The sequence below is a fragment of the Marinobacter sp. EVN1 genome (genome assembly GCF_000475375.1).
Taxonomy (GTDB): Bacteria; Pseudomonadota; Gammaproteobacteria; order Pseudomonadales; family Oleiphilaceae; genus Marinobacter; species Marinobacter nauticus.
Map to the genome: position 1 here is coordinate 57,672 of NZ_AXCB01000023.1, position 57,671 is coordinate 115,342.

Annotated in this window: 55 protein-coding genes (2 of these 55 cut by a window edge); 26 read left to right on the top strand and 29 right to left on the bottom strand. The window is 56.6% G+C overall.

Features of this window, described 5'->3' with window-relative positions:
* The 5 genes from Q674_RS31885 to Q674_RS31905 form a co-directional block, all read right to left on the bottom strand.
* Nucleotides 1–775: the beginning of an SLBB domain-containing protein gene (locus Q674_RS31885; RefSeq protein WP_023009039.1), read on the bottom strand. Its footprint begins 1,775 nt before the window's first position; the window shows 775 of its 2,550 coding nt (coding positions 1–775); it begins with the start codon at nt 773–775; its stop codon lies off the left edge, out of view.
* A gap of 20 nt (nt 776–795) precedes the next feature.
* A complete protein-coding gene (locus tag Q674_RS31890; RefSeq protein ID WP_227501220.1) occupies nt 796–2,016 on the bottom strand; it encodes a capsule assembly Wzi family protein in 1,221 nt (406 codons plus the stop codon).
* 505 nt (nt 2,017–2,521) lie between these two features.
* On the bottom strand, nt 2,522–3,001 hold the full coding sequence (gene rfaH, locus Q674_RS31895) for a transcription/translation regulatory transformer protein RfaH (protein ID WP_023009041.1): 480 nt from the start codon (nt 2,999–3,001) through the stop codon (nt 2,522–2,524).
* Nucleotides 3,002–3,004: 3 nt separating this feature from the next.
* Nucleotides 3,005–3,772, bottom strand: coding sequence for a 3'(2'),5'-bisphosphate nucleotidase CysQ (cysQ, locus tag Q674_RS31900; RefSeq protein WP_023009042.1), 768 nt, complete (start codon nt 3,770–3,772; stop codon nt 3,005–3,007).
* Nucleotides 3,772–5,133 (bottom strand): MBL fold metallo-hydrolase, encoded by a 1,362-nt coding sequence (locus Q674_RS31905; RefSeq protein WP_023009043.1) that lies wholly within the window; start codon nt 5,131–5,133, stop codon nt 3,772–3,774. The genes cysQ and Q674_RS31905 overlap by 1 nt, the downstream gene beginning before the upstream one ends.
* A gap of 225 nt (nt 5,134–5,358) precedes the next feature.
* Here Q674_RS31905 and Q674_RS31910 point away from each other — a divergent pair, with 225 nt between their 5' ends.
* Entirely contained in the window at nt 5,359–5,970 is a 612-nt protein-coding gene (locus tag Q674_RS31910; RefSeq protein ID WP_023009044.1) for a c-type cytochrome, read from the top strand.
* Between the two features lie 9 nt (nt 5,971–5,979).
* On the opposite strand, the gene Q674_RS31915 is transcribed toward Q674_RS31910, so the two are convergent.
* The 3 genes from Q674_RS31915 to Q674_RS31925 all read right to left on the bottom strand — a co-directional run bounded on the left by Q674_RS31915 (nt 5,980) and on the right by Q674_RS31925 (nt 8,599).
* Complete coding sequence (locus tag Q674_RS31915; RefSeq protein WP_023009045.1) at nt 5,980–6,429, bottom strand: pilin; 450 nt, start codon at nt 6,427–6,429, stop codon at nt 5,980–5,982.
* Between the two features lie 75 nt (nt 6,430–6,504).
* Nucleotides 6,505–8,007, bottom strand: coding sequence for an O-antigen ligase family protein (locus Q674_RS31920; RefSeq protein WP_161629369.1), 1,503 nt, complete (start codon nt 8,005–8,007; stop codon nt 6,505–6,507).
* A 103-nt stretch (nt 8,008–8,110) separates the two neighbouring features.
* Nucleotides 8,111–8,599, bottom strand: coding sequence for a pilin (locus tag Q674_RS31925; RefSeq protein ID WP_031210182.1), 489 nt, complete (start codon nt 8,597–8,599; stop codon nt 8,111–8,113).
* 395 nt (nt 8,600–8,994) lie between these two features.
* Between Q674_RS31925 and pilB the strand changes: the two genes are divergently transcribed.
* From pilB to Q674_RS31985, 12 genes are all read left to right on the top strand, one after another.
* A complete protein-coding gene (gene pilB, locus Q674_RS31930; protein ID WP_023009048.1) occupies nt 8,995–10,713 on the top strand; it encodes a type IV-A pilus assembly ATPase PilB in 1,719 nt (572 codons plus the stop codon).
* A gap of 2 nt (nt 10,714–10,715) precedes the next feature.
* Complete coding sequence (locus Q674_RS31935; protein WP_014422082.1) at nt 10,716–11,936, top strand: type II secretion system F family protein; 1,221 nt, start codon at nt 10,716–10,718, stop codon at nt 11,934–11,936.
* Nucleotides 11,937–12,003: 67 nt separating this feature from the next.
* On the top strand, nt 12,004–12,879 hold the full coding sequence (locus tag Q674_RS31940) for a prepilin peptidase (RefSeq protein WP_023009049.1): 876 nt from the start codon (nt 12,004–12,006) through the stop codon (nt 12,877–12,879).
* Nucleotides 12,880–13,497, top strand: a complete 618-nt coding sequence (gene coaE / locus Q674_RS31945) for a dephospho-CoA kinase (RefSeq protein WP_023009050.1) — start codon at nt 12,880–12,882, stop codon at nt 13,495–13,497.
* 88 nt (nt 13,498–13,585) lie between these two features.
* Nucleotides 13,586–14,575 (top strand): hypothetical protein, encoded by a 990-nt coding sequence (locus tag Q674_RS31950; RefSeq protein ID WP_023009051.1) that lies wholly within the window; start codon nt 13,586–13,588, stop codon nt 14,573–14,575.
* Between the two features lie 8 nt (nt 14,576–14,583).
* On the top strand, nt 14,584–15,333 hold the full coding sequence (tsaA, locus tag Q674_RS31955) for a tRNA (N6-threonylcarbamoyladenosine(37)-N6)-methyltransferase TrmO (RefSeq protein ID WP_011786131.1): 750 nt from the start codon (nt 14,584–14,586) through the stop codon (nt 15,331–15,333).
* A gap of 44 nt (nt 15,334–15,377) precedes the next feature.
* Nucleotides 15,378–17,732 carry a response regulator gene (locus Q674_RS31960; RefSeq protein ID WP_023009052.1) on the top strand — a complete coding sequence of 785 codons (2,355 nt, stop codon included), beginning with the start codon at nt 15,378–15,380 and terminating at the stop codon, nt 17,730–17,732.
* Between the two features lie 33 nt (nt 17,733–17,765).
* Nucleotides 17,766–17,954, top strand: a complete 189-nt coding sequence (gene yacG / locus Q674_RS31965) for a DNA gyrase inhibitor YacG (RefSeq protein WP_014422088.1) — start codon at nt 17,766–17,768, stop codon at nt 17,952–17,954.
* 142 nt (nt 17,955–18,096) lie between these two features.
* Entirely contained in the window at nt 18,097–18,657 is a 561-nt protein-coding gene (locus tag Q674_RS31970; RefSeq protein ID WP_023009053.1) for a YfaZ family outer membrane protein, read from the top strand.
* A 118-nt stretch (nt 18,658–18,775) separates the two neighbouring features.
* Nucleotides 18,776–21,007 carry a hypothetical protein gene (locus tag Q674_RS31975; RefSeq protein ID WP_023009054.1) on the top strand — a complete coding sequence of 744 codons (2,232 nt, stop codon included), beginning with the start codon at nt 18,776–18,778 and terminating at the stop codon, nt 21,005–21,007.
* Nucleotides 21,008–21,076: 69 nt separating this feature from the next.
* Nucleotides 21,077–22,009: a glucosaminidase domain-containing protein gene (locus tag Q674_RS31980; protein WP_023009055.1), complete on the top strand. Its 933-nt coding sequence runs from the start codon at nt 21,077–21,079 to the stop codon at nt 22,007–22,009.
* Nucleotides 22,010–22,040: 31 nt separating this feature from the next.
* A complete protein-coding gene (locus Q674_RS31985; RefSeq protein WP_023009056.1) occupies nt 22,041–22,940 on the top strand; it encodes an acyltransferase in 900 nt (299 codons plus the stop codon).
* A 26-nt stretch (nt 22,941–22,966) separates the two neighbouring features.
* Here the strand turns inward: Q674_RS31985 and Q674_RS31990 are convergent, their stop codons facing one another.
* The 5 genes from Q674_RS31990 to zapE form a co-directional block, all read right to left on the bottom strand.
* Nucleotides 22,967–25,642 carry a LuxR C-terminal-related transcriptional regulator gene (locus Q674_RS31990; RefSeq protein ID WP_023009057.1) on the bottom strand — a complete coding sequence of 892 codons (2,676 nt, stop codon included), beginning with the start codon at nt 25,640–25,642 and terminating at the stop codon, nt 22,967–22,969.
* Nucleotides 25,643–25,913: 271 nt separating this feature from the next.
* On the bottom strand, nt 25,914–27,275 hold the full coding sequence (locus Q674_RS31995) for a DUF1329 domain-containing protein (protein ID WP_023009058.1): 1,362 nt from the start codon (nt 27,273–27,275) through the stop codon (nt 25,914–25,916).
* A 33-nt stretch (nt 27,276–27,308) separates the two neighbouring features.
* A complete protein-coding gene (locus tag Q674_RS32000; RefSeq protein ID WP_023009059.1) occupies nt 27,309–29,156 on the bottom strand; it encodes a DUF1302 domain-containing protein in 1,848 nt (615 codons plus the stop codon).
* A 218-nt stretch (nt 29,157–29,374) separates the two neighbouring features.
* Entirely contained in the window at nt 29,375–30,559 is a 1,185-nt protein-coding gene (locus Q674_RS32005) for a thiolase family protein (protein ID WP_023009060.1), read from the bottom strand.
* Between the two features lie 35 nt (nt 30,560–30,594).
* A complete protein-coding gene (zapE, locus tag Q674_RS32010) occupies nt 30,595–31,692 on the bottom strand; it encodes a cell division protein ZapE (protein ID WP_031210185.1) in 1,098 nt (365 codons plus the stop codon).
* A 236-nt stretch (nt 31,693–31,928) separates the two neighbouring features.
* Between zapE and Q674_RS32015 the strand changes: the two genes are divergently transcribed.
* Nucleotides 31,929–32,366: a YhcB family protein gene (locus Q674_RS32015; protein ID WP_011786143.1), complete on the top strand. Its 438-nt coding sequence runs from the start codon at nt 31,929–31,931 to the stop codon at nt 32,364–32,366.
* A 43-nt stretch (nt 32,367–32,409) separates the two neighbouring features.
* Here Q674_RS32015 and Q674_RS32020 read toward each other — a convergent pair whose 3' ends face one another.
* The 11 genes from Q674_RS32020 to Q674_RS32070 all read right to left on the bottom strand — a co-directional run bounded on the left by Q674_RS32020 (nt 32,410) and on the right by Q674_RS32070 (nt 41,097).
* Nucleotides 32,410–33,153 (bottom strand): Nif3-like dinuclear metal center hexameric protein, encoded by a 744-nt coding sequence (locus Q674_RS32020; protein ID WP_023009061.1) that lies wholly within the window; start codon nt 33,151–33,153, stop codon nt 32,410–32,412.
* Nucleotides 33,154–33,391: 238 nt separating this feature from the next.
* A complete protein-coding gene (gene hisC, locus Q674_RS32025) occupies nt 33,392–34,453 on the bottom strand; it encodes a histidinol-phosphate transaminase (RefSeq protein ID WP_023009062.1) in 1,062 nt (353 codons plus the stop codon).
* Nucleotides 34,446–35,750, bottom strand: a complete 1,305-nt coding sequence (gene hisD, locus Q674_RS32030; RefSeq protein WP_023009063.1) for a histidinol dehydrogenase — start codon at nt 35,748–35,750, stop codon at nt 34,446–34,448. Before hisD ends, hisC begins: the two co-directional genes overlap by 8 nt.
* A 26-nt stretch (nt 35,751–35,776) precedes the next feature.
* Nucleotides 35,777–36,421 carry an ATP phosphoribosyltransferase gene (hisG, locus tag Q674_RS32035; RefSeq protein WP_011786147.1) on the bottom strand — a complete coding sequence of 215 codons (645 nt, stop codon included), beginning with the start codon at nt 36,419–36,421 and terminating at the stop codon, nt 35,777–35,779.
* Between the two features lie 29 nt (nt 36,422–36,450).
* Nucleotides 36,451–37,713 carry a UDP-N-acetylglucosamine 1-carboxyvinyltransferase gene (gene murA, locus Q674_RS32040; protein ID WP_022992001.1) on the bottom strand — a complete coding sequence of 421 codons (1,263 nt, stop codon included), beginning with the start codon at nt 37,711–37,713 and terminating at the stop codon, nt 36,451–36,453.
* Between the two features lie 19 nt (nt 37,714–37,732).
* Nucleotides 37,733–37,981 carry a BolA family protein gene (locus tag Q674_RS32045; protein WP_014422100.1) on the bottom strand — a complete coding sequence of 83 codons (249 nt, stop codon included), beginning with the start codon at nt 37,979–37,981 and terminating at the stop codon, nt 37,733–37,735.
* Nucleotides 37,982–38,041: 60 nt separating this feature from the next.
* Nucleotides 38,042–38,359, bottom strand: coding sequence for a lipid asymmetry maintenance protein MlaB (locus tag Q674_RS32050; protein WP_023009064.1), 318 nt, complete (start codon nt 38,357–38,359; stop codon nt 38,042–38,044).
* On the bottom strand, nt 38,356–39,009 hold the full coding sequence (locus Q674_RS32055; protein WP_022992003.1) for a phospholipid-binding protein MlaC: 654 nt from the start codon (nt 39,007–39,009) through the stop codon (nt 38,356–38,358). The genes Q674_RS32050 and Q674_RS32055 overlap by 4 nt, the downstream gene beginning before the upstream one ends.
* Before the next feature lie 26 nt (nt 39,010–39,035).
* Nucleotides 39,036–39,485: an outer membrane lipid asymmetry maintenance protein MlaD gene (gene mlaD / locus Q674_RS32060; RefSeq protein ID WP_022992004.1), complete on the bottom strand. Its 450-nt coding sequence runs from the start codon at nt 39,483–39,485 to the stop codon at nt 39,036–39,038.
* 20 nt (nt 39,486–39,505) lie between these two features.
* A complete protein-coding gene (gene mlaE / locus Q674_RS32065; protein ID WP_023009065.1) occupies nt 39,506–40,288 on the bottom strand; it encodes a lipid asymmetry maintenance ABC transporter permease subunit MlaE in 783 nt (260 codons plus the stop codon).
* The gene (locus Q674_RS32070; RefSeq protein ID WP_031210187.1) at nt 40,285–41,097 is read right to left on the bottom strand and encodes an ATP-binding cassette domain-containing protein; all 813 of its coding nucleotides are present in this window, start codon (nt 41,095–41,097) and stop codon (nt 40,285–40,287) included. Before Q674_RS32070 ends, mlaE begins: the two co-directional genes overlap by 4 nt.
* Before the next feature lie 174 nt (nt 41,098–41,271).
* Between Q674_RS32070 and Q674_RS32075 the strand changes: the two genes are divergently transcribed.
* The 12 genes from Q674_RS32075 (at nt 41,272) to yjgA (ending at nt 50,548) form a co-directional block, all read left to right on the top strand.
* On the top strand, nt 41,272–42,261 hold the full coding sequence (locus Q674_RS32075) for a KpsF/GutQ family sugar-phosphate isomerase (RefSeq protein ID WP_011786155.1): 990 nt from the start codon (nt 41,272–41,274) through the stop codon (nt 42,259–42,261).
* Nucleotides 42,261–42,830 (top strand): KdsC family phosphatase, encoded by a 570-nt coding sequence (locus tag Q674_RS32080; RefSeq protein ID WP_014422104.1) that lies wholly within the window; start codon nt 42,261–42,263, stop codon nt 42,828–42,830. Before Q674_RS32075 ends, Q674_RS32080 begins: the two co-directional genes overlap by 1 nt.
* Nucleotides 42,827–43,426, top strand: coding sequence for an LPS export ABC transporter periplasmic protein LptC (gene lptC / locus Q674_RS32085; protein WP_023009067.1), 600 nt, complete (start codon nt 42,827–42,829; stop codon nt 43,424–43,426). The genes Q674_RS32080 and lptC overlap by 4 nt, the downstream gene beginning before the upstream one ends.
* Nucleotides 43,410–43,976, top strand: a complete 567-nt coding sequence (gene lptA, locus Q674_RS32090) for a lipopolysaccharide transport periplasmic protein LptA (protein ID WP_031210188.1) — start codon at nt 43,410–43,412, stop codon at nt 43,974–43,976. Before lptC ends, lptA begins: the two co-directional genes overlap by 17 nt.
* Nucleotides 43,954–44,679 (top strand): LPS export ABC transporter ATP-binding protein, encoded by a 726-nt coding sequence (gene lptB / locus Q674_RS32095; protein ID WP_014422107.1) that lies wholly within the window; start codon nt 43,954–43,956, stop codon nt 44,677–44,679. The genes lptA and lptB overlap by 23 nt, the downstream gene beginning before the upstream one ends.
* A 188-nt stretch (nt 44,680–44,867) precedes the next feature.
* A complete protein-coding gene (locus Q674_RS32100; protein WP_036149291.1) occupies nt 44,868–46,397 on the top strand; it encodes an RNA polymerase factor sigma-54 in 1,530 nt (509 codons plus the stop codon).
* 73 nt (nt 46,398–46,470) lie between these two features.
* Nucleotides 46,471–46,779 carry a ribosome hibernation promoting factor gene (gene hpf / locus Q674_RS32105; protein ID WP_023009069.1) on the top strand — a complete coding sequence of 103 codons (309 nt, stop codon included), beginning with the start codon at nt 46,471–46,473 and terminating at the stop codon, nt 46,777–46,779.
* A gap of 88 nt (nt 46,780–46,867) precedes the next feature.
* The gene (ptsN, locus tag Q674_RS32110; RefSeq protein ID WP_022992011.1) at nt 46,868–47,338 is read left to right on the top strand and encodes a PTS IIA-like nitrogen regulatory protein PtsN; all 471 of its coding nucleotides are present in this window, start codon (nt 46,868–46,870) and stop codon (nt 47,336–47,338) included.
* 54 nt (nt 47,339–47,392) lie between these two features.
* Complete coding sequence (rapZ, locus tag Q674_RS32115; RefSeq protein WP_023009070.1) at nt 47,393–48,277, top strand: RNase adapter RapZ; 885 nt, start codon at nt 47,393–47,395, stop codon at nt 48,275–48,277.
* A 6-nt stretch (nt 48,278–48,283) separates the two neighbouring features.
* Complete coding sequence (locus tag Q674_RS32120) at nt 48,284–48,553, top strand: HPr family phosphocarrier protein (RefSeq protein ID WP_011786164.1); 270 nt, start codon at nt 48,284–48,286, stop codon at nt 48,551–48,553.
* Nucleotides 48,554–48,644: 91 nt separating this feature from the next.
* Nucleotides 48,645–50,006, top strand: coding sequence for a magnesium transporter (gene mgtE / locus Q674_RS32125; protein WP_011786165.1), 1,362 nt, complete (start codon nt 48,645–48,647; stop codon nt 50,004–50,006).
* 17 nt (nt 50,007–50,023) lie between these two features.
* On the top strand, nt 50,024–50,548 hold the full coding sequence (gene yjgA, locus Q674_RS32130; RefSeq protein ID WP_011786166.1) for a ribosome biogenesis factor YjgA: 525 nt from the start codon (nt 50,024–50,026) through the stop codon (nt 50,546–50,548).
* On the opposite strand, the gene Q674_RS32135 is transcribed toward yjgA, so the two are convergent.
* The 5 genes in view from Q674_RS32135 to mreD are tightly spaced (at most 37 nt apart) and all read right to left on the bottom strand, a layout consistent with a single transcriptional unit that may run on beyond the window.
* Nucleotides 50,549–51,373: a carbon-nitrogen hydrolase family protein gene (locus Q674_RS32135; protein WP_023009071.1), complete on the bottom strand. Its 825-nt coding sequence runs from the start codon at nt 51,371–51,373 to the stop codon at nt 50,549–50,551.
* Nucleotides 51,374–51,383: 10 nt separating this feature from the next.
* Entirely contained in the window at nt 51,384–55,094 is a 3,711-nt protein-coding gene (locus Q674_RS32140) for a YhdP family protein (RefSeq protein ID WP_023009072.1), read from the bottom strand.
* A gap of 37 nt (nt 55,095–55,131) precedes the next feature.
* Complete coding sequence (rng, locus tag Q674_RS32145) at nt 55,132–56,613, bottom strand: ribonuclease G (RefSeq protein ID WP_023009073.1); 1,482 nt, start codon at nt 56,611–56,613, stop codon at nt 55,132–55,134.
* Entirely contained in the window at nt 56,610–57,212 is a 603-nt protein-coding gene (locus Q674_RS32150) for a Maf family protein (RefSeq protein ID WP_023009074.1), read from the bottom strand. The genes rng and Q674_RS32150 overlap by 4 nt, the downstream gene beginning before the upstream one ends.
* A 4-nt stretch (nt 57,213–57,216) precedes the next feature.
* Nucleotides 57,217–57,671, bottom strand: the 3' portion of a protein-coding gene (gene mreD / locus Q674_RS32155; RefSeq protein ID WP_011786171.1) for a rod shape-determining protein MreD. The gene runs 22 nt beyond the window's last position; the window shows 455 of its 477 coding nt (coding positions 23–477); its start codon lies beyond the right edge, outside the window — the gene reads right to left on this strand; its stop codon occupies nt 57,217–57,219.

Below are 57,671 nucleotides of genomic sequence, written 5' to 3' on the forward strand. Positions count from 1 at the left end.
CCAGAACGCCTACGAGGCTGCCATTACGTTTGTGTTGTACCTTACGCAGGGAGCCGTTCTGTTTCACGCCACCAGAAACGTACAAAGCGTTCGTAATGGTCGACAGGGAGCTCACGGTATAGGACCCCGGATTGCGAGATTCACCCAAAACAAATACACGCATACTACGGAGTTCGCCCAGGGTGACGGCCACCTCGACACCGATGTATTGCTCTGAAATGCGCTTTCGAATTTGCTGCCGCGCATCATCGAAACTCAAACCCGCCAGGTTCATCGGGCCAGAATCCGGGAAGCTGATACTGCCATCCCGGCTGATGGGAAGGTCCAGGTTCTGGTTTACCTTGCCCCACAGCTGAACGCGCAATACATCCCCGGGCCCCAAGGTATAGTCTGTCGGGACTGGGATCTCGGTAACCGGCGCGAAGGTGGTGGGGCTTCCGGCGAACAGGTCATAACCATAGGGCTTTAATCCGCCATTTTTCCGGGCAAGAACCTGTTCTTCATCATCTCGCTGTTTTGCCCGCGCCTGTTCTCGCTCCTGGTTTGTAATGCTGCTGATTGGTTCAACCACGTTCACCTGCTGAGGCCTTTGATTGGCGCCTTGACTGGTTGAGCCGAGGTTGTCGAGATCAACCCCATAGCGCTCCGCCAAGGCCTCCTGCTGGGCTCTGGGCAACTGCTTGAACTGTTCGATCTGTGCCGGGGAAATAGACTGGGCCGTAGTCGTTAGAGGGAGTAACAAGGCCAGGGGCAGTAGAAGCTTTTTCAAATTCACGGGTAGCATATTCCGTTATCTTAGAAACGATAGGTCCAGCTGGCGCCAACTGACCACTGGTCTTTTTGGCCGCTTATGTATTCGATTTTTTTGTCCGTTGCCTGGAGACTTAAATCCAGCCAACCATCAAACAGAGGGGTACCATAACCAAAGTCCATTATGGCGACCTTTTGGGCGTCTTCAGGTACGGTATAGAACACTTTGGTGTTTGGCATGACCACGCGGCTCGCTCCGTCTATATTAAGCTCCACGTAACTCACCTTGGCGCTGAGATGGTTACCATTGTCCATAAAATGGTAACCGCCCAGGGTGATCGCTTCGGCATCACCGTCGAAACTGCTCGCCATGTTTCGGCCAAAGTGCCGGTATCCTGTCCTGTATCGGCTGTGATCGTAGGTAATGTTTGGCCTGGCATCGCCCAGAAAATCATCTGCCAGTGTATTGGCGTATTCTATAAACCATTGCTGATCACCATTGAGGAGACTGGTTGTCCAATCGGAGCCAAGCAGCCAGGATTTTCGCGCCGGGAAGGCGCCAGCTTCATCCTCCCCCATCATTTGGGCATAGAGGCCCATGGTTTGCTCTCCAACAGCAAACCCGTATCGCGCATCAATGCTGGCAATCTGGTTGCCTGGGTCGTTTTCTTCCAGTTGGCCGTTGTCTTTACCGATTAGAGCATTCCAGATGGTGGAGGCACCCTCCGGCCGACCTTCCCCGCCAAACATGATTGCTCGCGAAAGCCCAATATCCAGACCATCCATCGGGCGGAAGGTAAAACGCATGCCGATGAGTTTGGCATCAGGCACCGCACGGTCGCTCTCGTATTGGCCCGCCAATACCGTAAAGTCCCAAGGGCCAATCCAGCCCAACCAGGAACTCTCCGGAGCATGAGTATCTTTTCGGTTAATCCATACTGAGGGAATTGGACGGGCGTTGTTGGAGAGAATCAGGCTGGATTGCCACCCAGGCCCCCACCAACGGTCTATGGCGCCAGCGCCGAACACCCAGTTGCCAAGCGTACCCGCCAAATAGGAACCGTCTAGCCGGATTTCTTCATCATCCGGGTCGTGCGCGTAGGCTGGTTTGAGGCCCAAAGCCCAGGCTTCACCCTGCCACTGGAGGTTTACGCTGGCGCCTGCTTTTGCCAGAGAATTCGAGCCGAAACCAGTAATGCCGGGTATTTCGGTCTGGGCGTTCAGGTTGAATTCACCGCGAAAACCGGAACGGGCCTGCTCTTCCATCTCAAATCGGAGATAGGCAGAGGCCAAGGCACTGGAGGGTCCATTCGCAGTTGATGCAAAGCCGCTTGAGCTCTGTACGGCACTCCACATAAGTGGCCAGGTGGTAACACCGCGGTTCATTTCGCCACGATCTGCCAACTTTTGCACAGCAAACCTGGCCCTAGCGTCACCTGGCTCCAGCCAAGGCGCCGCCAGCACTGAAAAGCTGCTCAAGCACGCTACCGCCCCACCAACCAGGGCCCAGTGTTTTAAGGTCATAAGAGTTATTTTCTGCGGACAAGGATAAAACGGCTACAACGGGAGAGAAGTTCCCAACAGCTTCCTTGTCTGGGAATGAATGAAGTATTTCAAAAGCGTGACGATTCTACGGCATGCTGTATGACACGCAAGTGACAAAAAGTCTGACACTTCAGTAATCAGGGCATTAAGGCAGTAAACATTTGTTAAACATTAGAAAGTGCAAACAATCCGGTCACATTTTCAACATGTCGTCGTCAGACTGCCTTCAAGTTCTTATAACGGAAACAGGCACCTTTACCTGCTGCTGCTTCTGCATAAACGAAATCAGCACAACTGCCCGCTCTTCACCATCATAAGCCTGGAAAATTGCGCTAATACCTTTAAACGGCCCGTCATCCAGCTCTATGGCCTGACCGGGCTTGATGCCGCCCTGCTCTGCCACCTTATCCATACTGCTTCTAATGTGGGCGATCACTTCGTCGTCAATCGGTGCTGGCCGGTTGGCAAAGCTGACAATGCGCAGCACGCCCCGGGTGGACCGGAGCTTTGCCCACATCGGGTCGGTTTGCTCCAGGTTCACAAATACGTACCCCGGAAACAGTGGCTCCAGCTTTTTGGTGCGTTTACCTGCCTTGATCTTCTCCACCTCGATTTTCGGGTAGAAGCAGGCGATGTCCTGATTCTGCAGGTGCTGGACCGCCCGGTCGCCCTGAGCCGGCTTGTGTTGTAGTGCGTACCAGGTCATGGGTTAGAAATACCAGTTTCCCGCGGCAATGAAATTGGGATTCAGTATGTTTTCTTTTCCGTAAACCAAGGGCTGGCCCTCCGGCGTTTGCACCTTCCCCCCTGCGGCGACGAGCACCGCGTGGGCGGCTGCGGTATCCCACTCGCTGGTCGGGCCCATTCGCGGATAAATATCAGCATGACCCTCGGCAATTCGGCAGAATTTCAGGGAGCTGCCAGCCTGGACGGTTTCGTGTGCGCCGAGGGTGTCGATAAAGGCGCGGGTCTCTTCATTCAGGTGGTTTTTGCTGGCCACCACCCGCAACGTGTCTTTGGGTTCTGCCACCCGTATGCGGTGCACCCGGCCGGTGCGGTCCCGCATGTGAGCACCTTCACCCTTGATACCCCAGAAAGCTTCTTTCAGGGCTGGAGCGGTGACCACGCCCATTACGGGCTCGCCGTCTTCAATCATGGCGATGTTAACGGTGAATTCGCCCGTGCGCTGGGTAAAATCCTTGGTGCCGTCGATGGGATCAATCAGCCAGAACCGGCGCCATTTTTTCCGCTCTTCCCAGGGAATCTCCGCGCCCTCTTCCGAGAGTACGGGAATGTCCCGGCTGATTTGGCGCAGGCCCTTGACAATGATGTCGTGGCTGGCGATGTCCGCAGCGGTGATGGGTGAGTGATCTTCCTTATAATTCACCTTGAAATCAGACTGGTAGATATGCAGCACTTTTTCGCTGGCTTCATCAGCGATTTTGATCACATCTGGCAGTATGGAGCTGTAGTGCATCAGATCTCTACCTCTTCGAACAAATCCGGTACCTCGGCATCCCATCCAAACTTTTCCGAGATGCGCTTGCGCATGGTATCACTGGCCACCGCTTCGCCGTGAGTCACGTACACCTTTTCGGGCTTCAGAGTACCTTGCTCCAGCCAGTGCAGGATTTCCCGATAGTCGCCATGAGCACTCATGGAATCCATGTTATGGATCTCTGCTTTCACCGGCCAGTACTCACCGTGAATCTTGACCGATTCGGCGCCATGCACCAAGACATCGCCGCGTGTGCCAGGTGCCTGGAAGCCCGCAAAGACAACGCTGTTTCTGGGATTTGGCAGCAGGGTTTTAAGGTGGTGCAACACCCGGCCGCCCGAGGCCATTCCACTGGCTGAGATGATCACGCAGGGATATCTCACGGCATCCAGCTCAATGGATTCCTCGACGGTGCGAACGAACTCTGTTTTGTCGTCGATCAGCTCGCACTGGGCGCCGTTAAGCTTGTGCTCTTTGTGATGTTTGCAGAATATTTCCGTGGCTTTGATGGCCATGGGGCTGTTGAGATACACCGGCAGTTTGGGAATTCGCCCCTGCCCCATCAGTTTGTGCACAACGTACAACAACATCTGGGCCCGGCCCACGGCGAAAGCGGGCATCAATACGATCCCGCCGCGGCCCGCGGTTTTAGTGATAATCTCCTCCAGATCCTTTTCTGGATCGGTTTCACCATGGGTGCGGTCGCCGTAAGTGGATTCACACACCAAAACATCGGCATGACTGATGGGCTCTGGTGGGCGCATAATGATGTCGTCCTGGCGCCCTACATCTCCACTGAACACCACGGTGCGGGAGGAACTCTTGTGCGTAACGTGCACGCAGGAGGAACCCAGGATATGCCCGGCCGGAGTGAACTGAACCTCAAAGCCCTTCACCGGCTCGAATTTCTCGTGGTAGTGCAGGGATTCAAAGTGCTTCAGGGCTTCCCAGGCGTCTTTTTCGGTAAACAGAGGTTCCGGTTTTTCGTGCTTTGAGAACTTTTTCCGGAAGGCGTACTTGGCATCCTCTTCCTGCAGGAACCCGGCATCGGGCAGCAGTACTTTGCAGAGCTCATGAGTGGCTTTGGTGCAGTAGATCTTGCCTTTAAACCCGTTCTTGACCAACGCAGGAAGGTAGCCGGAATGGTCAATGTGCGCGTGGGTAAGCACCACCGCATCAATAGTTGAAGGATCTACCGGAAACTTGGCCCAGTTTCGGCGGCGCAGGGTTTTCACGCCCTGGTACATGCCACAATCCACCAGCATGCGGTGATTGTCGTCGGAAAGCAGATAGCGGGAGCCGGTGACGGTGCCTGTACCACCGAGGAAGCGGAGTTTCATAGGCGCGTAAGTCCTTGTCTGGTTGGCGATAGACAAAGCTTAACGCAAAAACCGTGGGTGAGTGAGGGGCTATGGACCGGAATTTACACACCCTCAAGACGGAACACCGCCCGATTCGCGTTTTTTTGATCTTTGGCAAGATCAGTTGCTGGCCCCCCGATTATTCTCTGGCCTTTCCGAAGAAGTAGGTGGCTTATGCTGGGTAGTTCGCACTTGAGGAAACTGATGATCGTCGTCGGCCTGGCGGCCGGTCCAGTGGTTTCAGCCAGCCCTGCCGACGATGCAATGTCACAACTGAACGCCATCATGGCCGATGGCGCCAAGCGCCAGGCCAGCTACGAGGCCGGTCACGAGCGCATCCGCTTTTGTGGCTATTGTCACGGCGAGGACGGCAACAGCAAGCGCGAATACATACCCAACCTGGCCGCCCAACACCCGCTCTACCTGTTCAACCAGTTCGAAAAATTCCGCGACGGTACCCGTGAGGACTATGTGATGTCCAAGCTGGCGAAAACACTGTCATTGGAGGAGCGAATTAATATTGCGGTTTATTACAGCCAGCAAACGGCGAAGCCCCGCACCGGCAGCGACCCGACCAAGGCTGACGCCGGCGAAAAATTGTTTGCTGTGCGCTGCGCCGGTTGCCACGGTGACAAGGCACAAGGTTTCAGGAATATGCCCCGTCTGGCCGGCCAACCGGCTGAATATCTTGGGATTGCCCTTAGACGGTTCAAGGAGATGGACCCGACCAAACACAGTACGCCGATGATTGGGGTGGCTGGAGTTTTGTCGGAGGTGCAGATCGAGGCATTAACCTCTTACCTGACCCGCCAATAAGCCCTTCTATCAGATCTCAGTGCAACCGGGAGGCAGCAGGCGAGACTGCCAGTTTGGCGCAGCGGTTCTGTCTATAACGCAAGCCCAGGCACCACCAATGCTCCGCTCGTATCGAATAACGATGCCCGCCAAATTTGGGTGAGCATTGCCGCCCATGGTCACCTCGATATGACCAGAACCGTCAGGGTTAACCGCTGCAATTTCAATTGCGGAGCTTCCAACCGTCAAAGCGGATGGAGAGTAACCCAAGGTTTCGTTGTTGACCGGCGTGGAAGCAGAGAGGTTCGCCTCAAACGCCGATCGGTACGACGCAAGCTCCGCCGCAGCACGGTTGATTTGGGATTTCATGGTGTTAGCCTGAAGAAAAGGCAGCGACACTGCCGCAAGAATGCCAATAACGGCAACAACAATCATCAATTCTATCAGGGTAAAACCGTCGCTATTACGAACCATGGCCATGCCTCACTCTATACATCTTGGCATTTAGTAAGGCAAAAAACAGGCCATCAGCGTCAACTCCACAGGGCGATCATTTCAACTTCCTATGTCATTGCGCGGGAAATAACCATGCAACCAGAATCGGGGAAGAGCTCTCTCTCGCAAGACTTCGTAATAATATGGCTCGTCCTCTCTCATATCGAGATAATACTTCTTCACCTCAACCGCCCAGGCGCCCCAGAGAGAAAAGACGACAGTCGCGATCATGACCCCTGGAACGGCCTTTCTTCGTCGTCCCAAGACATCGTACTTGCCTGTTTTTCCATTAAGACTGCTCGGAACGATCAACCCAAACAAAACAGGCATTATCAATAGGCCCACCAGCATGGAGCCTGGCGCAATGAAGACTGCTGATACACCAGCATGAATCAGGGCTCCCACAAAAGAGGCCAGCAGGGCTGCAAGAACATATGCCTCGGGTGAACCTGCACTCGACTTTATGACCGCGCAGCGAGCGTAGAGAAACGAAGCAACTTGAAAAGCCACCCAGAACAATATCAGAACAAGCAGCCACCCATACTCAGCAGCCCACATAAGGTACATGTTGTGCGGATGACCAAACTTTTTGCTCTCAGCATAAGATGACGTCAAAAGATCGTGAGTCAGCCAAGACTGGGGCCCCATTCCAAAAGGAAATCTCTGAAGGCTCATTTGCCATGCTTCGATAAACAACGGCGCTCTTCCAGAACTTCCCTGACTGATGGTTCGAAGCTCCGGCTCTCCGAAAACCAGAATCGGCACAAGCAGCGACAGGACAAACCAAAAGAAGCCACCAAGCACAAGGTAGACCAGGAATTGCTTCAACCACGGCCAACACTGGCGACCAATGATTACGCTCGCGACAACGACACCCACGGCCACACCCAGCACAGATCCACGAGCTGCCGACAGGAAGACAATCCACCACCATAGCCCCGCACCAACGGCAACAAGCACTCGCCAAAGCCGATGATTTGCAAAAGGCCCCACCAACACAGCTAAGGGCAAGACAGGAAGAAGCCACGTCGCGACATGGCTCCAGTAACGAATATTGACAAACCCCCAGGGAATCAGATCAGAGAGATCGGCATGACCGCCGGCCAGGGCGAACAGGTAAACATTCAGCGACATTGCGCCGTAGAGAAAACAGGCAGCAGCCGTTATAACGACAAGTGCCTCAAGGCACTTCATGGAGATACCTGATTGGGCCAGAGCGGTACCGCCCAGAATGACGGCGGCAAAATAGAATGAGTACAGGCCAGGCTCGACATAGGCATAGGGCTGCTGAATAAAAGCCAGCGAAAGCACTGGAAACCCAATAATCAACAGAATAAACGGTAAGGCCTGCACAAAGGCTGGCTTGATCCAGACACGTCTGGAGATCAACAAATAGGTAGAAACAATCGTAATGCCCCCCAGCCAGGCCACCAAAAGAAATCTCTGGTCCGCATAGGACCCCGCCGAGGTTGGTAGAAAATCCGCAAAAAGTACCGCCAGCAAGGTGATCGCGACGAAGGAAGCTGCGGCCGCTATCCCCACCTGAGGTGTTTTCAACATCATCTCCCCCCCCAACAAAAAAGCCCAAAGCATCTGCTTTGGGCTTTCAGTCTACCGCATTGAAAACTTTTGATCGTTGCGGTCGTTCAGCTATGCGATTCTCGCATTAGGAAGCCGGGCAACCTGCTGGCGCGTAGCTGTCTTTCCAACCGTTGTTGGTGGTCGGAGGAGTGATTGAGCAAGTGTACGCACCGTTAGCAGTACGGGATACGGTAATAGTAGCACCACGAACGGCTGCGGAAGCATCAGTACCCATCTCAACGTCCCAGGACATGGTTGCCAGAGCGCCATCCGTAATGTTCAGACCAAACTGAGGACTGGTGTTAGCACCAACCACCAGGTTGGAGCCAGTCCAGCCAATACCGATAGTGCGAGGGTTGGTTGTCAGGTCGTCTTCATAGCCAATCTGGCCACCGTTGTTGAAAATGCTCTCAGCGTTGGATTTCAGAGCATTCACTTCACCAACTACACGAGAAACCTGGGTACGTGCGGTGTAGTCCTGGTACTGGGGAATAGCAACAGCTGCCAGGATACCGATGATCGCTACAACGATCATCAGTTCGATCAGGGTAAAACCCTTCTGAGCGTGATTCATTTTGATTTCTTGCATGTTATCGACCTCTAGAGTTGTCGTTTTGCGTGTTACAGCTCCGGGGGCTGTGGAGCAAGGCCCCGCATCCGCTTTGAGCTGATTCTGGAAAAGCATGCGGCGTGCCAATTGTCATATAATGCAAAAAAGTCACTCATGCTCAGTGTGTTATGAGCTTATGTGACCCAGGTCACGCACGTACAGCTGCGCCGCACTTAGTCCAGGTGTGACGTTTTTTGTCACCCTTGCAGCGAATTTTAGACACGAACCCTATTGCGACATGTCTCTCCATGTTGCGCCAACTCTTTTGACAGCACCTTTCCAAACCATTCCGCTCCATCTAAACTCTCCATCGTTGAATACGACATTCAGTCACTTAGACGATTCTTCTCAGAGCATTTATGGCGACCAATAACAGAAACGTGACACTGACAGGACTTGCACGCCGCTTCGTAGACGACGGCCTGCTTGATGAAGAAACAGCAAAGGACGCATTTCTCCAGGCCTCCCAGAACCGCATTCCACTGATCACCTATCTGACACAGAATCAGCTGGCTGACAGTTCCAAGCTCGCCTTCTCAGCGGCGATGGAATTTGGCGTTTCCGTAATGGATCTTGATGCGTTTCTGCCTGAGATGATGCCTGAGAAGGTTGTCGACGAAAAACTACTCCGCAAACACAACGCCCTGCCGCTCTACAAACGCGGGAATCGCCTGTTTATCGCGGTGTCGGACCCCACGAACATTCAGGCCCTGGACGAGATCAAGTTCAATACCGGCCTGAGCACCGATGCCATCCTCGTAGACGACGCCAAGCTACGGGCTGCCATCGATCGCTATCTGGAATCCCATGATTCCACCATGGGCGACCTTGAAGATGCAGACCTCGAGGGAGTTGAGACGGAGAGCGGCGATCACGAAGATGACGACGGTTCCGTATCGACAACCGAAGTTGACGATGCCCCGATCGTTAAGTATGTGAACAAAATGCTGCTGGACGCTATCCGTGGTGGCGCCTCCGATATTCACTTCGAGCCTTATGAAAAAGCGTACCGGGTTCGATACCGTACAGACGGCATTCTTAAAGAAGTATCCCGCCCTTCCATCAAGCTGGCACCGAAGATTTCAGCGCGGGTGAAGATCATGGCGCAACTGGATATTTCTGAGCGCCGAGTCCCCCAGGACGGCCGGATAAAGCTGAAGTTATCCAAAACCAAAGCCATCGACTTCCGCGTGAACACCCTTCCGACCCTGTGGGGAGAGAAGATTGTTCTGCGGATTCTGGATCCCAGCCAGGCCCAGCTCGGGATTGACGTGCTGGGCTACGAAGAAGACCAGAAGGAAATGTATCTTGAGGCGCTCGAGCAGCCTCAGGGCATGATCCTGGTAACTGGCCCGACCGGATCTGGTAAGACGGTATCACTCTACACCGGCCTTAATATTCTGAACACCACCGAGCGGAATATATCGACCGCTGAGGATCCGGCGGAGATCAACCTTGAGGGTATCAACCAGGTAAACGTCAACACCAAGGTAGGCCTTGGGTTTGCCGAGGCCTTGCGCGCATTCCTGCGTCAGGATCCGGACGTCATCATGGTGGGTGAGATCCGGGACCTTGAAACTGCAAACATCGCCATCAAAGCCGCACAGACCGGTCACCTGGTTCTATCTACACTGCACACCAACAGCGCCGCCGAGACGCTCACGCGGATGATGAACATGGGCGTGCCGGCCTTTAACATCGCGACGTCGGTTAGCCTGATCATCGCCCAACGACTTGGCCGAAGACTGTGCAGCAGCTGTAAGCAACCCTCAGACGTCCCTCAGGACGTGCTTTTGAAGGAAGGGTTCACACAAGAACAAATTGATACAGGCTTCACGTTGTACCGCCCCAAGGGCTGTGATAAATGCAATGGTGGATATAAGGGCCGCGTTGGTATTTACGAGGTGGTCCGCATTACCGATGAACTGGCAAACATGATTATGGAAGAAGCCAGCTCCATTAAAATTGCAAAGCAGGCTCAGGCAGAAGGCTTCCGAAATCTCAGGCAGTCGGCTCTTATGAAGGTGATTCAGGGAGTGACCAGCCTTGAGGAAGCCAATCGCGTGACGAAGGATTAAGCATGGCAGAAAAAGCGCAGAAGCTGGAATCGTATGTTTGGGAAGGAAAAGACCGCAAAGGCAACAAAGCCAAGGGCGAACTGACTGGATCAAACCTGGCCCTGGTTAAGGCCCAGTTGAGAAAACAGGGCATTATTCCGGACAAGGTAAAGAAAAAGCCCAAACCACTCTTTGGTGGCAAAAAGAAAATCACACCGTTCGACATTGCGATGCTGACCCGCCAGCTCGCAACGATGATGAAGGCTGGCGTACCTCTGGTGCAGAGCTTCGACATCGTTGCCGACGGCCTTGAGAACAAGGGTCTGCAAGAACTGGTGATGAGCATTCGCAACGACATTTCGTCTGGTACGGGTTTCGCTTCTGCGCTGCGCAAACACCCAAGACACTTTGACGATCTTTATTGCAACCTGGTGGAGTCCGGCGAGAAAGCCGGTGCTCTGGAGCAGATGCTGGACCGAATTGCCACGTATCTCGAGAAAACTGAGCTGCTCAAAAAGAAAGTGAAAAAGGCGATGACTTACCCCATTGCCGTTATTGTGGTTGCCATTGTCGTAACCGCCATTTTGCTTGTTAAGGTTGTCCCCCAGTTCGAAAGCCTGTTCCAGGGTTTTGGCGCAGAACTGCCGGTGTTCACGCAGATGGTGGTGGGACTCTCCGAATGGATGCAATCCTGGTGGTTTGTCGTTTTGCTTGGCATTGTAGGCGTTATCTTTTCATTCAAAGAGGCAAAACGCCGCTCGCCAAAGTTCTCGGATTTTGTCGACAAGTACACACTCAAGTTGCCCGTTGTGGGTGAAATTCTCGATAAATCCGCCGTCGCGAAGTTTGGCCGGGTGCTTTCCACTACCTTTGCGGCCGGTGTTCCTCTTGTTGATGCGCTGGATTCGGTAGCCGGTGCGACGGGCAATGCGGTATATCGCGATGCGGTCATGCGCATCAAAAATGATGTTTCAAGCGGTACCCAACTCCAGGCATCAATGCGACAGCAAGACGTCTTCCCCGTTATGGCCGTCCAGCTGACAGCCATCGGCGAAGAGTCCGGTAACCTGGACGAAATGCTCGGCAAGGTTGCGGAGCATTACGAAGCCGTTGTTGACGATATGGTGGACAACCTCACCGCCTTGATGGAACCCATGATCATGTCGGTTCTCGGCGTGTTGGTTGGCGGTCTCATTGTCGCGATGTACCTCCCCATCTTCCAGATGGGCCAGGTCGTCGGCTGATTTCCACCGGCACCCCCCTCTCCTGCAGGGAGAGGGGGGCAAAAAAACGATAAACCAGAGTCTTTGAATGCTCCCCCTAGAAACCATCCTGTCCACTCCCTGGCTTCTCTATCTGGTCGTCATTTTCGTCTCTCTCTGTGTCGGGAGTTTTCTGAACGTCGTCATCCTGCGCCTGCCAAAAATGATGAAGCAGGAATGGCGCTGCCAATGCGAGGAGTTTCTGGAAATGCCGGAGGGCGACCGCAAGTCAGATGAGCGGATAACTCTCTCAAAACCGGCATCCACCTGCCCGTCCTGCGGCCACAAAATTCGTGCCTGGGAGAACATTCCGGTCATCAGCTGGCTAATGCTTGGCGGCAAATGCTCTTCGTGCAAAACACGTATTTCGCCGCGTTACCCCATCATTGAAGCACTGACTGCGGTTTTTTCCGTCGTAACGGTTTATCTGCTGGGGCCTTCTGAGACCGCGCTCTGGGCACTACTGATGGTCTGGGCGCTGGTGGCGCTGACCATGATCGATTTCGACACACAACTCCTGCCAGACGGCATCACCCTGCCCCTGATGTGGCTTGGACTGGTGCTTAACTACTTTGGTGTGCTGACGGATTTTGGCAGCGCTTTCTGGGGCGCTGTGGCAGGTTACCTCTCGCTCTGGAGCGTGTACTGGTTGTTCAAGCTGGCCACCGGCAAGGAAGGCATGGGACACGGGGACTTCAAGCTGTTAGCGGCGCTGGGGGCCTGGCTGGGCTGGCAACTGCTGCCTGCGGTGATTCTGCTCTCCTCTCTGGTGGGCGCGATTGTGGGCATCAGTCTGATGGTACTCCGCAAACACGGGCGTGAAGTGCCGATTCCTTTCGGCCCTTACCTGGCCGCTGCAGGCTTACTCTCGTTGTGGTTCGGGCCTGAAATCCAGGCCATATGGTTCGGGTACCTAGGAGTCTGAATGTCCCGCTATTCGGTTATCGGCCTCACCGGAGGTATTGGCTCCGGAAAATCCACCGTTGCACGCATGTTTGGTGCTCTCGGCGTGCATTGGGTGGATGCTGACGATGTCGCCCGACAGGTCGTGGAACCAGGCACACAAGCCCTCAGGGCCATCGCTGATCACTTCGGCGAGAGCATTCTTCAGGGTAACGGCGAACTGGACCGTGCTGCCCTGCGCCAGAAAGTATTTGAGGATCCGGAACAACGACGCTGGCTGGAGGGACTGTTGCATCCCATTATCCGTCAGGAACTGATCCGCCAGTTATCACCCGAGGATTACAATCTGCCCTATGTGATGCTGGTCTCTCCCCTGCTTCTGGAGACCAACCAGCACGAACTGGTGGAGCGGATTGTTGTGGTGGATGTACCGGAAGAAACTCAGATTAACCGCACCATGGCGAGAGACGGGAATAGCCGCGAACAGGTGGAGCGGATACTCGCCGCCCAAATGCCCAGAGCCGCCCGCCGCGAAAAAGCCGATGCGATTATCAACAATGCGCAGCCGCTGGAGCGTGTGGAAGCTTCAGTACACGCTCTGCACCAACGTTTTCTGGCGGATTTCAGCCAAGGAGCATAGTCTGATCCGCCCCGCACTTATTCTTACTGCACTTGCCACCGGTCTCCTCGCTTGTTCCTTCACGAAAGCGGCAGAACCGGTCATCACCATGCGTGACATCTCGGTGCCCGCCCTTCTGGCGCCGGAGCGCCTGCCAATCTCGTTCTATACCTTCGAACCCGCTGAGTTCTGGGCAGAGCCCAGGGATTCCTGGTGGCTGGGAGTCAGCGACTGGGTTATTCGGCAGGAACGTCAGCATGGCCCAACCGTGCAGTCCCTGGGTGCATGGGCGGATCGAACACTGTCCGGCTCTTCCCAGGCGCTGCCAAATAACGAAAGCTACCTGAGACTGGGGTTTGCAGCAGAATCCGAATACAGCGATCCGGCCCAGTTTGAACCTGAGCTGCGCTTCCGTCTTGATGTACCCACCGCCGAGGAGAAGCTGCGGCTGGTGGTAGAGAGTGAAAGCGAAGAACTGATCCCATTGGCGGAACGTGAGCGGGACAGGCAACTGACGGAACCAGAGCGAACCGACACAGAAACAACCGGCGCCCTGAGATTTCTGACGGATGTCGGAGATTCCATCAATCTTTCGACCGACATCGGCGGCCGACTGAGACTGCCGCCCGAACTGTTCTGGCGCATGAAGGCTCGAAAGGGCTGGAAGATTGACAGGGACTGGACGCTGAATACGCAGCAACGCCTGTACTACTATCACACCGAAGGTTGGGGGGCTCGCAGCTGGATCGGCCTGGATCGCTCACTAGGCAACGGCTGGCACTACTACAACTCGTCCGAACTGGAATGGGCTCATAGTGACCGCAAGTTTGTAGCGGCCCATGTTCACAGTGTCCAGAAGCGACTGAACACCCGTTCGGTGATTACCCCACGGGTTGGCATCCTTGGCGAAAGCCAGCCAACCTGGCGCACCACAAGCTACTTCGCAGACGTAACCTGGCGCTACCGGATGTACGGCAATTGGCTTTTTGCCGAGTTGATACCAGCTCTGGAGTATCAGCGGGATGAGGGGTTTGACGATCAGGCCTCTATCGTATTCCGAATCGAAATGTACTTTGCAGGCACCATTGACCGGGAATGACATCAGAAATGAGCAGACCACTGCATAAAAGCCGGCCCGCCGAGGAAGCTCTGACACTCACACCGATTGCCATCACTCGCTCCTGCTTCCAGGACAAATTCGGCGTTCCCCGGCAACCCGGCCTTACCCGCCATGCCCACGCGGAACTGGTTATACAAAGTCCCTTTGATCGTGAAGACGCTTTCCGGGGCCTTGAGTCAGCGAGCCATATCTGGCTTACCTTCCAGTTTCATGAAGCCGTTCGCGCCGAATGGCGCCCGGTGGTTCGGCCCCCGAGGCTTGGGGGTAACAAGAAAATCGGTGTGTTTGCCAGCCGATCGCCTTTTCGCCCGAACAGTCTCGGCCTTTCCGTCGTCAGAAACGAAGGGCTCGCTCGCAAGAATGGCGAACTGGTCCTGAAGATCAGCAATCACGATCTGATTGAAGGCACACCGATTCTCGACATCAAGCCCTACCTGCCATTCTCGGATTCTGTCCCGGAGGCATCACTAGGCTGGGCAGACAGCGCGCCGACCGACAGATTGGAGGTGACCTTTGCACCGGAAGCCTCTGACCAGCTAAGCCAGCTTCCGGAGGCCGACTATCCGGATTTCCGCGCCCTGATTGAGGACGTCGTTAGTTACGACCCGCGCCCCTCGTTCCGCCGAGGACGGGATGAACAACGAATCTACGGAGCCAACCTGTTCGACAAGAATGTTCGGTTTCGATTTGTGAACGAAGATTCAATCATGCGTGTGGAAGTGATATCCGTCTGTTAAGATGCACCTTGGTGATTTTGTAGTCGACACAGGGAACTTGTGCCTTGCCTTCAAACCAGTTCTTCAAGCGTTTGGGTTTGCGCCCACTGGCACTGCGGTTGCTTGGGTGGGTGCTGCTGTACAGCCTGATATTGTCACTGGTGGCAACGGGTGTTCAGATGATTGGCGAATTCGAACGCCAGAAATCGGAATTGCAGAGCAGTCAGGAGCGCGCCGCTGACCTTATCGCCGGCGGCATGAGCACCAACCTGTGGGTGATGAATTTCAGCGAAGTAGCCAATAGCCTGGACGACATGCGTTCCATGCCTTTTATTGGCTATGCACGGGTGATCACAACCACCGGCGAAGAATTCAGTACCGGCTCCTACCCTGAAGGCCGGGTAATCACCCAGACATTCCCCCTCGAATTCAACCGTTCCAGTTTTGACCGTCCGCAACGCGTGGGGGAACTGACCATTGTTTCGTCTATTGAACAGGTATACCAGGATATCCTCGATCGCGCCCTGCTGAATCTCCTGTTCCAGTCCATTGTGGTGATGCTGGGCACATTGGGATTGCTGTTGATTGTACGGGTAGCACTGTCCCGCCACCTGGAGACCATGGCGGACTATGCGGCCAAGCTGAATCTGGATGCACTTGTTGAGCCTCTCAAACTGCGCCGGCGCAACCCTTCCCGGCCCGATGAGCTTTCCGAACTGGAGCAGGCATTGAACAAGATGCGGTTGCAGATTCTCGAGGACACCCGCTCATTAAGGCAGACCACCATCCAGACCCAGGGTGAACGGGACGAAGCCATCCGGGCCAATCACGCCAAGAATCAGTTCCTGGCCAATGTCAGCCATGAACTTCGCATTCCACTGCAGTCTGTGATGGGATATGCGAACCTGTTAACCGATACCCCGCTCGATCAGGAGCAGCGGGAGTACGTAAACACCCTGCTCAATGCCTCGGAAAGCCTCTCTTCCATCATCAATGACCTGCTGGACATCTCCAGCATGGAAGCCGGCAAGCTGGAGCTTGAGGCTATTCCTTTTGACCTGCGCGAAACCCTGAACGACCTGATTCATATGCTTGGCTCCAGGGCCCGGGAAAAAGGTCTGGCCCTGGAAGTACGGGTGGATGAAAACCTGCCCTGGGCGCTGACGGGAGACCCGGTACGCATTCGACAGGTGTTGCTGAACCTGTTATCCAATGCCATCAAGTTCACGGATTCCGGCCATGTGCTGATCAGCATTGAGGTTCTGGGCAGAAAAGAAGGCAAAGTGCGCCTACGGTTGGCGGTTGAGGACACCGGGGTTGGTATAAATCCGGAGGACATACCTCTGGTCTACGAGCCCTATGTTCAACTTGGTCAGCGCTTCCAGCGTCAGTTACCTGGTGCGGGGCTTGGGCTCACCATCTGCCGTCAACTGGTCGATTTGATGGGCGGCTCGATGGATCTGGAGAGCCGGCCCGGCGAGGGCTCTACCTTCTGGGTGGAACTGTCACTTCAGGAAGCAACCGACGGCTCTGCCAAGGTGCGGCCGGATTCAAGGCAGGTGCAGGGTCGGCGGGTACTGGTCGTTGATTCCTACGAGCTGTCACGCAAGATTACCCTGGAGATGCTCTCCCGCTACGATGTTCATATTGATGCCGTCCGGTCAGCCGGGGAAGCACTGACCGCCTTGCGACAAGCCTTTGATGCAGGCATACCCTACGACGCTACAATTCTGGACGGCTTCGTGCCCGACATGGATGCGGATCTGCTATGCCGCCAGGTACGGAGCAACCCGCAATGGGCCGAAATGAGGCTTCTGATCCTGTCCTCCAACCCCCAGCGAGGGGACGCCGAGCATTTTCGCCAGGCCGGTGCTGATGCCTTCTTGAGCAAGTCTCTCCGGGAATCCTACCTGATTCCGATCCTGAACCAGCTGTTTACCCATGACACTCAACAGGAACGCCGGTTTCTTACCCGCTTTTCTCTGAAAACCATGGCGGATGCCGGAAGTCGCCAGCGAGAAATCCCTTGCGGGCGGATGCGGGTGCTGCTGGTGGAAGACAATCCCGTAAACCGTACCCTTACCCGGCGGTTGCTGGAAAAACTGGGCTGCGAAGTCATGACGGCAAACGACGGGCAGGCCGCATCCTCGCTGTGGCAATGGCACCAGTTTGATGTGGTTTTCATGGACTGCGTTATGCCCCGGATGGACGGTTACGAAGCAACACGCCAGCTCCGGGCCTGGGAAACCAACCATGGTCGCAGCCGGGTACCGGTTGTGGCACTGACAGCCAGCGCCATGGAAGAAGACGAGGAACGCTGCCGCGAAGCGGGCATGGATTCCTTTGTGGCTAAACCTGTCAACCTTGAAATGCTACGGGCAGTGCTGGAACAATATTGTCAGGCTTCTGCAACATCGTGATGAAGCCGCAAGTCACCTGCCCGGAATCATGCCATGAATGTAGAGTGTCCCACCTGTAAGAAATCCGTGGAGTGGAGCGAGGCCAACCCCTGGCGCCCCTTCTGCTCTGAGCGCTGCAAACTGATCGATCTGGGTGCCTGGGCCAATGAGGAGTATCGGGTGCCGGCCGAAAACGCCTCTCCCGATGATCTCGACCAGGGCGGCGAGGTTACCCGTCACTAACGTGTTGGTTGCGAGCCACTTACGGGCTTTTAAGTTGTTAACCACCCGGCAGATGTTTAACATCCGTTGACGTTGAAACTATCGCATATACCGGCAGTTGCGCCGGCCACGCTCTCATAACGACAGCAATAAAGGTGTACACATGAAGATTACCCGCATCTCAGCACTGGCACTTTCTCTTGCCGCCGCTCCGGTTCTGGCCAGTGACCTGGATCTGAGTCTGACCAACGATTCGGTCAAGGGTCAGGTTAACTTCTTCGGCAGCCAGGAAGAGCTGCAAATGGGTGCTGGATACACCTACCATGAAGGTAGTCGCCACATTATCAACGCCGATTTTCATGCCCAGGGCCGCACTGCCCTTGGGAATCTGCCAACAACTGCCGGCATCGGCATGCGTGGCGTCGGCTGGGATGACGACGATGTTGATGGCGGTGCCATCGGCCTTGGCGGTTTCGCCACGGTGAACATTCCGACCGTGCCCGGTCTGTCGTTTGGCGGCAGCCTGCACTACGCTCCAAGCATTCTGTCGTTCGGAGATTCCGACGACATGACCAGCGTAGAACTTCGGGGCAGCTACCGTGTTATCCGTAATGCGGAAGTGTTTGCCGGTTACCGTTACCTGAATACAGAACTGGATTTTGCCGGTTCTCCAGATGTGAATCTGGATGAGGGCGTGTTGGCAGGTATCAAGATCTTCTTCTAACCCCTTCGCCTCGGTTACCCGGCGCCTTGCCGGGTGACCGATTCGTGCAGCCATTCACGCCCTGCCCTCCTGATTACTGCTAGTCTGTCCGGACATTTGCAAACCGGACTGCGCTTTCATGAGACCGACAATCCCTTCCATACTGGCTACTTCCCTGTTGCTTTCCGCCTGTGGGGGCGGAGATAGTGCGATTGACGGCGCCAAAGACATTCCCAACCGGTTTGGCAACACTCAGAACGCGCTGGATGATTTCAGTTCCGGCAGTACCGGGGATTCCAGCAACGCCCGGGGCCTGAAGCCAAATCAGGTACGGGTTACCATGGAATTACCCGTTAATCTGGCACCTGAGGGCGAGCAAACACGGCGTAACCTTCGTATTGTGATTCCCGATCAGGTTCGGGTTTACCGCACCAACACCAGCGCACAAACCTTTGATGATGTTCGTTACTCCACTGAAAAAGGGACGGACGGCCACTTTATTCTGACCTTTGATAATGGCGTTCCCGTTGGTCCGGATGTGATCATTGAGGCCCGTTATGGCACCGCCACGATGACCGCTCTGGCAGCAGACGCCGACCGGGATGTAAAGGTGAACCCCTTTTCCCATTATCTGGTTACCGAGGTGCTCTGGCGCCGGTACTCCACCAATGATTTTCAGACCGTATTGGCCTGTGTGGATAACGCGTCGTGCCTGAACAAGTATGTATGGGGAACGCTGGCCGATCAGGTACACGATTTTGAGATTGAGATTCCGGAGAACGCTAACGTTACCCAAGCGACCTCTACCCTGGCTAACCGGGCTGATTTTGCCAGCTATGTAGCAGATATGGCGGATTACGCACTGCTCGGCCAGGCATCCTCAGACCGTATTTCCGCCAGTGCGGCGGATTACAACTCCGTGTTTCTCGGCCTGGAATTGGGCCAGACGTTTCGCGAATCCAATGCGGCAGGAGCCGGCCAGTGGGGCGTCCGTATGGCTCAGGTAGAGCGGCTGACCGAGGACAACCGCGCCTTTTTGTATCCCGCACTGACGCTCACGTCGTTCGATGCCTTCAACCTGAACATCACGTCTCTGGCCACGGACATACCTTACGATCGCCAAACGCAGATTCACGGTTTTTTCGAGCGGAATAATTCCGGCATTCCAGAGCAGCTCTTTTTCGAGCGCGGGACCGAAACCTGGGAACGAAACAGCCATTCCAGCGCCCCGGGTGCTGCCACACTGACCACCGAAACACCGGCTCGCTTGCTGGCGGGAAGAGCCCTGTACCAAACCATCACCAAACGAAACAGCAGCCTGATCAATGGCTGGACCAGAAACCCGTACTATCTGGATGCCTTTACTTCCGAACCGGTGAATGACCAGAGCGGGCCAGACCGGGTACTGACCAACTATTTCACCGGCGGCAAAGCGATCGCGCTGGAAGATGATAACGGCAAGCTCAAACGCCGGAACATTCTCGAAAACCACTACCTGAGCGTATTCGAGCTACACCTTCAACGTGCGGAGGAATTCAAGGTCTCCGATATGGCCGGACAGGCCTATAACGTGACCTACCTCGCCACCCGCTTCGCCGATGGGGCGCCTGCGACATTCGAAACCGGGCATGGTCAATGGGTATTCGGCTCAGCGAACGATCAGACTCTCAACGGCACCGCCAATGTGGATCAGTTCACCCTGGCCCGCGACGCCTCCGGTGGCGTAGCCACACCCGATACCAGCAACGACACCTGGAATCTGATTAACCGGCGTTCCCGCCTGAGCTCGGGTGATATTTATATGGGGCGGCTGGGGTTGTTCCGCAACGAGATCGACGAACGAACCAACTTCAACGACCCCAACTTTGGCATCCCCGACATGGGCCTGGGCGCGGCAACCCCAAATCAGGATCTGATGGCCTTTAACCTCAATGATGGCACGTTGGGCAGTGGCCTCCTGGTGGCAGGAAAAACACTCACAGACGGAGCACTGACAGAAGGCACCTACCGGTTACAGGGCGCCATCGTTGGCGTGACCCAGGAGCAAAACCGGCTCTACCACGTGAACAATGCGCAGCTGACCCTGGTGAACAGTTCTGCCAGCTTTGAGGGCACAACCATGATGGTGAACCACCTTATCGAAGACAACGAGGTGGTGGCCCCTGAAGAACTGCCGATGCAATTTAATGGCAGCTTCACAACAACATTGGAAGGGGGCATTTCGATTACCAGCGCCGGAGAATACGAGATGCGCGGCTTCTATACCGCGGCCGGCAATCAGGTCTTCCTGGTTATCAGCGACGATACCGGCCCGGAAATGAAAACCGGGCTATTGCTCGCAACCCTTGTTGAGGAATCCTCTGCGCCTTAAAACCTGAACCGCGGACAGCCCCGTATAACCTGTTATAATTCAAGCCATATCGATAGTAACGAGGGGTTTATGACTGCAGTTAACCGGGCGCTGATGCTGCTGATGCCGTTGTTTGCGTTTGCTGTTGCGGGTGCCATCTACACACCGACCGCAAGTCAGAACACCCTGCCAGGAGAAGGGGAAGGCGAAGTTACCCTGTCTTCTCTGCCCCCGCTTCCAAATTGGGCGAATGAGGGTCTTCCCGACTTCTCAAGCTATCAGGACACCACTGAAAAGAAAGTCGCGTTCTTCTCTTACCTCTATCCCAGAATTGTTCTCGCCAATTCCCGTATTCTGCTTGAGCGTGAATATCTGGCTTCGCTTGAAGAAAAGGCGGCACTGACCAAAGATGAGCTCGCATGGTTGACGAGCCAGGGAGATCGACTGCGTATTGAGGCGGAGGCCGGAAGTGACCAGCAGTTTGCCCTGCTGAGGAAACGCCTCGATGTCATTCCTCCGTCTCTGATCCTGGCTCAGGCAGCGAATGAATCCGCCTGGGGGACCTCCCGGTTTGCGACCGAAGGTAACAATCTCTTTGGTCAATGGTGTTTCTCCCGGGGCTGCGGGCTGGTGCCGCAGAGCCGAATCGAAGGTGCCAATCACGAAGTGGCAAAATTCCCGTCACCTTATTACTCCGTGCGCTCCTACATTCAGAATCTGAACCGTCATCCCACCTATCAAACAGTTCGTGATATTCGGCTCGCTGATCGCAATGCCCAGAAACCCCTGTCTGGGTGGGAGCTTGCAGAAGGCCTGCTTGGCTATTCCGAGCGTGGTGAGGAGTACATAAAAGAGATTCGCGCCATGATCCGTTACAACAATCTGGAGTTCTACGACGAGGAATTCAGAACCCTGCTGGGTGACCGGACCCCTGCGCAGTTTGAACGGCTGGCATCCGCCATTCCGGACACGACCCTCCTGCCCGGCGGATCCGGTGGCCAAGTAAGCCCGTTTGAAGGCTAATCCCTGAACCTGACAGATTCGAGATTCTCCGATGCTTGATTTCTTGCCCGCGCCGCTAAAAGGCATCCTTGCGGTGCTGTTGATACTGACCAACACCCTGTTGTTCCTTCCGCTACTGTTGCTGGTAGCACTGGCCAAACTCATTGTTCCAGTCCAGCCGTTTCGTAAGGCGTGCACTATCGTGCTGAATGCCATTGCCTGGTACTGGATCGGCTTCAACAACACCCTGATGAATCTGCTCCACCGGGTGGAATGGGATGTCCGCGGTGCGGAAGAACTCAGCAAGGAGCACTGGTATTTTGTCACCTGCAACCATCAGAGCTGGGCTGACATTCCCGCTATTCAATATGTACTGAACAGCAAAATCCCACTGCTGAAGTTCTTCCTGAAAAAGCAGCTGATCTGGGTGCCTTTGTTAGGAGTTGCCTGGTGGGCTCTGGATTTCCCGTTTATGCACAGACATACCAAGGAACAGATCGCCAAACGCCCGGAACTGAAAGGCAAGGACATTGAAGCGACAAAGGCCGCCTGTGAAAAATTCCGGTACACACCAGTGACCATTTTCAATTTTATGGAAGGCACCCGTTTCACCCCGGAAAAACACCAGCGCCAGAACTCACCTTACAAGCATCTGCTGAAACCCAGAGCGGGCGGCACGGCCTTTGTATTTGGCGCCATGGGCGAGATGATTCATACCATGCTGGATGTCACTATCGTGTATCCCGGTGGTCGACCCGGCATCTGGGACTACCTGTGCGGACGGGTGCGCAAGATCGTGATCGATATTCGCACCCGCGAAGTGCCGGAGCGTTTTCTTGGAATGGATTACGAAAACAACCGGGAGGTCAGGGTCGACTTCCAGCGATGGGTAAGTGAGATCTGGGCGGAGAAAGACCAGCGAATTGAAACACTGTTGGCCGAAAACAGCTAACGAATAATCCCTGCGGGGCTGCGGTATTACAGCAGCCCCAGCTCCCGGGCCCGGACAATTGCCTGTGTCCGTGATTTAACATCCAGCTTGGCGTTTATCCTTCTGGCGTGGGTTTTCACGGTATGCAGCGAAATGTGCAATTTGTCGGCGATTTCCTGGTTCGATAGCCCCTGGGCGATCAATTCCAGAACGCCCTGCTCTCGATCACTGATAGGCTCGGCCAGGGGGTCTGCCGCCGGTGCCACGGGCTCACAACCAAACAGCCGCCCAAGCGCTGCGGTGAAGTCCCCGTTATCAAGATGGCGATAACATTTGTCCATCAACGGGCCAAGCTCTTTCATAAGCTCTGCAAAGGGGCTTATAAAATGCTCCCGGCTCGCCTGGGCAACGACGCTCTCCAGCCTCTTCCGGGCGGCAGGAAGGCCTTTCTCGGCTTCCAGCAGAACAGCATCCAGCAAACCCGCATGCAGCTGCAGCCCCCAGGGCATGCCGCCCTCGTATTTCTCTGAGACAGCATCCAGATGTTCCCGGGCTCTCACCAGGTCGCCATTGGCCATATCAGCCCGCACCTGCAAGCAATCCAGCAGGCCTGGCATCATCGGGAAAAGCTCTGGAACACATCCACCTTTACGGTAAGGTTCCAGTTTGGCGATCGCCTGCGTCGCACTGTCGTGTTGGCCTTGAGCCAGCCAACAGCTGGCCTTCAACGCTTCCAGAACCGGTACGTACAGGCTCTCATCCACCTGCCAGGTATGCATGGTGCGCTCTGCCCGGCCCACCCAGACGAAGGCATCATCCATCCGGCCCTGGGCGCGACACATCAGTACCCTCAACGCCATGGCGAGCAGCAACCCGAGATCACGGGTCTGTTCGGCATGACGGGCACAGTTGACCAATAGTCGATCGGCTTCCGTCAGACGCCCCTGATGCCAGAGCACCAGAACCAGATTCAGCTGCAGGCGGGTTTCCCCGATTCGTGCCGGCCGGCTAAGCTCCTGCATGGCCGTATCCAGCCCGGTTCGCAACAGTTGCTCCGCGTGGCGCAGTGCCCCTTTGCCCAGTTCAATGCGGGCATGGGCGTATACCGCCAGGGCCTCGGACCCCGAATCGCCAGCTTCGCGGGCCAGCTTGGAAGCAACGCGATTGGCATCCCGAGCCTCCTGAAAAGACCCGGCCGCACAAAGCGCGCTCGAACGAACAATTTGAGTCACCAACTGCGCCTGGGTCGACATACTACCCATCGCCAGCGCCTTGTCAGCCATGGCCAACGCGGGCTGCACAAAGCCCTCACCGCGCAATATAAACGCCTTCAAAGCGTAGATGCGGCCCTCATGCTCGTTCCGGTCCCGGTCATTGAAGCCTTCAAGAAGCTGCTTTGCCTGCTGGAACTGACCACCAATGGCATGTACCCAGCCGTAAACAATACGCAGCCGGGCGCTTCGCTCCAGCAATTCTGCAGGCAGGTTTTTTCTCAAGCTCAACAAAGAGGCAGTATCCTGGCCCAGTAACAGCGCCTCGGTACTCTCGGAGGCAATGCGCACGACCTCATCGCTATCACCGGCCAGGACCGCATACTTTAATGCTTCCGGGAATTGCTGGCGCTGCTCGAACCATCGGCTGGCCATAAGCATTCGGGTGATGTAGCCCCCCATCACCGGGGTTTGCAGCCAGGCCTGTAGCAATGGGTTCAGGCGATACCACCGGCCCCGGCCAGGGACCGGCTTCAAGGGCAGACCACGATCAGCAGCCTCAGACGGTGGCATCCCCGACTCTGACACGGAAGGCTCGATAGCGAAAAACAACTCATCCGAACAGCTGTCCATCTCGGCAATCGCCCGCAGTGATTTCAACTGAGCGGACCCCAGCTGGGCCGCAATACAGTCTTTCAGGAAACGCTCTACCGAAGGGGTTTCGTGCAGGGCCCGACGCTCCCCGCCCTGTTTCAGCTCCCGCCGATACAGTGCCAGTGGCGTTGGCCAACCTTCAGTCAGCCCGAATAAATGATCAATCGCGACGCTGGTAATCAGGCTGTCGGAGCGCGCTTTCGCAAAAAACTCAAAGGTTTCAGACCGTGAAAACTCCAGAATATCGGGTCCCAGCCTGGTGTAGTTGCCATTCAATTCCAGTGTGTGGCTCTCAAAGGGCACCGGAAGCCGAGAAGCCATGGCAACGGAAAGACCCGACGGCAGATGGGTGACCAGCTGATGCAATAAGCCGCTGACCGCCGGATTGGTAAGATAATGGACATTGTCCAGAACCAGCACTTCTCTGGCCTCGCGGGCCTGCCGACCTCGATTGACCAGAAGCATGGTCAAATGATCTTCAAAGGTACCGCCATTGGGCGGCAGCACCTCTGCCAGCCCTAACGCTATCGCAAGTATTGACAGAAAACGGGAGGGGGCATTGTCGCCGGCATTCAGGGCGATCCAGCGAACATTCACATCCGGTTCACTGGCAAGCGCACTGACCAGTGCGTGGGTTTTACCATAGCCTCCCGGTGCTTCTAACTGAAGCAACCGCCCCGGCTGCAAGGCCTGGCAGATTATTCGATCCAGATCCGGCCTTGCCAGGGTATCGCCTGGTACAGAGGGAACCCGCAGCCGGTGCTCCATAAGATCCCGCACCAGCTCACCGCTCTGTAGACCACTGTTCGCGGTCTGGAACTCGTCGTTGGCTGCACAGCCTTCTTTAAAGGATTTCACGCACTGCCCCGTTTGAAACCGGCCAGACGAAAGCCTGAACCGGAAAATAAGAGTCTTGCTCTTGCCGAAAACGGCATGGCGCCCTGCATGGGGTACGCCTTTAGTATGAGTCTTCAGGGAGAGGTTAAACTAAAGCAGGTGCCTGCTGCAAAAAATTGACGGGGAAAAAAGAGGTTAGAGGCGAATTTTTAACGCGGGAGACAAGATCAAACGGCAAAAAAAAAGCGAGCCGTGGCGGCTCGCTTTTTCTAACAGCTTTGAAGAGCCGCTATTAACGGGTACCAGCGCGACGCAGAGCCGCCGGCGTATAATCCCGGGACTGACGATCAACACCAAAGGTGTACGGCTGGTTTTCCTCGTTGGTCAGGCCAAGAGCCAGGTAACGACCGGAAAGCAGATCGTACAGTACTTCGATGGCGTACCAGGGTACGTTCTGGTCATAGAACTGCATTCCATGTGCTTCTGCTACACGCCAGAGCTCGCCACGGCCATCGTAATGATCGATAACCGCCGCCTGCCAGGAGTCTTCATCAATGTAGAAGTCACGCTGGGCGTAAACGTGGCGCTCACCGTCTTTCAGAGTTGCACGCACGTGCCATACCCGGTGCAGCTCGTAACGGGTCAGCTCCTGATTGATGTGGCCGGCTTTGATGATCTCGTCATAGCTCAGGCTGCGATCCACCAGCTTATAGGAGTTGTACGGGATGTACATTTCCTTCTTGCCCAGCAGCTCCCAGTTGTAGCGGTCTGGCGCCCCGTTGTACATATCGAAGTTATCAGAGGTACGCATGCCGTCGGCTGCAGTACCCGGGCCATCGTAGGCAACCTGCGGTGCACGACGAACCCGACGCTGACCGGCGTTGTAGATCCACGCCCGACGCGGCTCTGCCACCTGGTCAATGGTTTCGTGAACCAGCAGTACGTTACCCGCCAGACGGGCCGGGGCGGTAATGGCCTGTTTGAAGTAGAACAGAACGTTGTCGTCTTCACCCTGCTGATAATCGCTGAGGTAAGTCCGCCATGTCAGCTCGTCCTGGAACTTGACCACTGAGTAGTCGCCACCGGCCGTCGGAGTAACCTGGCCAACGTTCCGTTGCACCGAACCACCGCGATACCGGGTGATATGGTTCCAGATAGCTTCCAGGCCGTTCTGGGGAATCGGGAACGGCGTCGCGCTCTCATAATTACCCAGGCCGTTACCGTTCTGAATCAACTCCACCTTGGTGGCGTTTTCAACGGTCTCGTCCATCACCTCTTTCGGGTACGCCGCCGTACGATGGGTCGGATACACCGGAATCTTGTAATCAGCGTATTGACGAATCATCGCCACCTGGCCTGGAGACAGCTTGTCGGCGTACTGATCAACATTGCTCTGATCGATAACAAACTCAGGCTGCTCATCAGGGAACGGATTCACATAAATACCGTCGCCTTTGTAACCGGCTGGCGGAGTCGTTAACCCGCCGGTCCACGCCGGGATGGCGCCACCGTTACCGGACTTCTCTGCACCCATCGGGGTCAGAGTGTCTCCCAGTTTGGCCGCTTCTTCTGCAGAAACCGCGCCCCAGGCCTGACCGGTAAAGAGACTTGCAGCCAGTACACCTGTGGCCAGTAGTTTCTTGTTTAATTTCATCTAAATTACCTCGTTGAACGAATTCGGTCCGGTTCAGAATGAGTAGGAAACGCTCGCACTCACGAAATCACGGTCGGTCAACTCGTTATACGGTTTGCCACCGAAAAAGTTTGTGTAGCCGATGTTGCCTGTGATCTTGTTCTGATAAACCGCCTGAACGGACAGACCAAGCGCCTTGCTTCCTTCGTTGAAGGCACCACCCGGCTGCGGGGAATAACCTTCTACGTCGTGACTCCAGGCCAGCTGCGGCGACAGGTTAATGCCTGCAAACACGTTCGGGTAGTCCCAAACCAGACGCGTGCGATAACCCCAGGAGAAGTCTGTGGTATAGCCGTCGTTCTCACAGTAGTCCGGGTTCAGATTCAGCTGGGGACAGATATCACCCGCAGGCGTGGGCACCGGACCTACGCCAAAAGTACCGGAGCGCCCATAACGTGCCTCGTCGTAGCCCGGCAGATCGTGTACCCAGGTCATACCCACTTCATTGATCAGGGACAGACGGCTGGCACCCATAACCTGATCGAAGAACTTGATCAGCGTGAACTGGAATTGGGAGACATTGTAACGGTCATAGCCAGAAGCCCTCAGACCGTTGATATCGAAGTCCGCTCCAAGTTCTTTTTGCCGCTGTTGTTGCAAGAGGCTAACAGGCGTCGAATTTGGATCATTAGGGTTGGTTGGCAGTTGCAGACCAGCATAGATCAGCTCAAAAGCGTTCCACTGAAGGGGCACATCCTCACGGAAGCTGTACTCGGCACCCAGTGACCAGCCGCCGGGCGTGGTTGTGTTGATACTGATACCGTAGAGGTCAATGTTCTCCGGGTACTCCATAAAGTACTCAGGGAACCCACCCGCCTGGGGCCCAGGACCATCGTTCAGCACACCGCTGACGTACGGCAGACGGCTGTTGTACTTAATGTAATAGAAGCCCAGCTCGGAATCATTCAGCGCCGGCACATACCAGCGAACAGCCACACCGAACTGATCCTTGGAATCTGCATCCACATCGGCAACGCGATTAATGGCATAACCACCTAGACCAAGACCATCTGTGGCGTCAATGAGTTGACTCTGAGCCTCACTCACATCACCCGCTGGCCAGATAGGGCCACAGCCATCAGCGACAAAATCAATGGTAGAGAAGAAGGTTCCGCAATCGTCCGGGCGCACCGGCTCCCATTTGGCCTGAACGAAGGCTTCAACGGAGACGTTTTCAGTGACACCGGCAGACATGTAGAACATCTCAACCGGCAGCAACGCATCCTTCAATTCGGAGCCTGGAGCACGGAACGCCTGAACGTCTACCGGGTTGATGGTATTGATACCACCCTGGATAAAAGTACTCTCACCCCAGCTCACTACCTGCTTACCATAGCGCAGGCTCACGGGGATGTTGCCGAAATACCAGTCAGAAAACACATAGGCATCGAGAATTTCGCCGCCTGACGCGTTATCCTTTGCTTTCTCATTGAGCTCTACGTAACGGCGATTCTCATCTTTGAGTTCAAAGTCATACCAGTAACGGCCACGAACAAAACCGCCTACTCGGGTCAGATACTGACTGTCGACTGCGTAATCCAGGAACAGCTCACTGTTGCCCTTGACGATCTTCGAGATGGTATCGCCTTTATCGAAGTTGCGGTTACCGTCGTCATAGTTGTTGGTGGAAGCAGTACCCCGACCATCGTGCGGAGCCAGAAGACGCTTGTCAGCTTCTTCTACTCGCCAGGAAGCACCGGCAGATAACGTGGTATTGAACTGAGCCTCAACATCACCCATGTAGAACGAGTATGCTGCTGCCTGGCCGGACACACCGGCGGCTATGGCTACGGCAAGTGGTAACTTGGTCCAACGCTGCCACGGTTGAGTTTTTCTTGTCATTGGAAGGCTACTCCGTTGTTGTTCTGAGTCGCTGCTCGATTGTTCTGGTGTTAGGTGTCCTGACGGCTGTACACACAGTGCCGTGATGATTGCACTATAGCTAAGCCTTTCGGGGGCTTTGATCAGTCAAAAGTATGATTTTGCTGTCACTCTCTGTTCAGCCGGGGCTCGCACTCCCTCACTATAGACAAGATTCAGGAGTGCAACCACCTGTCGTCTTACAGCATTTCGATCGCCATTGCGGTGGCTTCACCACCACCGATGCAGAGCGCGGCAACACCCTTCTTTTTGCCATAGCGCTTGAGGGCATGCATCAGGGTAACCAGAAGACGGGAACCGGTAGACCCAACCGGATGCCCCTGGGCACAGGCGCCACCGTGAATATTCACCTTGTCCGGATCCAGGCCCAGTTCTTTGATAGGCATCATGGCCACCATGGCGAAGGCTTCGTTGATCTCGTAAAGGTCAACATCGTCCTTGGTCCAGCCGGTTTTCTGGAAAAGCGTCTGGATCGCGCCCACTGGCGCACAGGTGAACTCGCTGGGATGCTGGGACTGAGTGCTATGGGCAACGATCCGCGCCAGGGGCTTGAGGCCACGTTTTTCGGCTTCGGATTCACGCATCAGCACCAGTGCTGAGGAGCCGTCAGAAATGGAAGACGCGTTTGCCGCAGTCACGGTACCGTCTTTGGCAAACGCCGGGCGCAGTGTCGGAATCTTCTCAATGTTGGCGTTGTGGGGCTGCTCATCATCCTCTACCACCACCTCGCCCTTACGGGTCTTGACGGTAACGGGGATGATCTCTTCTTTGAGCAGGCCTTCTTCAATCGCTTTCTTGGCACGATTCAGGGAAGAAATCGCGTAGTCGTCCATTTCTTCCCGGGTATAGCCTTTCTTGTCCGCCATTTCCTGGGCGAAAGATCCCATCAAACGGCCAGTCTCGGCGTCTTCGAGGCCATCCAGGAACATATGGTCCTGGGGCGCCTGCCCAGGCCCCATGCGGTAGCCCTGGCGGGCGCCCAGCAAAATGTGAGGCGCGTTGGACATACTCTCCATACCACCGGCTACCATAATGTCGTTTGAGCCGGCTTTGATCAGGTCATGGGCAAACATGGTGGCTTTCATGCCGGAGCCACAAAGTTTGTTAATGGTGGTGGCGCCAGTACTGTCTGGCAGTCCCGCCTTGCGCATGGCCTGGCGAGCGGGCCCCTGTTTCAGGCCAGCCGGCAGCACGTTACCCATAATGACTTCCTGAATATCGGCAGACTGCAGGCCGGCGCGCTTCACCGCCTCAGCGATGGCAATTGCGCCCAGTTCCGGCGCGGAAACCGGGGCAAGACTACCCATAAAACCACCCATGGGGGTGCGAACACCGCTCACGATGACAACGTTGTCCTGACTCATGCTGTGACCTCTCTGTTGGTTCTTTATGATTCTGGTTATGGTTTGTGGGGCGCTTCGAGATACTCTTGGGATTGCATCTCCAGCAACCGGGATTCCGTGCGCTCGAATTCAAAGCTCAGGCGCCCGCCCGAATAGAGCTCGGTGATGGGCGCTGCAGCGGAGATAATGACCTTGACGTTGCGGTCGTAGAACTCATCGATCATGTTGATAAAACGGCGCGCCTGGTCGTCCTTGTCGCCGCCAAGCACCGGTACATTGCTGACGATAATGGCGTGGAACTGGCGCGCCATTTCGATGTAATCATTCTGGCTTCGGGGGCCGTCACACACGTCTTTGAAGTCAAACCAGACCACATCGTCTGCGTGGGCCTGGGCCGGAATCTTGCGACCGTTGATTTCCATGGTTTTACTGTGCTTCGCCGCTTCGACGGCCAGGGCGTCGAAACTGTTCCGCAAGCTGATATCCGCCTCATCATCCAGCGGACAGTGATAAAGCTCTGCCTGCTCCAGGGTACGCAGGCGATAGTCCACGCCGCCATCCACATTCACCACATCGGTGTACTTCTTTACCAGCTCAATGGCAGGCAGGAACCGCGCGCGCTGGAGGCCATCTTTATAAAGGCCATCGGGGACGATATTGGACGTACACACCAAAGTAACACCACGACCAAAAAGCCCATCCATCAGCGTGGCAAGGATCATGGCATCGCCAATATCGGAAACAAAGAACTCGTCGAAACAGATGACACGGGTCTCGTCCGCAAACTTTTTAGCCACCATCTCAAGGGGGTTTTTCTCCCCTTTCAAAGCCTTCAATTCGTTGTGAACGCGCTGCATAAAACGGTGGAAGTGCACCCGCATCTTGCGCTCGAATGGCAGCGACTCAAAAAAGGTGTCCATCAGATAGGTTTTACCCCGGCCAACACCGCCCCAGAAATAGAGGCCTTTAACCGGCTCTTCCCGGCCCTTCTTGAGTTTGCGGCGCAGTTTGGCCAACCCTTTGTTGCGCTCGTTTTCAGCAGCCACCAATTTATCGTACAGTGCCTGCAGGCGTTGGACTGCATCTACCTGGGCGGGGTCCTTGTGAAAATCCGGGCGTTCAAGATCCTTTTGGTAACGCTCCCAAGGGGTCAGGTTCGCAACGGTATCGGAGGACGTAGCTGCAGTCATCAGGCTTCCTGAATAGTTGAGTCGAGTGAAAAATCGGCGCGGTATTGTCGCCTATTTCGCGTTTTTTCGCCACGCCGGGCGGCTCTCGGGGCAATACGACGATTGGCTCAGTGTTTCAGCATGGGCTCAATCGGTTTGGGGCGTTATACTCCGTTTACGGGGATTGGCTCACTTCCAGGCAATATAAGGACGATTTTCATATGACAAACCTGATTCTGGCGGCAGTTGCCGCGTTGGTAGTTGGCATTGTCATCGGGATTCTGGTTGGCCGTTCCGGCCAGGGAGCAACGTTGCGGCAGCGCCGGGCGGAGCAGCAGATTGAAGAGCTGCGCAGCGAGTTTACGCGCTATCAGGCCCAGGTGAACGAGCACTTTATGGAATCCGCGCACCTGTTGCGCCGGTTCAACGACGCCTACCGGGATGTGAACCAGCATATGGCCCGCGGCGCCAACCGTCTGTGCAATGACGAAGACTGGATGGAAGAGCTGGATCAGAAATCCAAGGGCAGACTGGAGCATGGCAGTGATGGCGAGCCTTCAGAACCCCCCAGGGATTATGCACCCAAGGCCGACCCTGAGGCCAAAGGCACGCTTGCCGAGGACTACGGCCTGGACAAGGGCGAGAAGCGCCCGGCTTGATTCGGAATCAGAGGCTGCGCCACGCGCAGCCTGACAACGATTTTCATACCGGATTATCACAATCGATGAAACGGTGTGTAACACCAAACGCCTCAGCAATCGCCGCCCCTAACGCCTGCACTCCATAACGCTCTGTCGCGTGATGGCCCGCCGCAAAGTAATGAATGCCGCATTCCCGGGCGGTATGAGTTGTCGGCTCCGAGATTTCACCACTGATGTAGGCGTCTACGCCCGCCTCCAAGGCAACGTTGATAAAGCCCTGAGCGGCGCCCGTACACCAGGCGACGGTTTTGATTTTGTCTGCCCCTGCACCAACGTGCAACGGCTGCCTATGCAGAGCCCGAGCCATCTCTAACTCAAACTTTTCTACTGACAAGGGCTCCGGCAACTCTCCCTGCCAGACCAGGCCACCCAGCGGCCTCGGATTCTGGATTCCGAGCACTTCGGCCAATTGCCTGTTGTTGCCATAGTCCGGATGGTCGTCCAGTGGCAAATGATAAGCGACGAGGTTGATGTCGTTATCCAGCAACTGCTTGATCCGGTTTTTCTTCATGCCACGGATGGCCTGATCTTCACCTTTCCAGAAGTAGCCGTGGTGGACAAGGATCATGTCTGCGTTTTGTGCGACTGCTGCGTCAATCAGTGCCTGGCTGGCCGTCACACCGGTCACAAGGGTCATAACCTGCTCGCCGCCTTCAACCTGAAGGCCATTCGGGCAGTAATCCTGGAAGGTATCCGGCTGAAGCCATTGATTTATCTTGGCTATAATCTCGTTTCTGCTCGCCATTAAACACCTCGAACACATTTCGGTTTCTGGACGCATGGCAGCTGGCGTGCACAACGTTTGAAAGCAAGGGTCAGCAGGGGTTTCCGGAAATGTCGGAGGCCATGGATGGCCGGAGAGAAGCGCACATGGATGTGCTTGTAGCGGTTTCCGGAAACCCCTGCTGACCCTTGCGGCACCTCGAAGCTGAAACGCCAGCGTAACTCAGCGCGCCGATTCCTCGTTCTACTTCGACATTCGACTACAGCGCATCCAGGCCTTTTATCAGTGCATTGTTCTGGTCACTGGTACCAATCGTGATTCGCAGAAAATCACTTATTCGTGGCTTGTTGAAGTGCCGGACAATAATGCCCTGCTCCCGAAGCTTCGCCGCAATCTCAGCCCCTTCATGGCCGGGATGGCGGGCAAAAACAAAGTTTGCCTTGGATGGCAACACCTCAAAACCCAGAGTTTCCAACTCCCTCGTCACCCGCTCGCGCTCGCGGATCACGCCACTGCAGGAATCCTCGAACCACTGCTTGTCCTCAAACGCAGCCACGGCACCAGCCAGAGCCAGACGGTCCAGCGGATAGGAATTGAAGCTGTCTTTGACTCGATTGAGAGCCTCGATCAGATCTTCATTACCAACCGCAAAGCCAACTCTCAGGCCAGCCAATGAACGGGCCTTGGATAAGGTCTGGCATACCAGAAGGTTTGGGTATTGATTTACCAAGCGAATCGCCGTCTCGCCACCGAAATCCACATAGGCTTCATCAACCACCACCACGCTATCCGGGTTGGCCTGCAGGATATCCTCTACATGCCCAAGTCCGAGGTAGCGTCCCGTCGGCGCATTCGGGTTCGGGAAGATAATGCCGCCGTTGTCACGCCTGTAGTCGTTCGGATCGATCTCGAAGCTGTCGGTCAATGGAATAACCGCGCTTTCGATCTGGAACAAGCCACAATACACCGGGTAGAAGCTATAGCTGATATCCGGAAACAGGATCGGCTTGTCGTGTTTCAGCAGCCCCTGAAAGATATGCGCCAGCACTTCATCGGAACCGTTGCCAACAAACACCTGTTTGGGGTTGATTCCAAAATCCACGTGATATTCGGCAATGGCATCTTTCAGGGCCTGGCCTTCCGGGTCCGGATACAGACGCAGGCTGTCATTCAGTTCTCTCTGAATGGCTTCGATCACTTTTGGCGATGGGCCGAACGGGTTTTCGTTGGTGTTCAGCTTAACCAGATTGGCCATTTTTGGCTGTTCACCCGGCACGTACGGCTTGAGTTCACTGACCAGGTCACTCCAGTACTTACTCATTGATCCGGTACTCCGCTGAACGTGCGTGTGCTGTCAGACCTTCGCCACGGGCCAGAACCGACGCTACCCGCCCCATACGGTCGGCACCCTGAGCGGTAAAGCCGATAAGGGAAGAGCGCTTCTGGAAATCGTACACGCCCAGAGGTGAACTGAATCGTGCGGTGCCGCTGGTCGGCAAGACGTGATTCGGACCCGCGCAATAGTCACCCAGGGCTTCGGCCGTGTGCCTGCCCATGAAAATCGCGCCGGCGTGGCGGATGTCGTCGAGCATGGCCTGCGGGTCTTCCACTGAGAGCTCCAGGTGCTCCGGCGCAATCCGATTACTCACTTCGGCGGCTTCTTTCAGATCTGCCACCTGAATCAGTGCACCCCGTCCCAGCATGGAGGTACGGATAATCTCTTCTCGCTCCATGGTCGGCAGCAGCTTGTTGATACTGGCTTGCACCGCATCCAGGAAGTCTGCGTCCGGGCTGACCAGAATGCTCTGGGCCTGCTCGTCGTGCTCAGCCTGAGAAAACAGATCCATGGCGATCCAGTCCGGGTCGGTCTTGCCGTCACAGATCACCAGTATCTCCGAAGGGCCGGCAATCATGTCGATACCGACAACTCCGAATACTTCGCGCTTGGCGGTGGCCACAAAGATGTTACCGGGGCCGACGATCTTGTCGACAGAGGGTACGGTGTCCGTGCCATACGCCAGCGCAGCCACGGCCTGGGCGCCACCGATAGTAAACACGCGGTCCACCCCGGCAATGGCGGCCGCTGCCAGCACCATGTCATTCACCACACCATCCGGGGTCGGCACCACCATGATAACTTCAGACACACCAGCGACTTTGGCCGGAATCGCATTCATCAGTACCGACGAAGGATAGGCCGCCTTGCCACCCGGCACGTACAGACCGGCGCGATCCAGCGGCGTTACCTTCTGGCCCAGCACGGTTCCGTCTTCGTCCTGGTATTGCCAGGATTGCTGATTCTGGCGTTCGTGGTAGTCACGGATGCGTTCCGCCGCTTTTTCCAGACCCTCGCGCTGATCCTGGGGAATTCGGTCCAAAGCTGCCTGCAAACGGCCTTTATCCATTTCCAGCTCAGCCATGGAGCCAACGTCCAGGCGATCAAACTTGGCCGTAAACTCCAGCACTGCCGCATCGCCCCGGGTCTTCACCTCGTGCAGGATATGCCGAACCGACTCATTCACCTGATGATCCACACTGTCGTCCCAGGCCAGCAGCTGGGCCAGCGCACTGTCAAAGTCGCTCTGGGTGGTGTTCAGTCTGGTGATTCTGTCGGTCATTTTTCAGATCCTGTCTTGGAGTAACACTACGAATCGCGGCGTCGTTCAACGGCCGCGGACATCTTCTCGATTATGGGGTTTATCTGGCCGTGTTTCATCTTCATGGAGGCCCGGTTAACCACCAGTCGGCTACTGATGTGGTCAATCAGTTCTCTTGGCTCCAGCCCGTTGGCCTTGAGGGTGTTACCGGTGTCCACGATATCGACAATCTCATCGGCCAGATTCAGGATCGGTGCCAGCTCCATGGCCCCGTAGAGTTTGATGATGTCGGCCTGCCGGCCCTGGGCGGCGTAATAGCGCCGGGCCAGGTTGACGAACTTGGTGGCGACACGAATCCTGCCGGCCGGTGGCTGCTCGCCTTTTTTTCCGGCGGTCATCAGCCGGCAGCGGGAGATGTTCAGGTCCAGCGGTTCGTAGAGGCCGTCGCCCCCGTGCTCCATCAGAACGTCCTTGCCGGTAACGCCCAGATCGGCGCCACCGTATTGCACATAGGTCGGCACATCGGTCGCCCGGATGATCAGAATCCGCACGTTCGGGTCGGTGGTGGGAAACACCAGCTTGCGGGACTTTTTCACATCGTCGACAAGCTCAATGCCGGCTTCCGCCAGCAGCGGCAGGGTTTCTTCCAGAATGCGACCCTTCGACAAGGCGATGGTGATGGAATCTGTCATGTATCCTTCCGGGTTCCCGTTGGTCAAATTCAGGCTGGCAGACGGCGGATGCTGGCGCCCAACAGCTGCAATTTCTCTTCAATGCACTCGTAACCACGGTCAATGTGGTAAATGCGGTCGACAATGGTATCGCCGTCTGCCACCAGGCCGGCGATCACAAGGCTAGCCGAGGCCCGCAGGTCGGTCGCCATGACCGGAGCACCGGTCAGGTGTTCGACACCCTTGATGATGGCAGCGTTACCCTCAAGGGTAATGTCTGCGCCCATCCGGATCAGTTCCTGCAAGTGCATGAAGCGGTTTTCAAATACGGTTTCGACGATGGTTCCTGAACCCTCGGCCACCGCATTCATGGCCGCAAACTGAGCCTGCATATCCGTGGGGAACGCCGGATACGGCGCGGTCCGCAGGCTGACTGCCTTGGGCCGCTTGCCTTTCATATCCAGTTCAATCCAGTCCGGGCCGGTCGTGATGTGCGCCCCCGCCTCTTCCAGCTTGAGCAGCACCGCTTCCAGGATATCTTCCCGGGTATCTTTTACTTTCACCCGGCCACCGGTCGCAGCCGCCGCCACCAGATAGGTTCCGGTCTCAATCCGGTCAGGCAACACGTTGTAGTGGCATCCGTGCAGGCGCTCCACACCATTGATTTCAATGGTCGCGGTACCGTGGCCTTTGATATCGGCACCCATGGCGATCAGGCACTCGGCCAGATCCACCACTTCCGGCTCACGGGCCGCGTTTTCGAGGATGGTTTTACCCTCGGCGAGCGCAGCTGCCATCATCAGGTTTTCGGTACCCGTTACGGTGACCGTATCCAGGAAGATGTGGGCACCCTTCAGCCGGCCATTGGTCTTGGCCTTGATGTAACCATTCTCCACCTTTATGTCGGCACCCATCATTTCCAGACCGTGGATGTGCAGGTTAACCGGTCGGGTACCGATGGCACAGCCACCCGGCAGGGAGACTTCGGCTTCGCCAAAATGTGCCACCAGCGGGCCAAGCACCAGTATGGAGGCGCGCATGGTCTTTACCAGCTCGTACGGTGCATGGAAGTGCTTGATGGTGTTGGCGTGCACTTCAACACTCATCTTTTCGTCAATGAGCAGCTCCACCCCCATGCGACCGAGCAGCTCGATCATGGTGGTAATATCGTTCAGGTGCGGCAGGTTGCCGACGGTGACCGGCTCATCCGCCAGCAATGTCGCCGCCAGAATGGGCAGGGCCGCGTTCTTGGCACCGGAAATGCGAATTTCGCCATCCAGGGGCTTGCGGCCCCTGATCAATAGTTTGTCCACGGTAATTATCCTGTTCGGTTCAGGCCCCGGCCTGCTGATCGGCCCACTCGCTCGGGGTAAAGGCTTTCGGGTGAAGGGCGTGAATGGTGCCGTCCATGACATGCTGGAACAGCACCTTGTTGATCATTTGCTGCCGTTTGATGGTGGGCAGTCCCTCAAATACGTCACCCACCACCACAACAAGATAGTGGTTGCCATCAACCTGTACCTGAACCTCGCAACCGGGCAGGGCTTCTTTGACAAGTTCGGTAACCTGGGCGGCGTCCATAAGGATTCCTCGACTAAGTTGAAATCAGGGGCGGAATTGTAACCAATTCCCGGGCGCCGGTCAGCTGTGCTCGGCAAATCCGGGAATCTGATCCTGAAGATTACTGAGTGCGGCCAGAGAACGAAGTCGCTCACTGGCGCCTGTGAAGGAGAGATGGCAATGTCGGCTTAGCGCCAGACGCTGCCAACACAAAAGCATCGAAAGCACCACACTGTGCGCGGTGCCAAGCCCGGACAGATCAACCTCAAGCGTCCCATCGGCCTGCTGTATTTCCTGTTCGCCCTGCTTGCGCAGCGCCAGGACCGTGTCGGCATCGACATCGCCGGTTACGCAAAGAGTTTTGCCGTTCCGGACGATGCCCGGCAACCGATCACTCATGAACGATCCACCTGCTCGTCCAGATTCAGGGCCTCAACCGCGTCACCCCAGCCGTCAATGACCGCCTGAACCTGGCCGCGATTCTCTTCCATTTCCTGAGCAAAGCGATCCCGGAAGGCAAGGCCGATGTTAACGCCCTCTACGATGACGTTCTCCATCATCCAGCGGTCGTCACCTGTCCGGTACATCGAGTAAGTGACCGGATAACGGTTACCGGAAGCGCTGATCAATTCCATTTCTACCGAAGCGCGATCCTCATTCTGAGGAAGGATGGTGGCTTCCTTGACGATGATCTCGAAATCTTCCGCGGAAACCAGGGCCTGAGCATAACTGTCAAACAGGCTGCGCTTGAATTTCTCGACAAAAGCATCCCTCTGCTCCGGCGTGGTCTGGCGGGCATATCGGCCCATTACACGGGCAGCAATCCGACGAAAATCGACAAACTCCTCAAGGGTTTCATCCATGCTGGCATAGAACGCCTCCGGATCCTTTTCGTACAACCCTTTCTCGGCGTTGAGCTTCTGCACCAGCTTCTGGGTGTTCTCGTCCACGTAACGTTTCAGATCCTCCTCCGGCCCTGCCCAGGCCTGACCCACCACCAGGGCGAGCATGGCAATCATCAACGTTATACGGTGTTTAAGGGCACTCATTACTTTCTCCTGTGCATTGCTCTGGCTCAGCGGCCGGAGGCAAAGTTACTGATCAGCCGTTCCAGATTCATGGCAGACTGGGTGGAATAGAAGGTATCCCCCGCGTTCAGCGATTCCAGGTCCCCGCCAATCGATATATCAATGTACTGCTCACCCAGCAGTCCGGATGTACGTATTACTGCTGCACTGTCGGCCGGGATGTTATCAACCTCGGCATGGATGGACATGGTTACCCTCGCCTGGAAGGTGTCCCTGTCCAGGGTGATGGACTCAATAGTACCGACAGTGACACCGGCCATGGAAACCTTGCCACGGGGCGTCAGGCCTCCGGTATCGTTGAAATTCGCGTACAGCGTGTAGGTCTGCTCCGCGGATTTCGGCGACAGACCGCTAACCTGCAGTGCCAGAAACATGAGCGCGGCCAGGCCGGCAATCATGAACAGCCCAACAATGATTTCTATGCTTCTCTGTGCCATGAAAGGCTCCCTGAATCCTGTTAAAAATCACCGAACATGACGGCGGTGAGTACGAAATCGAGACCGAGCACCGCCAGCGATGAGTACACCACGGTTTTGGTGGTCGCCGAACTGATACCTGCGGAGGTGGGCACGCAATCATAACCCTGGTAGACCGCAATCCAGGCACACACGAATCCGAACACCACACTCTTGATAAAGCCGTTAAGCACATCGTCCACAAAATCGACGGAGGACTGCATGTTGCCCCAGAAGGAGCCCTCGAACACACCCAGCCATTCCACGCCAACCAGCATGCCGCCCCAGATCCCCACGACCGAGAAGATCATGGCAAGTACCGGCATGGCGAGAAAACCGGCCCAAAGTCTTGGAGCAATGACCCGGCGCAATGGATCCACCCCCATCATTTCCATGCTGGAAAGCTGTTCCGTCGCCTTCATCAAGCCGATTTCTGCCGTCAGGGCGGAGCCCGCGCGACCGGCGAACAGCAGGGCCGTCACCACCGGCCCCAACTCGCGTACCAGCGTGAGCGCAATCATCTGGCCAATCGCCGACTCCGAGCCGTAATCACTGAGAATGGTATAACCCTGAAGCCCCAATACCATCCCGATGAACAATCCGGAGACCACCACAATCGCCAGCGACAACACGCCGACTGCGTAGAGCTGTTTGACCAGCAGGGGAAAACCTGTGGCCGGACGGGGGACGCCGGCCAGCACACCAAAGAGAAACTGCCCGGAACGACCAAAGGAGGCAATGATCGCGAGCCCGATACGACCCAGGCCGGCAATACGATCCATCATGAAGACCGCCCTCCCACACCAAAATCAGCCGCCGCATCGCCACTCGGGTAATGGAACGGCACCGGGCCATCAGGCTGCCCTTCAAGAAACTGCTGAACCCGCTCAGACGGATGCGCCCGCAGCTCCTCGGGAGTGCCCTCACCGATCACCTTGCCGTCGGCAATAATGCAGGCGTAATGGCAAATACTCAGGGATTCAGGCACGTCGTGAGACACCAGAACACTGGTCAACCCCATGGAACTGTTGAGATCCCGGATCAGCTTGACCAGCACGCCCATGGCAATCGGATCCTGCCCGGCAAAGGGCTCGTCATACATGATCAACTCCGGGTCCAGTGCGATACTGCGGGCCAGAGCGACGCGCCGGGTCATGCCACCGGACAACTCTGAGGGCATCAGCTTTCTGGCACCCCGCAAGCCCACCGCTTCCAGCTTCATCAGCACGATATCCCGGATCATGTCTTCCGGTAGCGACGTGTGCACCCGCAGCGGGAAGGCAACGTTCTCGTAAACACTGAGATCGGTAAACAGCGCGCCACTCTGGAACAGCATGCCCATTTTTTCGCGCAGTTGGTAAAGCGCCTTGCGCTTTAGCCGGGGCACGTCATGGCCTGCCACACTCACCTGGCCGGAATCCGGGCGAAGCTGACCTCCGATGAGCCTGAGGAGCGTGGTTTTACCGGTACCACTGGGCCCCATGATGGCAGTCACCTTCCCTTTGGGAATATCCAGACTGATTCCATCAAAAATCCGGCGCCCGGAACGGGAAAACACCACATCCCTAAGTGTTATGTACGCAGATGACTCCATAATCCATCCCTTTCAAGGAGCGCCTACATTATGACAAGCTCTCCCAGACCTCAATTAAAGCAACGTAAAATGTCTTGATGGCAATGATCAGAATCCCTGATGCAGGCGAGCCCGGGGCACCAGAAGTGATATACTTCGCCCTCAAATCCCAGATCGAGCAGACAGCCAGCCGACATGACCGAATCAAATACCTTCAACACCCAGGACTTTTGCAACTCGGCCCTACGGGCAATCCGCATCGAGCGCGAAGCCATTGAAGCGCTGGAAAGCCGTATAAACGGTGATTTCAGCCGCGCCTGCGAGGTCATCATGGCCTGCAAAGGCCGGGTTGTGGTGACAGGTATGGGCAAATCGGGGCACATCGGCAACAAGATTGCCGCCACGCTCGCCAGCACGGGCACGCCCGCCTTTTTTGTTCATCCCGGCGAAGCCAGCCATGGCGATCTGGGCATGATAACACCCCAGGATGTGGTCATCGCCATATCCAACAGCGGCAGCACCAGCGAAGTGGTCACCATTCTCCCTCTGATCAAGCGAATGGGCGCGCCATTGATCAGCATGACAGGCAAACCCGATTCCGTACTGGCACAGGAGGCCGTTGCCAACCTGGATGTCAGCGTGGCCATTGAAGCCTGCCCGCTGGGCCTGGCCCCGACCTCCAGCACCACCGCCACCCTGGTCATGGGGGATGCCCTGGCCGTAGCGCTGCTTGAAGCCCGGGGATTCAGCGCCGAGGATTTCGCGTTTTCCCACCCTGGCGGCAGCCTTGGACGCCGCCTGCTGCTGCGGGTATCCGACATCATGCACACCGGTGACCAGATTCCTCAGGTTGCCGAGGGCACAACCCTGAGCGGGGCACTGCTGGAAATAACCCGCAAGGGCCTGGGTATGACCACGGTCGTTAATGCCGCCGGCACCCTGACGGGCATCTTCACCGATGGCGACCTGCGCCGGACCCTGGACAAATCCGTGGATGTGCACACTACCCCCATCCAGGACGTGATGACCCGCAACGGCAAAACCATCCGGGCAGACCACCTGGCGGCAGAAGCCTTGAATATCATGGAAGAAATGAAGATCAACGCCTTGCCGGTTACCGACGCAAACGGCACCCTGGTGGGCGCTATTAATATGCACGACCTGCTGCGGGCCGGAGTGATTTGATGACTCAGACAGCGCATCCGTTACAAACCCACTGGGACGCAGCCCTGAAGGCCAAAGCCTCGGACATTCGCCTGATCGCCCTGGATGTGGACGGCATCATGAGCGATGGCCGCCTCTATTTCAGTGCCAGCGGCGATGAACTCAAGGCCTTCAACATTCTTGACGGCCTGGGCCTGAAACAACTGATGCAGGCAGGCATCACCGTGGCGGTGATTACCGGACGACGCTCTCCGCTTACGGAAAGACGAATGTCGGACCTGGGCATCCCGCACCTGATGCAGGGTCGCGAAGACAAAAAAATTGCATTGCTGGAATTGATCCGGGATATGAACCTTGCGCCGGAGCAGATTGCCTACATGGGCGACGACCTGCCCGACCTGCCCGCGCTGCGTTTTGCCGGCCTTGGCATCACGGTACCCAACGGCTACTGGCTGGTTCAGCAACACGCCGACTACTGTACCCGCAGCCCCGGTGGACAGGGCGCTGTGCGCGAGGCCTGCGATCTCCTGCTCTGGGCGCAAGGGCACCTGGACAACACTCTTGCCCCCTATCTGGACGAGCCAGCATGATCACCGAGCGGCTTTTCGGCGATCGTGGCAAACGGCGGATTACAGCCCTGGCCCTTGCCGCCACCGTAACAGCAACCGTTTTTCTGCTGTGGCAAAGTGACGAGCCTGTCAGTCCGCGGAATGCCGCCAGCGAACTACGGGGGCCCGCAGAGCCCGACGGCTTTGTGATCGGCGGCCAATACCGCGCCTGGGATGAGCAAGGGAACCTCCAGATTGATCTCAAAAGCCCCAGAATTGAGCAGTTTGAAGCAACCGGCACGGCTCATCTGGATACGCCAATAGCCCGGCTTTTCAGTGAGGGCAGCCCCGACCCTTGGCTCATTGAGTCCAATGAAGGTAGCCTTCAGCAGAACAATGAAAAGCTGGAACTTATGGGGAACGTCCGATTGACCCGACAGTCCGAAGGCCGCGAAGCCGTTCTTGAAACCGAGGCACTGACCCTGGACAACAGCAACGGCACCGTCTACACCGACCAGCCGGTGACCATCACCGAGCCTTTCGGCGTCACCCGCTCCACCGGCATGAAAGCCTGGATCAACGAACGCATTCTCGAACTCAACTCCCGGGTAGAGGGACAATATGAAACCGTCAGGTAAACGATCTTTCTGCCGGCCAGCGATTCTGGCCATGGCATTGCTGGCCGGACCGGCATCGGCATTCAACCTGGATTCCGATATCCCCATAAAGGTCAGTGCAGATTCGGCCCGCCTGGATGAAAGCGCCGGAACGGCCGTTTACACCGGCGCTGTCGAACTGATTCAGGGCGAAACCCGGCTGGACGCGGATCGGGTGGTACTTTACCGCAACCAACAGGGTGTCAGCCGGATTGAAGCCGCCGGTAACCCCGCCCATTACCGGCAACCCGGCCAGGAAGGCGAAGGCACGACCGATGCCAGGGCCCTGAACATCACCTGGTCTGGCGATGAAAACCTGGTTATTTTTGAACGCCAGGCCGTTATTGAACAAGACGGCAACGTATTCCGGGGCGACGTCATCCACTACGACACCGTTCGCCGCGTTGTTACTGCGGAAGGCGGCACGCCATCCGACGGCGGCTCCGGCCGGGTGGAAATGGTGATTCAGCCTCGTAATTCAGCTCAATCCAGTGACGGGAAAGGTTCGGATGGCAGTTCTCAGGGCCAGTAATCTGGCAAAAAGCTACAAGCAGAAAAAAGTGGTGCTGGACGTTTCTCTGGAGATTCGCTCCGGCGAGATTGTCGGCCTGCTCGGCCCCAACGGCGCCGGCAAGACCACCTGCTTCTACATGATCGTGGGCCTGGTGCCTGCGGATCACGGCCGGATCACCATCGACACCCAGGACATCACCCCGCTGCCAATGCATGGGCGCGCCCGCAAGGGCATCGGTTACCTGCCCCAGGAGGCCTCCGTGTTTCGCAAACTGACCGTGCGGGACAACATCATGGCCATCCTCGAAACCCGCAAAGGCATGAGTCGGGCGGAACGGGAGGCCAAGCTGGAAGAGTTGCTGGAAGAGTTTCATATTACTCACATCCGTGACAGCGTGGGTATGGCGCTATCCGGCGGCGAACGCCGCAGGGTTGAAATCGCCCGGGCGCTGGCCATGGAGCCTGCGTTTATCCTGCTGGACGAACCCTTCGCGGGCGTAGACCCTATCTCCGTCAGTGACATCAAGCACATTATCCGGCACCTGCGAGATAAAGGTATTGGCGTGTTGATTACCGACCATAACGTTCGGGAAACCCTCGACATCTGCGAGAATGCCTACATCGTTTCCGGCGGCCACATCATCGCCTCCGGCAATGCCGAAGCCATTCTGGCAAACCAGCAGGTGAAAGAAGTGTATCTGGGTGATGAGTTCCGGCTCTGACCTGATAAAACAGGGTTTATCCGAGGTCTGATTGTTTTGATGATCTGTAGCAAGTAAACTCGGCAAAAAACTTGCTTATACTGTTCACAGACAATGGCAAGTAACCAGCGTACAACATTTTTTTCGGCCTGTGCGCCGGCAAAGCAACAACCGGGATGCCCATGAGTTATGGATCTTGAGCCATGGTTATGAAAGCCTCATTACAGCTTAAGCTGGGCCAGAGTCTGACCATGACGCCCCAGCTGCAGCAGGCCATACGCCTGCTACAGCTTTCTACCCTCGATCTCCAGCAGGAAATCCAGCAGGCGCTGGAGTCCAACCCCATGCTGGAAACCTCAGAGGACGATGAGCACCCTGAAGGCGACGAGCGCGAAGAGCACGAGCACAGTGAAGCTTCCAGCTCTGAGGCCAACCAGGACGACAGCCACCAGGACGCGAGCCCGGACTGGGACGAAACCGAGAACGGCCCTGACTGGTCGTCCGAGAACGATATTCCGGACAACATTCCCGATGATCTGCCAGTGGATACCGCCTGGGACGACATCTACCAGTCTGCCCCGGCTCCGGCCAGCAAAGGCGAAGACGAGCACGAATCGGATTTCGAAACCCGGAACTCGCCTACCGAAACCCTGCAGGATCACCTCGAGTGGCAGTTGAACCTGACGCCTCTGAGCGAGCGGGATCAGGCCATTGCCCACGCGCTGCTGGATGCTGTGGATGAGCGCGGCTACCTGACGTCTGACATTGAGGACATTCACGCAGGCCTGCTGGACGAAACCGAAGAAGACCCGTTGGAACTGGACGAAGTGGAAGCGGTACTCCACCGCCTGCAACACTTCGACCCGCCAGGCGTGTTCGCTCGGGATCTCCAGGAATGCCTGCTGATTCAGCTCAACCAGCTGCCACCGGATACCCCCTGGCTGCGCCAGGCGAGACTGGTGGTTACCCAGTTCCTACACCTGCTTGGCAACCGGGACTACGCGCAGCTGTTACGCCGCAGCCGGCTCAAGGAAGACCAGCTGAAACAGGTACTGGCCCTGATCACCAGCCTGAACCCGCGCCCTGGCGATGTCGTGGACCGGGCCGAACCGGATTACGTTATCCCGGACGTCATCGTACGCAAACACGAAGGCCGATGGCGGGTTGAACTCAACCCGGAAATCGCTCCGCGTATCCGGGTGAATGCCAGCTACGCGTCACTGATCCGCCGGGCTGACAGCAGTGCCGATAACACCTACCTGCGCGACCAGCTGCAAGAAGCGAAATGGTTTATCAAGAGCCTGCAAAGCCGGAATGAAACCCTGCTGAAAGTGGCCACCCGCATCGTTGAACACCAGCAAGGGTTCCTCGATCAGGGCGAAGAAGCCATGAAGCCTCTGATCCTGTCTGACATTGCCCAGGCGGTGGAAATGCACGAGTCCACGATTTCCCGGGTTACCACCCAGAAGTACATGCACACGCCCCGCGGTATTTTCGAGCTGAAGTACTTTTTCTCCAGCCACGTCAGCACCGCCGAGGGCGGCGAATGCTCGTCTACAGCCATCCGGGCGATGATCAAGAAACTGATTGCCGAGGAAACCCCGAAAAAGCCATTGAGCGATAGCAAAATTGCAGCCATGCTAGGGGAACAGGGAATCAACGTGGCGCGGCGTACCGTGGCCAAATACCGGGAGGCCATGCATATTCCTCCCTCGAACGAACGAAAACGCCTGGTTTAAACTTTCGCCGGTGCATGATGCACTGGCACGCAAGCCGGCAAGCACGCCGGCAGTATGACAACAGGAGACGCCTATGCAACTCAACATTTCAGGCCATCACGTAGAACTGACTCCCGCTCTGAAGGATTACGTCAACACCAAGCTCGAGAAGCTGGAGCGTCACTTCGACCACATCAGTAACTGCCAGGTCACCCTGGAGGTCGAGAAGGTGCGCCAGATGGCGGAAGCCACGCTGCACGTGATTGGTGGTGAGATTCACGCAAAGGCAGAAAGTGAGGACATGTACGCCGCAATCGACGCTCTGGTCGACAAGCTGGACCGTCAGATCCTCAAGCACAAGGAAAAGAACGTAGACCGGATGCACGGTAACGGCGGTCGCTGAAGCGCGAACCTTACCGGGTGTTTCATGAAACGAGCTGCGGCGGGGCTAACCGGCCGCAGCCTTTTTTTTACGGACATGCAGTCGATCCATGAGCGAGCCATCCCTGACCATCGACAATATTCTTGCCCCTGAACTGACCCTCTGTAAGGTGCCGGCCTCAAGCAAGAAACGTGTGCTGGAGTTCATCGCTGAACGGATTCACTTTCAGGATGAAATCCTCAGCGACACCCAGATCTTCAACAATCTGGTCTCCCGCGAACGCCTGGGTAGCACCGGTATCGGTGAGGGTATTGCCATCCCCCACTGCCGACTGGAAGGCCTGGACCGCGTCATCGGCGTACTGATGACTCTGGAAGAGCCGGTAGACTTTGATGCTATCGATAACCAGCCGGTAGATCTGGTGTTTGCCCTGATCGTCCCCAAAGAAGCCACCAGTGAACACCTGGAGTTACTGAGCCAACTGGCGGAGCGCTTCAATGACAGCACTTTCTGCGCCCGGCTGCGCCAAAGTGAAGATCCCGCGACCCTTTACCAGCGTATGGCGGAGAGTAATCACTGAGATCAGCCTGATATCTGGACAGGCTGCCAGGCAGATTGAAGGAGAAACAGTCCCATGAAGCTGATTATCGTCAGTGGCCGATCCGGTTCCGGCAAGAGTACGGCCCTGCATGTGCTGGAAGACCTGGGATTCTACTGCATCGACAACCTGCCCATTGGCTTGCTGTTCCCGCTGACCCGAGAGGCGGCCACCCAGGAAGCGCCCGGCCGGCTGAAAAAAATGGCCGTCAGTATTGATGCCCGTAACCTGTCCGCCGAGCTGGCCAATTTTGAAACCATTTACCAGCAACTGAAGCAGACCGGTGTCGAGGTTGAAATCATATTCCTGGATGCCGACGAGCAGTCACTGCTGCAACGCTTTCACGCAACCCGCCGCAAGCATCCGCTGAGCGATGACAAGACGTCTCTGCGGGAGGCAATCACCAACGAAAAGCAATTACTGGAACCCCTGTCAAAGCTGGCCGATCTTTACGTCAACACGACCGGGCTCTCCATGTACGAGCTACGCGACATGATCAAGCAGCGCGTGGCCGGTCGCAAGGATCAGGAACTGGCACTGCTGTTCCAGTCCTTTGGCTTCAAACATGGCGTGCCGGTGGATTCAGACTATGTCTTCGACGTCCGCTGCCTGCCCAATCCATACTGGGACACCAGCCTGCGCAAGCACACCGGCGTTGATCAGCCGGTCATCGAATTTCTGGAACGGGAACCGCTGACACGTCAGATGGTGGATGACGTCACGGGCTTCCTGAATACCTGGCTGCCCTCGTTTGCCGACAGCAATCGTAGTTACATGACCATTTCCATCGGTTGCACCGGTGGCCAGCACCGCTCTGTTTATGTGTGTGAGCAGCTCGGGCGCTATTTCCGCGATCATTACCGTAATGTGCAGGTGCGCCACACCGAACTGCCACACCTTCAAACCCGGGGAGAAATCTGAGCGCCTATGATTTGCCGCCCCATCACCATCATCAACAAACTCGGCCTGCATGCGCGGGCCACGGCGAAGCTTGTGGCCACCGCATCAGATTTTGACAGCAAGGTGCGAATCCGCGGCAAAGGCCGGGACGTAGACGCCAAGAACATCATGCAGGTGATGATGCTGGCCGCCAGCCAGGGCACCGAAGTGGAACTGGTTGCCGATGGCCCGGACGAACAGGATGCCATCGACGCGCTGGCTGCCCTGATCAACGATTATTTTGGTGAAGGGGAATAACCTCCGGTTTCGTCATTCACCTACAATCCTTTCTCACGTGTGCCACCTAACTCCGCTATAATGCAAAGGTTTTCTGATCGCAGGTGGTTCAATGACCGACATTCTGGAAAAAAGCCAGGCCCGCCAACGCCTTCGCTCACTCAGTGAAGCGCTGGACAGTGGTGCCCTCAAGCAGGTGGCCCGCATTCTGAATGGCGGTCTGAGCCCCAGCGATATTGCTCACCTTCTGGAATCCTCGCCACCACGCCAACGGGCCCTGCTCTGGAACCTGGTCGACAAGCAGCTGGAAGGGGAAGTCCTCCAGTACCTTGGCGACGATATTCGTAGCTACTTCCTGAGCCAGCTGAACGCGCAGGAGCTTGCGGACATTCTGGAAGATTTCGAGTCGGATGACCTGGCCGACTTGCTTCAGCAATTGCCGGACACGGTGATCCAGGAAGTCCTGGACACCATGGATGAGCAAGACCGTCAGCGGGTAGAGGAAGTCCTCGCTTACCCGGAGGACACTGCTGGCGGCCTGATGAACACCGACACCATCACGGTGCGGCCGGACATCAGCATCGACGTTGTGTTGCGCTACCTGCGCCGTCACCGCAGCCTGCCCCCGATGACCGACAGCCTGATTGTGGTCAGCCGTCGGGACGAGTTTATCGGCATGCTGCCCATTACCCGGATGCTGGTATCCAATCCCGCGGCTACCGTTCGGGAAGTGATGGACACGGACATTGAACCCATTCCCGTGTCCCTGTCCGACACCAAGGTCGCCACTCTGTTCGAACGCTACGACCTGATTTCTGCCCCTGTGGTGGATGAGACCAACAAGCTGCTGGGCCGGATCACCATCGATGACGTGGTCGACGTTATCCGTGAGGACGCAGACCATTCCCTGATGAGTATGGCTGGTCTGGATGAAGACGAGGACACCTTTGCCCCGGTGATGAAGACCACCCGCCGGCGCGCGGTCTGGCTGGGCATCAATCTGATCACGGCCTTTACCGCATCGGCCGTGATTGGACTGTTTGAAGACACTATTGCCAAAGTCGTTGCACTGGCCGTACTGATGCCAATTGTGGCCAGCATGGGCGGCATTGCCGGTAGCCAGACTCTGACCCTGGTGATCCGGGGTATGGCCGTTGGCCAGATCAGCGGTGCCAACGTGGGCTGGCTGCTGAACCGTGAGTTTCTGTCCGGGGTACTGAACGGCCTGCTGTGGGCGGTGGTGGTTGCCACCGCCGCGGTGGTCTGGTTCCAGGACTGGCTGATTGGTGCCATCATCGCGGCGGCACTGGTGATTAACCTGGTGGCGGCGGCGCTGGTGGGCACCGTCTTGCCGCTGTTCCTGAAATCCCGGAACATTGACCCGGCCCTGGCCGGCAGTGTGATACTCACCACCGTAACCGACGTTGTCGGCTTCATGGCCTTCCTGGGACTGGCCACCATTTTCTATGCCTGAGCAACCTGTGACCTACCATGACTGACCAATTTGACGACGAATTCCAGGACGACCTTGGCCCCAGCAAATCGCAGCTGAAGCGCGAAATGCACGCGCTTCAGGATCTGGGCAAACGCATGCTGGACCTGAACGACGAACAGCTGGCCACCCTGAGCATCAGCGAGACCCTGAAAGCGGCGATCATTGAATCACGCCGGATTCCCCAGCGTGAGGCCCGCCGGCGACACTTGCAGTACATTGGTAAGGTGTTGCGCCAGGAGGACGACCCCGAAGCTATTGGCCGTGCCATCGACGCCTTCCACGCTGGCAGCGAAGAGCATACCCGCCGACACCATCTGGCCGAGCGCTGGCGCGACCGGATGATTTCCGAAGGTGACAAGGTGGTAGGAGAGTTTATTGATTACTGCCCTTCGGCCGATGTACAGCACCTGCGCAATCTGGTGCGCAATGCCCGCAAGGAAGTCGAAAAAGGCAAGAATACCGGCCAGGCCCGAAAGCTGTTCCGGGCTCTGCGGGAATGGATCGACGACGCCGAGCAGTAATCAGAGCCGCCGGTGCTCCCACACGGGCATACGGCTTCGCAACTGATGCAGTTGCTCCAGGTCCAGATTGGCGCAAGCCATGCCCGGACCTTCGTCGAACTCACTGACGATCTTACCCCAGGGATCGCAGATCAGGCTGTGGCCATAGGTTCTTCGCCGGCTACTGTTCTGCCCCCCTTGCCCCGGCGCCACCATCCAGACCTGGTTTTCAATGGCGCGGGCGCGTATCAGGGCGTGCCAATGGGCATTGCCCGTATGCCAGGTAAAGGCGCTGGGCAGGCAGACCCATTCGGCGCCCTGCTCTCTCAAGGCCCGGAACAGTTCTGGAAAGCGAAGGTCGTAACAGATCGCCAACCCCAGTCGTCCGGCCGGCGTATCCACCGTAATCGCCTGATCACCGGGCTCAAAGGTATCCGATTCCCGATACTGGCCGTGGGCGTCTTCAACCATGGCGTCAAACAGGTGAATCTTGTCGTAGCGGGCCACTTCTTCGCCATGATCGTTGTACACCAGACAGGTGGCGCGTACCCGGTCTGTTATCTCTGAACCATCTCGCCGACTGGCCAACGGCAGGGAACCGCCGACAATCCAGAGCCCCAATGACCGGGCCTGCTCGGCCAGAAAGCGACGGATAACAGGCTCGCTACTCGCCTCCCGGCGGCCGCACTCCAGCATCTGCGCGGTGGCCAGAACGGCGAAGTTCTCGGGCAACACCGCCACCTTCGCCCCTGCGCCTGCCGCTTCAGCCAGCAGTCTGCGGGCCTCTTCAAGGTTGGCATCGATGTCATGGGTACTGACCATTTGTATTGCCGCGACCTGAACCATCATGGCCTCCTTACTCACCGGTATCGAACACGCCCCGCAGATCCACTTCCGGATTGCTCCAGGTTCCTGTGACACTGTACGTGGCACTGGTCAGTTTGCTCAACGGGTCGCCCAGAATTTTATCGAGCACGAACAAGGCGCCGCCGATGGGGGCGCTCGCCCCCATCAGTATGGCAGCCAGGGGCAGATTCTGTGTCACGGGTAGCACTAGGACCAGGCGCATATCCAACGTTTCTTCGGCCATGTTGGTATTGCCACTGAGTTTGAACGCGCCGGACGGACCCACCAGTTGCAGTTCCGGATCCATGGTCACCAGGCCATTTATGATGTTGGCTTTACCGGAAATGGCGTCAAAGGCTACGCCCCGTTCGTACAGATCCGAGAAGTCCAGCCGCAACCTGCGCCAGAGCGTATCAGTGTTCAGCAGGTTGAAGATCCGGAACAATTGCGCCGAATTGCTCTGCTCCATGATCATGCCGTCGTCCAGGCGGGCACTGACCGTGCCGCTTATCTTGCTGAGAGCAATGTTGTTCGGGCTTCCCGGCCAATCCAGATCCAGTTCAACCGCCGTTTCTTCGTTGGTCATCGGAATGGTGCTGCCAGTCAGCGCTTCCAGATCCTTAAGGGCCCCGCCCTCCAGCTTACCAGTAAACCGGGTCGTTTCCCGGTCATCCACAATGCTCCAGGTCATATCGCCGGACAACACCAGGGATCCAAGCCGGCCTTCCACCTCCTGCACACGCAACCGATAGGGTTCAGGGCGCAGCTTGAAACGCCAGCTTCCCGCTGACTCGCCATCCAGCCGGAGATCCGAGATTCTGGCATCAATGTCGGGCCAATTTCCCATATCCAGCTCCCTGAACGCCTGCAACTGCTCCTCAAGAGTCAGAAATTCGTTGTCCTGCTCTGCGGCACTGGTCTCCCGTACCAGGCGCAGGGTTGCAAAGTCGGCCTCTACCGTGCCTCCTTCTCTGGGTAACACCACCCTGCCCCGGGCCCGATCCGAGTCGGTATGAACGACCCACCGGTCCTCCAGCTCAAGCGCATCAATGGCGATATTGGTCAGATGGTGAGCGCCCAGATTCAAATGTTCGAAGACCAGCTCGAAGCCCGTCTCTTTAAAACGAAGTTCAGCGTCCAGACGATCCTGCCATTGCGCAGCGATCGCCACGCCTTCGCTCTGGAACGGATCAACCCGGACCGACAGGGGGGTTCGCTCGCGCGCGGTCTTTGCCAGTGGTTTGGGCCAATCCACCTGCAGACCTTCAAGGTCTGAAAACAGGGAAATCACCGGTTCGCTGGCACCGCCTAATTCCAGCTCAGCGGTGTAGACAAGTTCTCCGGAAAGCCCGCGCGCCGCATCGTTAGCCAGGCCAAAGGCCGCCAGGGAGCCTGGCAGCTTCAGACCACCTTGCTGGCGTATCAGCATGGCGTCGCCGGCCTCCGCGGTGGAAAAAACAACACTGACCGGTTGATCGAAAAAACGAGCAGTGACCGGTGGCCCGGAAAATCCATCAACACTGTCGTAAGTCAGGTCAGCCCGAATATTCCGCCAGCGAAGTCCCGCATCCGGTAATTGGAATCCGGCATTGTCGGTTTTTACCTGCGCCGTAACCCGGGTGTCCTGCCCTTGCGATAGCGGTAGCTCCAGCCCAAGACTCAGCTCAAACTCCCCGTCATAACGGGCACGGGTGTTACCGTATCCCAACAATTCCCCCAACGGAGTATTGGCCAGCCACCAGGGTATTCTCTCTGCCGGAACCGTCGACACTGCATCTACGCGCACCAGCGTGCCAGCTTCCCCATCTCCGGGAAGGACGTGAACACTGGCGTTTTCCAGCTCCAACCCACCAATCTCGCCCCGAGCGAGTGTTACCCGGGTGTCAGCATTCTGGATCTCAACCCGCCCGCTGGCCCGCTCCACAGATGGCCAGCGCTGGTCGTATCGAATCGTGGCGTTATCGAATTCATACCACATGGAGGAAACAAACGATCCAGACGGCGCGGCGGAATCGATACGGCCGTGGCCATAGTACTGCCCCCGAATGCTGGCCTCCGGAATACTGTTGGTGAGCCATTCGTAAAGCCCTTCACCCACAGCATTCGCCGGCACGAAATCCGCCAGCATATCGGCATTGCCGCCGTCTACGCCGACGCTCAAACCAAGATTGTCCTCTCCGTATCGATCCAGCCGCAGGTCAAAGGCGCCGCTTAACCGGGTATCTGAGCGATAGAGAAACTCCAGATCATCGGAGAATACCCTGGTGATCCCTCCTTCCAGGGTCCAGGCGACGGTTCCGGATAGGGAGTCCAGCGTCCAGTCAGTGTTGAACAACTGCGGAAAGCCCAGCATGACGGGTTCTGGTGTATCCAGGGTCACCCTGCCACTGTCTGAATTCATCTGGATAAAGCCATATAGCCCCTCGGCGCGGGGGGCGCCAGACCAGGCCCGCACCCCGAACTCCCGCAATCTGGCACTTAACGAGAACCGGGAGCCCTGCTCTGGCAGAGTAAACAACATATCGTCCAGAAAACCCGCAGGCTGGTAATGCTCCAGCGCCTCACTGGCAGCATCCGGCAGCAGCTCCAGGGCCTGAACCAATCGCCGCAAAGGCTTGAGCGGCAGTGAGTCTGCCACCAGCTTAAGCTCATCCTGACCGTCTTCGATGCGAACACTGAACGGCAGAACCTGATCGCCGATCCAGTCCCAGCGAAGCTTCTGCAAACGTAGGGCCTCCCCCCGCCGCCAACCGAAGTGAGCCTGAATATCTTCAAGAGGCGCCAGAGATTCACGGTTAACACCTAACTGAAGATAGGGGGTGCGAACCTGGCCCTGAACCTGCTGCAGCTCGCCATCCTCAAAGCTTAGCCAGGCACTGCCCCCCAGATCGAAGCCTTCAACCCGTATGCCTCGCCAGTTCAGATCATCAATCAGGCCGTCGAACAGTCGACCGGAATCCACATCCAGGTAAAGTTGACCGGTAAACTCACCCCTGAAAAACCGCTGTCCTACCAGAGCAAAACTGGCCAGCTGTGTGGTTGTACCGCTCTGCATGGCCCGGCCTGCGGCCTGGAACAAGCCGCCTTGGTAGGACAGATCAAGCTGTGGAATATCCAGAAAACGCAGGTTCTGCCGGCTCGGGCCCAGCGCCAGGCTGACCCGTGTCACCCGGACTTCCGGATTCGACAACCAGCGGCCAGCCAGGCGAATCCACTCCTGGAGTTCCGGCGCACCCGGCTCGGCCAGCTCCGCAAACTCTTCGACCGGATTGATAAACGGATCCTCGGTAGGGCGCACCACCGTTAACGCCAGACCGTCAGCGTCAAAATTGCGGAACACCAGGCGGAAGCGGAACAGGGAGGCAAAAAAATCGAGCCGCAATTCCAGGTGCTCAAGTTCCGCGGCAATGCGGTCTGAATCCGGAGAATTGATGGTGATGTCTTTGGCGGTAATGGAAGGATCCAGCCAATACCATTGGGAGGATAAACGGCCAACAGACACATCCAGGCCTGTGGCTTCGGAGAGCGAAGCCGCCAGTTCATCAGAAAAGCTGTTGATATCAGAGGTGAGCTGGCGACCGACACCAACATAGAGTGCGAATAACACCAGCAGCGTCAGGATGGACCACCAGACCACACTGGCAAAGACCGCCAACCCGCGGGCAACCAGACCGCGCTCATCCTCGGCTGGTTGCGAACTGTCCGGCTCGCGGATCGACATAAGACTCAGCTCCCTGCAACGCCCTGCTGCTCAGGTGTCAGAGCAAAACAACGTCGTACTGTTCCTGGCTGTAGAAAGGCTCAACCTGGAAGCGAATGGTTTTACTGATAAAGGTTTCAAGGTCCGCAACGTTGTCTGACTCTTCATCCAGCAGGCGGTCCACCACCTTCTGGGACGCCATCACCAGGTAATTCTCGGCCTCATACGCACGGTTAACGCGCAGGATTTCCCTGAAGATTTCGTAGCATACGGTTTCGGCGGTTTTCAGGAATCCCCGGCCATCACAGATCGGGCACGGCTCGCACAGAACCTGACCCAGGCTTTCGGTGGTGCGTTTTCGGGTCATCTCCACAAGGCCCAGCTCGGAAACGCCGGTGATCTTGGTTTTGGCGTGATCCCGTTCCAGCATTTTCTCCAGCATCCTGTGCACCTGGCGCTGGTGTTCGGGATCTTCCATGTCGATAAAGTCGATGATGATGATCCCGCCCAGATTCCGCAGCCGAAGCTGACGACTGATCGACCGGGCGGCTTCCAGATTGGTTTTGAAGATGGTCTCTTCCAGATTGCGGTGGCCCACAAAGGCACCGGTGTTGATGTCGATGGTCGTCATCGCTTCGGTCTGATCGATGATCACATAGCCACCGGATTTGAGCTGCACCTTACGGCTCAGGGCTTTCTGGATTTCATCTTCAACCGAATACAGGTCAAAGATAGGCCGCTCACCCGGGTAGTACTCCACCTTTTCAGCAAACTCAGTGACGAATTCTTTAACAAACTCCATTACCCGCTGATAGCTCTCGCGACTATCAATACGCACTTTTTCCGTTTGCGGTCGGATCAGATCCCGGATGGTGCGAATAAACAACGGCAAGTCCTGATAGACCACCGAGGGTGCCGGCGCTTTGGCAATGCGCTCCTGGATCGACTGGCTGAGCCGGTGCAGGTAGGTCATATCCGCAATCAGATCTTCGGCCGAGGCAGCCTCTGCCGCGGTGCGGATGATATAGCCACCCTGCACATCATCGTGTTCCGCTGCACCTTCCTCGATCAGGGATTTCAGCCGCGCGCGCTCATTATCATCTTCAATACGCTGGGAAATCCCGACATGGCAGACGCCTGGCATGAACACCAGATAACGGGAGGGAATGGAAAGCTGGGTGGTGAGTCGCGCACCCTTGGTACCAATCGGGTCCTTGGTTACCTGCACCACCAGGGACTGCCCCTCCCGCAACAGGGTACGGATATCCGGTACGGTCCTGGGGGCGTCTGACGGTTCGTCGCCAGATGTCTGGCCACTGACGACGTCGGACGCATGAATGAAAGCCGCCCGTTCCAGGCCGATGTCCACGAACGCGGCTTCCATGCCGGGCAGCACCCGAACGACCTTGCCCTTGTAGATGTTGCCGACAATCCCCTTGCGACTGGTGCGCTCGATATAGGCTTCCTGCAACATGCCGTTTTCAACGAGGGCGACCCGGGTTTCCACCGGAGTCACGTTGATCAGGATCTCTTCACTCATGCTTGGCTCTCCTTACTGCATGGCCAGTGGCGCCAGACAGGGTCGCCGGCATCTGCCAATAACTCTGCGGTTTCCTGCAGGGGCAAACCCACCACAGCGCTGTAGCTGCCCTTGAGTTCCCGAACAAAGATACCACCAAGTCCCTGAATTCCGTAGCTTCCCGCCTTGTCCATGGGTTCACCGGTGGCGACGTAGGCGACAATTTCGGCTTCTGAGAGCTCCCGAAAGCTGACATCGGTGACCACCACCAATGACCGACACTTCTGCTCCTGCGCCAGAGCGATCGCGGTCATCACCTGATGGGTTCTTCCAGATAACCGGCGCAACATCTCACAAGCCTGAGTATCGGACTCCGGTTTCCCAAGAATCTCTCCGTCTACAACAACAGAGGTGTCAGACCCCAGTACCCAGGCACCCGGGGCCTCACCGGCAACACAAGAGGCTTTCTCCCGGGCCAGGCGCTCAACATAGTGCTGAGCCGCTTCACCCGGTTGCGGAGTCTCGTCTATCTCGGCAGGCGCCACCTGAAAGTCAGCACCGATCTGTCTCAGCAACTCAGCGCGGCGCGGTGATGCCGAGGCCAGAATGAGGCAGCTCATACAGTTATCCCAGTTTACGGTTGATTGTGTCCAGTACGCCACTGACCACAGGCCAGGCCAGAGCGCTCGTCAAGGCTGGCCACAAGTAGCTGAAACCGGCGCTTTCAGCACCCAGTAACTGTTTCACGAAATGTACCAGCATCTGGTTGATGCCCAATAACAGAAACACCATCAGGCACTGCTGGGGCAGCGGATACATCCGCAACCGCTGGTGAATGGTCAGCACCAGAAAGGCGATCAGGGCCATGCCCATGGCATTCACGCCCAGCGGGGTAGACTCGAGAATATCCAGTAACAACCCCAGGCACCAGGCCATCAGAATGCCAAACTGGGCCGGGGCGCGGAAGGTCCAGTAGAAGACAATCAGTCCGAGCCACTCCGGGCGAAACTGAAACCAGTCCACCGGGAACAGGGAGATACTCAACACCAACGATAACACCACGGTGATGGCGAACAGCG

Excerpts from the sequence above, each read along its gene's own strand:
- tsaA (WP_011786131.1), top strand. The coding sequence starts at position 14,584 with ATGAGCAGACCACTGCATAAAAGCCGGCCCGCCGAGGAAGCTCTGACA.
- Q674_RS32000 (WP_023009059.1), bottom strand. The coding sequence starts at position 29,156 with ATGACAAGAAAAACTCAACCGTGGCAGCGTTGGACCAAGTTACCACTT.
- Q674_RS32080 (WP_014422104.1), top strand. The coding sequence starts at position 42,261 with ATGACTCAGACAGCGCATCCGTTACAAACCCACTGGGACGCAGCCCTG.
- lptB (WP_014422107.1), top strand. The coding sequence starts at position 43,954 with ATGGCAGTTCTCAGGGCCAGTAATCTGGCAAAAAGCTACAAGCAGAAA.
- Q674_RS32070 (WP_031210187.1), bottom strand. The coding sequence starts at position 41,097 with ATGGAGTCATCTGCGTACATAACACTTAGGGATGTGGTGTTTTCCCGT.
- Q674_RS31980 (WP_023009055.1), top strand. The coding sequence starts at position 21,077 with ATGACTGCAGTTAACCGGGCGCTGATGCTGCTGATGCCGTTGTTTGCG.
- Q674_RS32005 (WP_023009060.1), bottom strand. The coding sequence starts at position 30,559 with ATGAGTCAGGACAACGTTGTCATCGTGAGCGGTGTTCGCACCCCCATG.
- Q674_RS32075 (WP_011786155.1), top strand. The coding sequence starts at position 41,272 with ATGACCGAATCAAATACCTTCAACACCCAGGACTTTTGCAACTCGGCC.
- mlaD (WP_022992004.1), bottom strand. The coding sequence starts at position 39,485 with ATGGCACAGAGAAGCATAGAAATCATTGTTGGGCTGTTCATGATTGCC.
- Q674_RS32135 (WP_023009071.1), bottom strand. The coding sequence starts at position 51,373 with ATGGTTCAGGTCGCGGCAATACAAATGGTCAGTACCCATGACATCGAT.
- Q674_RS32045 (WP_014422100.1), bottom strand. The coding sequence starts at position 37,981 with ATGGACGCCGCCCAGGTTACCGAACTTGTCAAAGAAGCCCTGCCCGGT.
- Q674_RS32150 (WP_023009074.1), bottom strand. The coding sequence starts at position 57,212 with ATGAGCTGCCTCATTCTGGCCTCGGCATCACCGCGCCGCGCTGAGTTG.
- mgtE (WP_011786165.1), top strand. The coding sequence starts at position 48,645 with ATGACCGACATTCTGGAAAAAAGCCAGGCCCGCCAACGCCTTCGCTCA.
- lptA (WP_031210188.1), top strand. The coding sequence starts at position 43,410 with ATGAAACCGTCAGGTAAACGATCTTTCTGCCGGCCAGCGATTCTGGCC.
- Q674_RS31910 (WP_023009044.1), top strand. The coding sequence starts at position 5,359 with ATGATCGTCGTCGGCCTGGCGGCCGGTCCAGTGGTTTCAGCCAGCCCT.
- hpf (WP_023009069.1), top strand. The coding sequence starts at position 46,471 with ATGCAACTCAACATTTCAGGCCATCACGTAGAACTGACTCCCGCTCTG.
- pilB (WP_023009048.1), top strand. The coding sequence starts at position 8,995 with ATGGCGACCAATAACAGAAACGTGACACTGACAGGACTTGCACGCCGC.
- Q674_RS31950 (WP_023009051.1), top strand. The coding sequence starts at position 13,586 with ATGCGTGACATCTCGGTGCCCGCCCTTCTGGCGCCGGAGCGCCTGCCA.
- Q674_RS31940 (WP_023009049.1), top strand. The coding sequence starts at position 12,004 with ATGCTCCCCCTAGAAACCATCCTGTCCACTCCCTGGCTTCTCTATCTG.
- hisD (WP_023009063.1), bottom strand. The coding sequence starts at position 35,750 with ATGACCGACAGAATCACCAGACTGAACACCACCCAGAGCGACTTTGAC.
- Q674_RS31970 (WP_023009053.1), top strand. The coding sequence starts at position 18,097 with ATGAAGATTACCCGCATCTCAGCACTGGCACTTTCTCTTGCCGCCGCT.
- Q674_RS31995 (WP_023009058.1), bottom strand. The coding sequence starts at position 27,275 with ATGAAATTAAACAAGAAACTACTGGCCACAGGTGTACTGGCTGCAAGT.
- mlaE (WP_023009065.1), bottom strand. The coding sequence starts at position 40,288 with ATGATGGATCGTATTGCCGGCCTGGGTCGTATCGGGCTCGCGATCATT.
- ptsN (WP_022992011.1), top strand. The coding sequence starts at position 46,868 with ATGAGCGAGCCATCCCTGACCATCGACAATATTCTTGCCCCTGAACTG.
- Q674_RS31935 (WP_014422082.1), top strand. The coding sequence starts at position 10,716 with ATGGCAGAAAAAGCGCAGAAGCTGGAATCGTATGTTTGGGAAGGAAAA.
- Q674_RS31905 (WP_023009043.1), bottom strand. The coding sequence starts at position 5,133 with ATGAAACTCCGCTTCCTCGGTGGTACAGGCACCGTCACCGGCTCCCGC.
- cysQ (WP_023009042.1), bottom strand. The coding sequence starts at position 3,772 with ATGCACTACAGCTCCATACTGCCAGATGTGATCAAAATCGCTGATGAA.
- lptC (WP_023009067.1), top strand. The coding sequence starts at position 42,827 with ATGATCACCGAGCGGCTTTTCGGCGATCGTGGCAAACGGCGGATTACA.
- Q674_RS31975 (WP_023009054.1), top strand. The coding sequence starts at position 18,776 with ATGAGACCGACAATCCCTTCCATACTGGCTACTTCCCTGTTGCTTTCC.
- Q674_RS31920 (WP_161629369.1), bottom strand. The coding sequence starts at position 8,007 with ATGATGTTGAAAACACCTCAGGTGGGGATAGCGGCCGCAGCTTCCTTC.
- Q674_RS32015 (WP_011786143.1), top strand. The coding sequence starts at position 31,929 with ATGACAAACCTGATTCTGGCGGCAGTTGCCGCGTTGGTAGTTGGCATT.
- Q674_RS32050 (WP_023009064.1), bottom strand. The coding sequence starts at position 38,359 with ATGAGTGATCGGTTGCCGGGCATCGTCCGGAACGGCAAAACTCTTTGC.
- hisG (WP_011786147.1), bottom strand. The coding sequence starts at position 36,421 with ATGACAGATTCCATCACCATCGCCTTGTCGAAGGGTCGCATTCTGGAA.
- rfaH (WP_023009041.1), bottom strand. The coding sequence starts at position 3,001 with ATGACCTGGTACGCACTACAACACAAGCCGGCTCAGGGCGACCGGGCG.
- coaE (WP_023009050.1), top strand. The coding sequence starts at position 12,880 with ATGTCCCGCTATTCGGTTATCGGCCTCACCGGAGGTATTGGCTCCGGA.
- hisC (WP_023009062.1), bottom strand. The coding sequence starts at position 34,453 with ATGAGTAAGTACTGGAGTGACCTGGTCAGTGAACTCAAGCCGTACGTG.
- Q674_RS32055 (WP_022992003.1), bottom strand. The coding sequence starts at position 39,009 with ATGAGTGCCCTTAAACACCGTATAACGTTGATGATTGCCATGCTCGCC.
- Q674_RS32100 (WP_036149291.1), top strand. The coding sequence starts at position 44,868 with ATGAAAGCCTCATTACAGCTTAAGCTGGGCCAGAGTCTGACCATGACG.
- Q674_RS31985 (WP_023009056.1), top strand. The coding sequence starts at position 22,041 with ATGCTTGATTTCTTGCCCGCGCCGCTAAAAGGCATCCTTGCGGTGCTG.
- yacG (WP_014422088.1), top strand. The coding sequence starts at position 17,766 with ATGAATGTAGAGTGTCCCACCTGTAAGAAATCCGTGGAGTGGAGCGAG.
- Q674_RS32140 (WP_023009072.1), bottom strand. The coding sequence starts at position 55,094 with ATGTCGATCCGCGAGCCGGACAGTTCGCAACCAGCCGAGGATGAGCGC.
- Q674_RS32020 (WP_023009061.1), bottom strand. The coding sequence starts at position 33,153 with ATGGCGAGCAGAAACGAGATTATAGCCAAGATAAATCAATGGCTTCAG.
- Q674_RS32120 (WP_011786164.1), top strand. The coding sequence starts at position 48,284 with ATGATTTGCCGCCCCATCACCATCATCAACAAACTCGGCCTGCATGCG.
- Q674_RS31915 (WP_023009045.1), bottom strand. The coding sequence starts at position 6,429 with ATGGCCATGGTTCGTAATAGCGACGGTTTTACCCTGATAGAATTGATG.
- Q674_RS31890 (WP_227501220.1), bottom strand. The coding sequence starts at position 2,016 with ATGGAAGAGCAGGCCCGTTCCGGTTTTCGCGGTGAATTCAACCTGAAC.
- rapZ (WP_023009070.1), top strand. The coding sequence starts at position 47,393 with ATGAAGCTGATTATCGTCAGTGGCCGATCCGGTTCCGGCAAGAGTACG.
- Q674_RS31925 (WP_031210182.1), bottom strand. The coding sequence starts at position 8,599 with ATGAATCACGCTCAGAAGGGTTTTACCCTGATCGAACTGATGATCGTT.
- rng (WP_023009073.1), bottom strand. The coding sequence starts at position 56,613 with ATGAGTGAAGAGATCCTGATCAACGTGACTCCGGTGGAAACCCGGGTC.
- yjgA (WP_011786166.1), top strand. The coding sequence starts at position 50,024 with ATGACTGACCAATTTGACGACGAATTCCAGGACGACCTTGGCCCCAGC.